Raw genomic sequence first — 57671 nt, forward strand, 5'->3', positions numbered from 1 at the left:
TCCCGAAGGATAAACCCGCTCGACTTGCATGTATTAGGCACGCCGCCAGCGTTCGTCCTGAGCCAGGATCAAACTCTCCATAATAGAAAAGCTGAAATACTCATTTGAAGCTAGCGAGATTTTGCAATCTCTTTTATAGTCGATTACTCGACTGTGCTTACTCACTCGTTGTTCAGTTTTCAAAGATCAATYTCTTTYRTAGTCGATTACTCGACTGTGCTTACTCACTCGTTGTTCAGTTTTCAAAGATCAATTTCTTTCGTCCACTGCCGTGTTACCGAAGCAGCGAGAAGTAATATACCACATCAGCTCATTCGAATGCAAGAACTATTTTTGAAATTTCTTTCGGTCATTCGTTCTTTCGTTCGACCGCCGAAGCGACAAGGAGTAATATAACAAATCCTCCAAGGGATTGCAAGTTTTTTCGACATGGAAATAAACGGAATGAAAAAAGGCCCTGGCACAAATGCACCAGAGCCCTGCCTTATTTTAACCTTGGCTTCCAATAAAGACGTATCGAGCAATAATTAGAAGAGCTAGAATCCACATTAGCCAGTGGACGCTGTATTTCTTGTCACTTTTGCCGCCTAAATTAGCTGCTGTAGCTAACACCACATAAGTAACGATTCCGAAGGAAATGCCGTTTGCAATGTTATAAGTGAAAGGCATCAATACAAGCGTAAGGAACGCTGGGATCGCAACAACGAAGTCTTGGAAGTCGATCTCTTTAATGGATTGAACCATGAGAACACCAACAACAATCAACGCTGCCGCAGTTGCGGAACCTGGAATCAACATAGCAATTGGCGCCAAGAACAGAGCAAGCAAGAAACATACGCCTGTCGTTACGGCTGTTAGACCTGTACGTCCACCCTCAGCTACACCTGCCGCACTCTCTACGAATGCTGTTACTGTACTTGTTCCAACTAATGCGCCGCCACTCACGCCGATTGCATCAACGAACATCGCTTTACCTACACGTTTGTTACCTTCTTCTTTGTTCTTCATAATACCTGCACGGGAAGCTGTCCCTACCATTGTACCGAAGGTATCGAACAACTCCACGAAAGTAAATGTAGCAATGACAGAAATGATACCTGTCGTCATGATGCCCGCGAAATCAAAATCAGCAAAACGCAGTTTGGACATATCGGGAACCCATGTTGTTTTGTCACTAGTTAGCGTACCTAGATCCACCATACCCATGAAATAACCAACAACCGTTGTTGCAAGAATTCCGAACAAAATCGCACCACGAACGCGAAGCACCATTAGGACGGAGATCAATAGAATACCTATTATGGTTAAAATAACACCTTTATCTTCTAATGAACCAAGATGAAAGATCGTTTCAAACGAAAGAACTTCTGTATACTGATGTGCTTTAATATCATTACCTGCTTCAACTGCAACGCTGAGAATGCCGCTGTTTTTGAAACCGATCATGGCAATAAACAACCCAATACCCACTGTAATCGCATGCTTCAAGCTATCAGGGATAGCGACAAGAAGCATTTGACGAATTTTGGTAACCGTTAGGATGATAAAGATGATCCCGGAGATAAACACAGCCGTGAGTGCCATCGAAAACGTAAATTTACCTTGTGAGGTTAGAATAATCGTCGCAAAGTACGCATTCAAGCCCATACCCGGTGCGAGTGCCACAGGAAAGTTTACGAAAAGCCCCATTGCAATCGTCATCACGCCCGCCGCAATAGCTGTTGCTAAGAAAATGGAAGTCCAGTCTCCGCCAGTTGCCCCTGATTTAAAAGCACTTAATACATCAGGATTGACTGCAAGGATGTAAGCCATCGTCATGAACGTCGTAATCCCCGCCATGATTTCTGTTCTTACGGTCGTGCCATTTTGTTTCAACTTAAAAAAACGATCCAAATCCATTTTCCTACTCCTCCTAAAACGAATGGTGGACAGCAAAAAACCCGGAATCGTGGTGTCTGATTCCGGGTACGAAAAAGGAGCCGTCCATATGAGGGCTGCCTTCAATGTGTGAAGTCGCACGTAAAAACTCATACGGATACCGTTCCTTTTTTTCGTAGCCAGATCATTTGCGGTGATCTCGTAGAAACTCCCAGGCCAATTCCCAAGATTATACGAAAAACTGTTATCCAATTTCATATTTTATTCTTGAATTGATCAAGTGTCAATTAAAAAAAGACGAACAATATTAGGGTAAAGATTCCCATATTGTTCGTCTTTTTTCTAGTTTACATACATATTGCCATTCAATGGCAGCTGCCCCCCCTGCCACTAGGTCAAGAGGACGAAAATTAACGCTGCAAGAGCAGGCATTCCCTGGACGAGCAGAATCGATTTCTTCGCTGTAATGCCGCCGAATATAGCTGCGACGAGCACACAAATAAGGAAGAAAATCTCGATCGAACGTCCTGTGGAAGCATCTGGATGAACAATCCCCCACACGAGACCTGCTGCCAAAAAACCGTTGTATAGTCCTTGATTGGCGGCTAAGCTTTTGGTGATCTGTGCATTCTCCTTCGTCATACCAAACGACTTCATTGCACGCGGTGTGGTCCATAGGAACATTTCTAGTATCAGGATATACAGATGTTCAAGCGCAACAAGTCCGACCATTATCATTGCAATCAATGCCATAATTATTCCTCCATACGGACTTCAATTTACTAGGTGTTCCTATTAATGTAACATATTTATCCATTCCTATCGCTCAAAATTAAAGACTCCCTTCCAGCTGGTCTACAGCTCAAAGAGAGTCCTTGTTTCACACTATTAGTGTTGATTAAACAGCCAACCTATTCCCACTCGATCGTAGCTGGCGGCTTGGACGTAATGTCGTAGACAATACGGTTCACATTCTCAACTTCGTTCACGATACGAACGGAAATGCCGCGGTATTGAGGGATCTTAGCCATTCCAATCAAAAACCAATAGAGTAAATTACTATTCAATTATTGCGTTATTTTCGTAAATCAATTGTAGCGGGTAAAACAAGTGATTTCAATCATACATATAACCATAGTTTATGAAGGGCTTCGAGTACATTGTTTGGCAAGCGTTATACTGCTTCTTCGTTTTTTTCCACATCGATATTACCAGAAATGAAGTTGTTATCCTCAAAGTTTTTCTTTAGTGAATTGTCCACTTTCCTTTCGATTCCTGCTAAAACAAACTTCACCCCTTCATCCAGATCGGTCCCCTCATCAACTTCGTGGACTTGAATGTCTTCATGTGCTATGAACTCTTGAAGTTTCTCTAGATTCTCTAGCCACTTCTCCTCATCGAATACCTCATCAGGTTCATCAAACATTAAGTATTCTTCATGCGTTTCCGCTTCATCTATGTCATCGACGTTCTCCATTAACGGTATTGGTGGATTTTCATCAATTTTATTACAGTACATTTGATACAACATCATCACGACTGTGGCACCTGCAGTTATAATTATCTCGTAAGGGCTATTATGGGTAACACTTTTTAAATCAATCTGAGATTCATCAATTCCTTGTTTCTTTATATAGCTTGTTGCCAATATTTCAATTGATTTTGTTCCATCATTGTAAATGCCAACTATTGGTCTTTGAATGTCATTGAATTTGTTATAAAACCTATGGATGAGTTTGTCATACAAGTTTTTGAACTTCTTTACTTTAAACTTCTCAAATAGAGGTTGGTTTGATAGTGACTCATCAAGACGATGAAACTCAGTTTCATCATTACAGAAGGTAAAATGCTTTTCGTTGACTTCCTTAATTTTCGTATCAATCTTATAAACGACTTCGTCAGGTCCATCATCATCGGTTATCTGGGCAATTAATGAACTAAGGTCATCTCGAAAGGTACTCAGGTTTAACTCTTTATCATTCGACGAGAGAACATCAGTTATATATACATGCAGTCTATCTTTGTAAATTTTCACCCTAAACCTATTTAATAATGTGTAGGAGAATGAGAACATTCAAACAGTAAGGAAATAGAATTGATTTCTTTGTTCGGATACAAGGAAGAGAAATTCCCCAAATGGTACGTGAGCTTTGCACCCCTCTGTAAGAGTAAGGAACTTTCACTTAAATTCGAGTAACTACGATGAATATTAAATGATTTGTCAAACAGTATAATATTTTCTGGATTCACTCCATTGTTTAGTCTGTTTCGAATTTCTTTAATTAACTCTTCTTTATAGTGTAAGGTTGTAATCTTCTCTATGAAATCTGTGATTCTCCAAGGTTTTACATACCCAACGTCCTCTTGTTTAAACCTGATATTATATCTACTCATCTTTTTGTTTCACCCCATCAATTTTACTATTTATATGTTCCATAACTTTAGTCGTTTGGTTAAGTTTGTTAATCAACGACTGATTTTCCGACTTTAGTGAACTGTACTTTTCTGCCAGTTCAAGATATTTCAAGTCTTTGTTATTTATTTTTTGTTTCAGGTCAATAATTTCGCTATTCAATAACTTAATTGTAATCTCATCTGCCTTTGACCTATTTTCTGAATATCTTCTACTCAATACAATTGTTCCAATTGTAGCAGACAAAGCTATTAAGAGTACCGCATTTGAATCAATTTGCAACATGTGAGTCTCAATATCCTCGTACCAAATAAATCCAGGACCTAAAATTGCGAGTAGGAAGTATACCCCACCTAGTGTAATCATTACGTAATGAACTATTGTCGAGACAACCTTATAGCCTTTGTGAAATAATGAGCCGGAGCTAATGCCAGCAATTGTGAAGAATAGCGCACTGACATTAAGGCATGCCGCAGTAAAATCATTAAGATTGAATATATCAAATTGCATCGATACTCCTAGACCAACAAGTAAGAATACTAAAAGGTAGTACATCCCTCTCTCTCCCCTCAAACACACTTGTGTGTGGTGCCGAATTTTTAATTATTCATGCTACATTTTCCGACTGGTCAATTTTACCACATACCCACCATCTTTGCAGTACACGCACTATTGTTCGCAGAATTATTATTCTGCCTTGAATTCACTCTGAAACAGTGATATTCTGTTCGTAGAACACTCAAACCAACAATAACTTCAACTTCGCAGAACACTTTTACGTCTGGGAGGAATCATCATGGAACAACTAAAAAACTTCTTGATATGGCTCAAAAATGAGGGCAAAGACGAAAAGACGATCTCCGCTTACAAAACCACAGTCGGTCAATTCCTTGAATGGGTTAGCGGTACATACGATGAAAAGCCGCTATCCGAGATTAAGCCCATTGAAATTAAAGAGTACATTGGGTACATGAAGCACACATTGAACCGTAAACAGGCGACGGTCAATAAAGCGACAGCTTCCCTAAAAACGTACTTCGTGTACCTTGCCAACAATGGAGAAATTTCTGATAATCCAATGACGCGCATTAAGATACAAAAAGTCCAGTCGTCAGAACAGATCGGTGAGACAGGAGTATCTAAGTGGATGACTAAAGAAGAACAAGACAGATTTATTAGTTATTTGGATTTGGAGAAAAACGAGTTTAAGCGTCTTCGCAATCTCGCCATCATTGACGTGATGCTTTATTCGGGCTTACGGGTTGCAGAAGTTGAGGAACTGAAAGTTGATGATGTTAAGGTGAACGGGGACGTTACACTTACGATAAGGGAAGGTAAGAAGGGTAAATACTCAACCGTGACATTAGTCAGCAAGCACAATCGAAACCTCCGTAATTGGCTCAAACAGCGTCAAGCGTTGACGGATGACCGATACGTCCAATCCCCTTACCTGTTCGTCTCGGAACGTACAGGACAGCTTACATCACGAGGGATACAGGTCATGTTGGATAAGTACGCAAAACTAGCCAGAATGGACAATGTCACCCCTCACAGGTTGCGCCATTCCTTTTGTAAGAACCTTGCTAACTCTGGTGCATCCATTGAAATCATCAGACGTTTAGCAAGACATGAGAATATTCAAACTACCGCTATTTACATTGACCCAAGCCATCAGGAACAAATTAATGCTCTTCGTAAAATGTGAATGTGAAAGCCCCCCATTTTTTGTATGGGGGAATCATTAACCCATATAAAATAACTGATCCCCAGCATCTTCTTTTATTCTCAATATCAATACGATTCTTTTGGAGGGACTTATGCAAAAGTTAACTGAAAAGGATATACAAAAAGTTATTGAAGCTAATCCACATCTATTACAAGTAGGGTGGAAACTTCATCTTTCGGAATATTGGGTTGCCGATATACTAAGATGCGACAGTATATTTATTGACGAGAATGAACAGATCATACTAGTAGAGATTAAAAGGAATTTTGCACAGTTTGAGGATATTTCTCAGGTTCTTCGGTATTATGGATATTTACATGCTCAGGGAATCCAAATTCATAAGGTGTGTCTTGTAGCAAGGGGTTTTACTGATGAGTTAATTCATTCACTAAAATATAGTAATATTACCCCAATACATGCAAATGAACAAAGCATCATCAATATCATCAAAAGCTCGGATGAATCGATTACAGGGGTATACTTGTCTCCAAAAATAGAATTAACACATTCAAATAAATTTCCGCACCTACCCATACATATGGTACCTAACATTACTCAAATTCAACAAATAAAACAAGCGTATCAGCGTTATCAAGACAAATTTAATAACACCGCACAGACACACCTGTATGAAATATGGGAATTCACATTAGTCCCGACCGAATCCTACCTAGTTTCAGTAAAACACAACGGACAGGCATACCATTTTCAGAAAACGTATTCTGCTATGTCTGGAAAAAGCAAAGCATCTCGTAACAATTCAACGCGGATGGCTGCCTGGGAATATTATAAAAAGAATGACCTAGAATGTATGAATTTAGTTATTCACACTTTCAGACCATCAAAAGAGTATTCTCAACAATGGGCAACGGATAAACATACTATTGAAAGTTACGTGAAGGAATTTATTGGTGAAAACCAGTGACTTTGTCACAGTATAGGCGTACACTCGTACCTCCATTTCATCAACCCCACAATTGATGTTACATAGTATTATTACACCATATAAACGGTATTTCTTGACACGTAATTTTTGATATGAGTTTTAATACAAAATTGTACTTACAAACCAAACAAAGAAAATAGCCATTCCCAATGTCTCATGGAAATGACTCTTAAATCTTCGTTTTTGAAACAGTATTTCGTTTGGCCTTTGGTAATTAGTTATGAATGCGAATGTAAAAAAGACCCTCCTATTGGAGAGTTGGTTACTCATCTTCATTCATGGCATCGTAAGTTGCCTTTCGTACTTCTTCACTCATATCATATAACGAAATTGACCTTTTTAATTTGGCGTTTTCAAGCTTTTTCTTTTTAAACGCTTCATTAAAATCAATAATTTTACTTTTCGTTTTCTGTGGTTTTTTTAACACTCATAAAATTCCCCGTAAGTGTTTTATTTTAATACAAACACTGGTGAAAAGATGAATTATTATCGAATTAGTTTACATTCTTTCTTTTAGTGTAACACAATAACAACAAGTGGGGCATAGTTTACAGTGAACAGTCATTATGTCTTACTGTCTCGGATAGGCACACTCCTACTCGAAGTCTCATACATGTTTTTTCACGATACGAATAACATCACGCATATTCTCCAACAAATTGTAGAGTATTACAATTTCAGCATTTCGTTATCTGTTTATCCTTTGCGTGTGATTTTGAGAATCTGCCGCATATCTATATAGAGGTTAATTTTTGTGTCATTTGATTATTCCTTGTTCGTGAACTCTGTACCATTTCTATGACGAAGCGTCCAAAAAGAAAAAGAAGCGATTACTCCATAATCTGAGAGTAGTCGCTTCTTTTTTTGATTTATATCATTTAACGAGAGCATCTGTTATAACAACCTTATCGGTTGTGAGATTGAGCCTTTTACCATCAATGATTCCGTATATCTGAATATCCAGATAATCAACATCACCAATAGTAGATATATCTATTTGTTTAAACTTATCGGATTCGCTCACAACAAATTTCTTCAATTCAACCTTATTCTTCTGATCTGAAACAACAATGGTGGCTGGACTGCCTATTACACCAACTCTAAACGAAAGTTTTTGATACTTTTCATTTAATCTGAAATTTAATGTGCTAGGTAGAATGTCATGCGGCTTTAACGAATAGAAACCCTCTTTTATGGTTTCCCCATGAATCGAAAGAATTTCAGCATCTCTAGAAGTCATAACAGTAGAACTGCTCCCTGTCCTAAAACCTTCAAGCTTCTCTCCGTTCCCCCCCTGCTCACCTAACATTATCGTACTGGTCAGGTCATCGTAGTTTACAGGAACACCCAATGCTTGGCTCAATGAACGTACAGGGAGATAAGAATCACCATTGTATATTATTGGATTCAGCTTATTTCCCTCGCTATCCGTAGGAACGAATTGATTTCCATTGAGCTTTATGTTGATGGATTGATTAATATATGCGGTAATTTCCTTCAAATTGGAATCAGCCATTACACCTGTAAAAGCCCCCATAGTAAATACCGATGTAAGAACGAATGTTGATGCAATAACCTTCTTTTTGTTCATAATATACTCTCCCGTTAAATTGTTTATTTTTGGTAATGTGTGATTTACGGCATATATTAAATAACTACTATTATATCTAACAACTCTTTTAAATACTGACAAGTCACATATTAACTATTAAATATATGCCGCAAATCATACATTATCAATTTTCATACTCTTCTGCCAAAACCGCTTAACTTTTTAACTCCGAGTCACTTAAATAATTAAGACGACATTTTAGGAGGAGTATAGATGGATTTCAATTTTAGTCCAAGACAGATTTATCGAATATTACGCAACCAAAAGAAGATCAAGCTTAAAGAACTTGCAAAAGCCGTTGGGGTTTCAATTCCTATGTTATCAATGTATGAGAACGAAATTGCAAATTTACAAGAAGAGAAGGAACACTTGTATAGATCATACATTACAAATTCCGTTAAGAAGGGTGGAATTTAATTTGAACAAATCAACTAAATATTTCTTTTGCTATTCCATCCCCTTGTTTAAGTATCTAAAAATGGACAAGGGTTTTTCATTTATCTGCTACGCATTACACGATAGAACCTTAAAGCCTTTTTGGATTTTCGAGAAGTCCGACGAATTGCTGACCGCTTTAACTGAGTATAAGCAATAAATTGAAGTAGTTAATTAAATAGTGAATATTTAGGAGTGATTTTATGACCAACTCAAATACGTATTATAGTGAAGGAGAACTGAAAAAAATACTGGATATAGATCAAGATAACAATAGAGTGATATTCATGCCAAATAAAATATTTTTTGATTTAGTAAACTGCGATTATTTCAAAGACAGGAAGGCAAATGCAACTCATATTGCATTTGCCTTTTCTTATCTTTACTTAGCTTCTTATATGTATCGGTATGCTCACTTTCAATATTCCGAAAAATACACAGACACTAAATGGATTGATGATAAAATAATGTACAAAATATGTAATACCTCGCCCGACAGCAGAGGGGCGAACGGAAAAAGTTATATAACTAAGAAAAATGGAGTGCTTGTAAGCCTAAGATACCTTCGCAAAGAAAGTGATTATCCTATAAGATATTATTATCCAGAAGATAATCTAGGAAATAAAGACTTTACATCACCTCAATTTTCAATGTTTTCAAAACTAATTGAGAATGATGCGCTTCCTAGCGATTATCAAAGAGAAGCAAATGCAAAGAAAGTTAATTTTCCAGTCAGGGCGTTTTATAAGGATGAAGTATCTGAGATGGAAAATTATGAGGATGGATATTTTTATTTCCCCCAATATACCACCCGAATTGACATTAACATTTTCATCTGGTGCATGGCAAGATCGGATTTGGGAGTTATCGGTTTTTATCTTTATTCATTTCTAAAAAGTAAATGTGATTATTTCGGAGGAAATTATTCAAGTCCTATTGATTCTTTAGTTGATGCTACTGGAATAAAAAGTACGAAATTATGTGAGACATTAACAACACTAGAGGAATACAACATGATAACAAATACTCATAGTACATTCATAACAGATTTGTCACCAGACAAAAGAGTACCTGCAAATACTTACAAAGTCCTGCCATATGATAAATTTATAAGACAAAAACAGACTGTCGAAAGGAGACAGGTCGTGCGCCAAGTGACTTACGATGCGTTGCATAGGAAATATTTGGGACAAAGTAACCTCAATCATGACGATGAATACGATGACATGGATGACTTATCTTCGTATATTCGCTAAGACTATAAACAATCCAGAGGCAGATTCGCTCAGCTTCTGGATTCTATATACATTTATCTTCGTTTCTTTCCAATAGCCTTCCTTGAAGCTGTGTGAGTTGCATTGTAAAAGATATTGTAACTCCTTTGCTCACCAATGTAGTTAATGACCACATCAAATAAATCAGAAAATGATTCCATAAGCCTTTTGATTTCTTCGATCTCCCTCCGCATATAAAGCTTCTTACTTGTGCCTTTGTAGATTAAATCCTCAATTGCTTCAACGTCTGAGTAGATTACTACTCTTGTTGGGTTCCATTGCCTGTACCTATCCAAAATATTCGGCAACAAATCCAATGAAAATTTTACTGCTAACAGTTCAGAAAAAATGCTCTTGCCTACATTTTTTTTGTCCAGTTTTTGCGATTGTACATAGACTCTACCATAACCAACAAAACAAGCTGATATCCCTGCACATCGTGTTCCTTTAATTGCAGAACAATCGCAGTAAACCGACATTTCAGTAGGGTTGTATTTTATTAAAAGTAATTCCTCTTTACGCTTCTCTGGGATTCGCGCCCAACTTCTATAGATTTGTCGAGGGCGTTTTGCTCTGATTACCTCTGGATATCCCTCCATATTGAACACTCCATATTTTCTTAATACTTTGCAAATTGACTCGCTTTAAATAAGCAACAACTCAATACTTTTTTAAAATTTCAGAGATTTTATCAAGCATCTGGCTTTTTTCCTGTAATAACTCATAGAGTGCATTAGTCATTTCTTCGATTTTAGTCATTCGTTCATGCAAGTGAAATTCTTCATTTGTTTTTGCACAATCTATGACATTTTGGGGTTTCTGGTCATTGTACTCGTCATTGTTCTCTGTCATTGTTTACGCTCCTTTTTAAGGATTTTGAGTTTAACTAGCGGCTCATGACCAGCTTTACATTCACTAATTATTTGTTTGAATTCATCACTATTCAATAACTTCTTTGCATCATCACTACCATACGTTTCGACTACAACAGCGATGTTGAAGTTATCCCACAAGGCAGACCTTATCAACGAGTATGGTGAAGATGGGCATTCGCCCTTCTTCAAAAACGTTCTCACCCAAGAGTTTACGGATTCCATCCATTCAATAGCCTTAACTTCCTCATGACAGGCGTAGACTCTCCGTTCATATTCCTCTGGGGTCATCTTATGTTTTCTGGCTACATGATTAACGAGTTCTTTCCATTTACTTGGTTGAATCCCAAGTCTCTTGCCATTAAATCTATACCATTCAAATGGATTCGTTGATCGCTTTGAAATGTTTAGCCGAAGCGATAACATAATCATATTAGCGTATGTATGACCGCCAATGCCATACTTTAGTACAACAGTTCCCCAAGCCAACGGAATGAAATGGTCATATGAATTTTTTTTATACTCGCCTGTAAATGGACATACACCTCCGAAATGGCAAAATACCTTGTCAAGATCAGATTTCTTTAATCGTTCCGACGCTTTATATAATAAGTATTTCCTTTGTTTGTATGAATTTGAAATCATAAGCGAACCTCCTGTAAATACCATATGTCCACCATAATTAGCGACTCCCCAAAATTGTAAAATAATGTTAAAGTATTAAAGAAAGCACCATTAGCGAGAGTAATACTTATGACTAAATAAAATTCATATTTAATTGACTCCTTTAAGCATCTATGAATAAATTCAGAACCACTTAGTTGCTAAATTGTTCTCACCCCCCACAAATGCCAAATAAAGTACAGGTCAATTTTTTTGCAAAAAAAAGCGGAGGGGCATCTTAGCCACTCCGCTTGATATGTCTATTTTTCAATTCTTTTGTTACAGGTGTTTGATAGTCTATGATTCGCATACAGCCCATCCTTAGCTTCCTAGAATTTTTTGATAATCTTTACTCTCGAATACTTGTAACTTTTCCATCTTCAAAATAAATGTATTTACCTCCATAATAGACCCATTGTTCACTAACACCATATTTAGTTGTTGTTTTGTTAACTTTCTCAGGTTTACCCCACTCGGACTTCTCTACCTGTTCTTTGGTCATTCCTATCTTTGGATTATAATATTTTTCATTATATTTTTGTAGTTCCTTTGCAGTCAACACTTCTCTAACATCATTTACTTTTATTAAAAGATCATAGTATTTATGCTTGACCTCTTTGTTATCTGTTTCCTCCTGTGCCTGAACAATTCTATCCATCAATTTCGAGTATTCGTCAGATATTGCCACTTTATTGTTCAACGCTGATGCAGTATCTAGCAACAAACTAAATGATTTATCATCTTGTTTATTTTTTGATATGATTACTTCCTTTGCTTGCGAATATAAATTATTTTGTATTAAACAAAGTACATGATCTACTAACCCATCATTACTTAATTCATCAATATTCCCTACTTTGGCAGAACAAACATTTACCGCCCTCTTACTGGTAACACCGCCATCATTAACAACATCTACTTTTTGATCTTTTACCTCAGTTGTTTGAGACACTTCTACCTTATCCATTCCACAAGCCGTTAATAAATTGAGCATTAATACGATTATTATTATCTGTTTTTTCCTATTCATTGATGAACATCCCCATGTTATCGTATTTCCATTTAAACAGAACATCTCTAGCGTATCATAAATGTATTCAATTTTGAATACATTTTGTGTTATATATTTTCACCACTTATCACTTCTATACTGGTGTAAGAGGTGAAATATTGGATGGAAAACGATGATTTTATTGTCACACCTAAAGAAGACAAGTCCGTTACAATAACGATTCGCATAAATAAGGCACTACAAATACAGCTTGATGATCTTTCCAATAAAAGTAACCGATCACGAAATGAGTTAATCAATTTGGCATTGGAGTATGCGTTGAAGAATGTTAAGTTTGTTAAGGAGAGCAAAAAGGGTAAGTAAACTACAAAAGCCGTCCACATGGACGGCTTTTCATATTCTCGCGGCACTTTATTCATAGTTCGTTGATATTCTATTTTTTAAAATTAATCGCATACGACAAAGAACTCTTTGCAAGCCGTAGATGTAGCAGTTCGGTATGGCAAGTAAGTTCTGCCGTATGTATCGTTGTTATGATTTCTTCGATTGTCAGCCGCGTTTATGGACTAGCATCAATAACGCTGTAATTGTTTCTTGATAAGTTTCAATCTTGTAGACAAGTTCATCTTCTTCAAGTACAAGTTGTTCGTATTTTTGAAATTCCTCGATCATTTTACGTCCTCCTGCATGAAGGACGCTATCAAAGCCTCTCTCTCCATTCTCAAACGCCCAATTTCGGCTCTAATGGCTTCTCTACGGTTTGGCAAGGTGTTTGCCTTGGAATGTTCCAAAGCGAGCTTACAATGGCTCTGAGCGATCTGTAGCAATCGTTGGGTAGTTACATTATCAAGGTCAATGTGAAGCATTGTCATTTTAATCCCCCCATTGAACCTTGTTTTATCTTCACTCCGTTTAGAGGACTATGCAAACGACCAATCTGTAATATATCCTCCTGCTCTAATCCCCTTAAATATTTTGAAGTAATTTGAGTATCAAAATGCCCCATTAATCTACTCAGACTGTAAATGTCAATCCCATTCCGTAACTGTTTCTGGGCGAAGTAATGGCGACAATCATGCGGCGAACATCTGACTTCTTTTCTTACCCCAGCATTACTGCAATGTTCTTTCAAAATTTTATTGATACGGGAGCGCGACAACCTTACAGCAGACTGATCTAAAAAATAGTAATCTTCAATTTCATCCTGTTGCCTTTTTTTGAATCGTTCCTGCTTTACTGTTTCGTACCTCCTCATGTACTTACGCATGATATTGCTAATGTACACTAGACGCTGTTTAGACCCCTTCCCGTGAATCAGAATGTGTCGCCTTGCTACATCATCATTCTTGATGTTGCACAGCTCAGAGACCCTTATACCCGTGTCAAAGAGCATAATAAGAATCAGTTTGTCACGAACATTGGAATACGTCTCTTCTTTCAGGTCATTAATTATCCGCGACACTTCATCGTCATTAAATGTGACAATGACTGTTTTCTCTTCTTTGAGGTTTTTAATCCTCCGCATGGGGTTATCCTGTTCATCAATAAACTCTTCACTCACCAAATACTGAAAGAACACTTTTAACGTGGCAATATTATTATTTATCGTTCTGTTTACTTCACTTCCTACACGTTGGCGATCTTGAATAAATCTTTTGATATGAAATTGTGTAACATCCTCTGTTTCAGCTACACCCAACACTTTTACTGTGAACTCTTCCCACCTATACAAACGGAACACGCAAAGATCAACATATCTCTTTTCCCTGCCTAAAATTTCTTGGTTTAGCTTGAAGTCCTCAATCAGTTCCTTGATTTTGGTCATAAAAAACTCCCTTCTATTCGCTAAACAACGCAAATAAAAGAGAGTAATTTTGCACTCTATTGTTGCAGGTGTAACTGGATTATCAATGTAATCAACGCCAGAAGCCCTTATGTAGCAAGGCTTCTGAGCGTTTAATACCATTAATTAGTTCCAGTCTATTCCCACTCGATCGTAGCTGGCGGCTTGGATGTAACGTCGTACACAATACGGTTTACATTTTCAACTTCGTTCACGATACGAACGGAAATCTTCTCAAGGACATCCCAAGGAATACGTGCCCAGTCAGCTGTCATGCCGTCAATGGATGTAACTGCACGAATACCTACCGTATAGGAGTAGGTTCTAGCATCGCCCATAACGCCTACGCTTTTCATGCCTGGAAGTGCGGTGAAGTACTGCCAGATCTCGCGGTCAAGGCCAGCTTTGGCAATTTCATCGCGCAGGATGGCATCGGATTCACGAACGATTTTCAGCTTATCCTCGGTAACTTCACCTAAAACACGAATGGCAAGACCAGGACCTGGGAAAGGTTGTCTCCACACGATTGCTGAAGGAAGTCCGCACTCTTCGCCAACTTTGCGCACTTCGTCTTTGAATAGGGTTTTCAATGGTTCGATGAGCTTGAACTTCATATCTTTCGGCAGACCGCCAACGTTATGATGCGATTTGATCGTTTGTGCGGTAGCTGTACCACTTTCTACGATATCCGTGTACAACGTGCCTTGCGCCAAATAAGTAAAGTCATCAAACTGAGCTGACTCTTCTTCAAACACGCGAATGAATTCGGTGCCGATGATTTTACGTTTTTGCTCTGGATCCGCGACGCCAGCTAATTTGCCAAGGAAACGGTCTTTCGCATCGATTTTAACAACTTTCATATCAAATTTGCCGACAAACGTCTCCATAACGCTTTCGCCTTCACCTTGACGAAGCAAACCATGGTCAATGAACATACATGTCAATTGTGCGCCAATTGCTTTGTGAAGCAAGATCGCTACAACAGAGGAGTCTACGCCGCCGCTTAGTGCGCAAAGCACTTTTTTATCGCCAACTTCTGCACGAAGTTCTTTAATCATATCTTCCACAAAGGATGACATTGTCCAATCGCCGACACAACCACATACGTCATAGATGAAGTTGTGAATCATTTCGTTACCTTGAACTGAATGACGAACCTCAGGGTGGAACTGAACGGCATGGATTTTGCGATCACGGTTGCTCATTGCAGCAATGGGAAGTGACTCTGTGCTTGCTTCAACCACAAATCCTTCAGGTAAAACGGAAACATGGTCTCCATGGCTCATCCATACTGTTTGTTTCGCCTCAAGGCCTTTGACTAGCGGGCTTTGGTTCGAGAACTCGAGATCTGCTTTTCCATATTCACGCGTATGTGCGCGTTCCACTTTCCCGTTCAATTGGTGGGCAATCAACTGCATCCCATAGCAAATGCCTAAGATCGGAATACCCAAATCGAAAATGCCAGCGTCAACCGAAGGAGCTCCTTCGCCATAAACACTTGCAGGTCCGCCGGAGAACACGATCCCCTTCGGGTTAATCTCACGAATTTTATCAACCGTTGTGTTATGCGGCAGCAATTCGCTGTATACGCCTAAATCACGGATCCGTCTAGCAATCAGTTGGTTATATTGGCCTCCAAAATCTAAAACGACGATCAATTCACTTGGTTTACTCATATCCGACCTCCTAGGTTCATAGCGATTGAAGATTGGGGAACCCTTGTCCACTTACCGCTATTTCTAGGTACTAATTTTAAACATTAGGCACCTAGGATGTAAAGGGGATTTAATGTGTCTTTTGAATGACTTTCCAAATCGCTGTAATTTCCCGCTTTGACTAGAGTACCCTCTGCGGAATTATAACGAAGACTCTCATAGGACCTATACTAAGTTTTTGCAAAGTAAGCCAGTTTATTCTGTATGTTGCAAAGAAATCAATAAAACCATATAAGAACCTTCATCTACGCTTGAAATAAATTCCCTTCCGGGTGTATATGAAAACAGCATTAGCAGGGTTTCCCCTGCTAATGCCAATTTCGCTATTGCATTACCACTTGTATTGCGCACAAGCCTTCGCTTTCAATGCTGCTTCAAAGCTGGTACCTGACTTTTTAAATACATTCTTGGCGTCCTTTATATCTGTGTTGAAATGGTCACCTTCCAGATTAATCGATGACTCTGATGGACTCATGAAGTCATAACCGAATGGTCCAAGCTCTGCTTTAGCCGTCAAGGAAACTTGAGGAGGGCAATCGCCGCCACTGCTAGTCACCTTAATGCCATCCGAGAAGGATGCCGGCCCCCAGGATGCCTTGAACGCTGCCTCAGCAACAAGCTCGGTATTGGATAAATCCTCCATAGGATTGATTTCAAAACCGCCGCCAACTCCCACCCCTGCTTCCACACAAGCAGAGAAGCCTTCGTCGGTAATACATACCTTACCTCCACCTCCAACGCCTTCATAGGCGCTGGCACCAACACAGAACAAACCGCATGGATCACGATATTGAATTGGATTGTTGTTCACGTAGGCATAGAGATTCGCTTGCTCAGAATCCAGCAGGATAGGATCTATCGCTGTCCACCGGCCTGAATGTGGATCGTAATCGCGGAAGCCGAAGCGAACCAACTTCGTGCCATCATCGGCCAAACCGCCTGCGTATCCCAAAGCTAGTGTAAATGACGGATTGCTGTCCGAAATCAAGTTTCCAAAGCTATCATACTGCAGCTTTTTCACAACCGTTCGATCCCCTTTAAGAATCATTTGCGGGGTTCCAACTGCATCAGTAACTACGTAATAGAGAATTCCACCTTTTTCTAACGCCAAGAGCTTGCCTTGCTCATCATAAAAATAGCTGCTTACGGATTGATCTGATTCAACAACAGCTGTCAGCCTATGTGGAGCGTTGGGATCACCAAATAAAAACTGTGTTTTCTTCCCAGAGGCTTCCCTTGATATCCGGCGCCCAAGCGCATCGTAGCCATATTGATAAGTTTCCCCGTTTAGGGTAGCCTCGAGTAGCTCACCCCTCGTTCCGTAACGGAAGGTATCTGCGCCTTTGGCTGTCATAAAGCCATCCTTATCAAATACATAGGAGACAGAGCCTGCTTTTTCCAGCAAATCATACGCTCCGTACTCTGCCGTTTCTGCTGTGGATCCGGTCACCTCTCGGAGAATTCGATTGCGATTCGAATCATAATCATAGGCTTCGCTAAAAGAACCATTAGGACCGCTTCTGCTCACCTGTGTCAATTGGCCATCGTCTCCATAGCCGTAAGCATACGTTTCAATGCCTGCTGCCGTCGTGACCGTCTTATTGGTTACAAAGCCCCGCTTATCGAAAACGTGGTCCACCTTATACACGGTTACTCCGCCTAACTTATACGTTTTATCTTTAATTCTACCGTTAGTGTCGTACTGGGTCCCGACATTTAACGTACCATCCGTAACAGCGTCCACCCGCTTCGCTGGACCCCCTCGATTAAATGTGAACGGTCCAAATCGCGTCAAATTAAGATCTTTATCATAGTTTATCGCAGTCAACTTGTTCGTTACATTGCCGGCTGTCATTGTAATTCCTTTGAGATTAGCATAACCATCATAGGTATAGGTGAACTTCCCGTTGGCAAGCCCACTCCAGGTCATCTCCGTGACAGACGAACCGTCATATTTATAGCCTATCGTCATCTTAGAGGCAGGGGCCGCTGCGGACACACTCTCCATTGTGCTAACCCGATCTGTATTTCCTAAATAAGTAAAATTCCTGGAAATATCGAGATCGTTTAACAGATTGATTCGTCCAGTCGTATCATACCCGTAAAGCACCTCGCGACCACTTGGCAGAACGGATTTATCGAACTTGCCCGAAGCATTATATATGACGGACAGAGCATCATCTGCACCATGGGGCATAAAGCCGTTAAACTGATCCAATCCATTATAGGATTGATAATAGACATCGGAATTCGATGTCGTAACCTCCGTCAGATTACCCACATCGTCATAGCCTTTGCGCAAAATCTTGCCACTCGGCATTTCAATCGCAATCACACGATCCGCATCATCGTAGGTATATCGTTTGATTTGACCGGCCGCATCTTTGACTTCAAGGAGTCTATTCTTCGCATCGTAAGTATGCTCTACGAACTGTTCTCCTTGCTGCGCTTTCTGCAGCCTTCCCTTCTCATCGTAAATGAAAACGACGGGAGCTATTCTCGAATCAGCGTATTCCACTCGAACAACCCGATCTTTGCTATCCAAGTAAGTCTTAGTGATAACACCTTCGGCACTCGTTTCGGTGAATTTCTTTTCCGCTACATCAAATACAACCGATGAAGTCGCCGTTGTGGTGCCAGATGACGTCTGTGACATCGTGTAGGTCATAGTAAGAGACTTTAGGCTCAGAGGATCGTTGCTTCTCTCCAGCGTCGCTTGGCGTTTCTCGCCAAACGTCCATTTACGCCCGGTCGGAGCCGTAACGGTCATACTGGAAATCATCGGTGCTTCATAGCCCCAGCGTGGGTCAGGCGCGCCAAATCGAATAATCTTGGTGCCGTCCGCATAATCCGTTGTTTCTGTTCCATCATCTTTGATCACGGAAGTCGTTTTTGCCCCGGATGGATCTGTACTGACACGTTTTAGCTGTCCTTCCTCGCGAGTCACCTCATACATCGTTTTCTGATTGCCAGGTGTCGTGTAGGTGACTTTATAACCATTGGCAAAGGAATCGCGAGTCAGAGTCGACTTGCCTTGTAGCGGATTTTCGGAGGAGATGAGATAGCCCGCTTCATCATACCCATATTTCCGCACATGCCCGTTGGGATCCGTGTATTCAGTCAATAAGCCCTTGTCATCGTACTTGATTGCAAAAGCTTCCCCTGCCGGATTCGCAATCTTCGTCAATTGTCCCTGCTCTACGGTAAGGACAGTTCGTTGACCGCCTGGAGCCACAATCGCGGTTGGTATCCCGTTCCCATCACGTTCTACCTTCACCTCATTGTTATTTCGATCCGTTAACTTCGTTAATCTTCCTTGCGCATCATAGGCAAAACGTGTAATCGTCCCGCCCGTTAGCGCGTTCTTCGTTTCGACATGACGTCCAGATCTAACGTCGAACAAATAACGCTCCGTTCCACTCTCATTGATCAGTTCCTGCTTCGCTTCAGGATTAATGCTGTATACATAGAACAAATCACTGCCAGCCTTGTTGTGCTGCACTTGCAGGATAATTTCTCCTTGGGGTCCTAGCGAGAGAAGGCGAATTGGCACCGATCCCATGATCGCTCCTTCATCCTTGGCTCTTTGCTTAATGACAGCCACCATATCGCCTGCTACTTCCTCAATAATCTGATCAGGTGTAATTCTATACAGCTTGTCGTCCCCAGTTACATCCGATATAAAGTAAATGTTGCCATAGCGATCAATTTCCATCCTCCTATTGGTAATTTGGAAGGAGGCTTTGGACGCAGGAATCCCATCATAGAATTCGGCAACTCTCAGACTAGCCCCGGTAATTAAGGAGAGGTTACCATCCTGTGACATTTTCCGAATTCGGGTATAGGCACAGTAGGTACCGCCGCAGTCGTCCAGTAGATACAGGGATCCGTCCGGTCCAAGACTAATGTCTGCAACATTTCCAATATTCCTTTTGCTAATTGGGCCGCTGGACACGCCATAGGAATCACTATTGTTATAGCCTCTGAATCCATAATGGGTCACAAGACCATCCGGTCCAATGCGATATAATCGGTTGGAATCGGTATAATACAGGCTTCCATCGTCTGCAATTTCGAGATTTTTGGGGTTATACAATCTTACATCCGTCGCTAGAATACCTTCCCTCGGATCCCCATACTCTTCGCCGATATCCCCACTCCCAGCGATTGGAACCCACTCTGAATCTATCAAAGACTTCTTCCAAATGCGGTACGTTCCCCAACTCGTTGCGTACAAGGTTCCATCCCGTCCAACCTTCAAGGAATCAAGGTTAAGATGCTTTTTCATAGTGCCAACAAGCTGTGCCTCCCCGCTCTTCTTCACTCGAAATACTTCTACTTGAACATTGTCGGGAGCAGGCTGATCCGTGGTTCTGTAAGTAGTTAAGTACATATCCCCATCAGCGCCTACTGTTGTAATGGTCGGAATCGTCGTTTTATTAACCGCTGGCACACCTTTTCCAGGGTTAGTTGCTCCGTCCCTAAAAATAACTTCGATAGGATTGAGACCGGATTTGGGATGCTGTTCCACAAAGCCGCTCCCTCGGGCGAGCATTCCTGACTCATTGTCCAAGTGATGGTTAGGACTCAGACTCCAACTCGCAAGTCCCATATTCTTGTAGACATCAACAGGACTCTCTACAACACCATGCCAAGTCCTTGATGTGGATATGGTAGACGTAGAGCGGCCGTTCGCAACGACACTACGATAACCGTTCGTAGAAACACCTGTTACTTGACCGAAGCTGTTGGCAAAACTCTTGGAAGTAGCATAGAGCACAGGCCTGTAGAGGTAGTACACAGTCACTTCGTACGGATGGGAACCGATTAACTGACGCCCGTAGGCATCTTTGCCATCCCACGTAAAGCGATAGGGGGTATTCCCTTGTGCTAATGAAAGTGATTTCGTTATGGTGCGTCCCGCAATTTGAATGTTTACGCCGATCCCAATAACTGACGGTGGCAGTGCCCCTTCCATGACAGGAATTTCCAGTGTCGACTTGGCCTCGTATCCTTCAGCTCTGCGGCTGTAGTAATGCAGGGACATATTCGTCCCCGTAATTGGAATCACTTCGCCCAACGTCTGCTCCTGACAGCCAATGATTGAGCTAGCCTTCTGACACGGGTCGTTCACATTCGGGTTATTGGAATTTGGTTTCCGGTTAGGCGGATTCGTGGCACCCTCGGGCAGTCCATAGGGCCAGTTAAAGTCCCACGGGGTAAAATGCTCAATCGGTACGCGCCACAAACTCTTTCCGGGTGCGTATAATCCCCCTAGCTTCTGGAGCTCAGATTCCGTAAATTGAAGTGCGGCAAGCTCCGACGCATCGTCCTCCAAGCCATCTCCATCTCCGTCAATGGCCGCACGACCGTTTTCTACAGCAAGTATCTGGATTACCATTCCATTCATGGAAGGTACCCACTTCGCCGTCTCGCGATCGTAGTATCCCGAAGGAACCGTCTCCCCAATTGGAAATTGGAGGAAATTATCTACATACGTATAAATTTTCTGGCTAAAACGAACTTCTGTCGCACCTGCAGCTACGGCTTCATCTGCCGATAGCTCTACTGCATAGGTATAGCCTACGAAGGCTGGCAGCTCGCCCGGCATCGCTTGCATTCCTTTATCTCCAACGGTATACTCCGTTGCCCGTACATTCATGCTAGGAAGCGGCACCGTGGAACCGTCAGGCAGCTTCATAACGGCTGTCGTGCCCTCTGGAATTAACATTGTAGCCTGTCTAGTACCATCAGCATCTGTCGTCGGGCTTCCTTGGGCCACTTGAATTTCCTGTGTACCTGCGGAAAGCTCTACAGTTGTTACTTTGGTGTCAAAAGCTTTAAGCACGACATCCGGGAGAGTCGCGTAATCCCCCCATGGCGCATTCGTGTTTCGCTGAATAGCCATATAGCCTTGTTTCTCATACTGAACCGTGACGGTGCCCCCGCCATTGACAGCAAGGTCAAAATTTCCGTTAGCACGTGTCAACGTACGGCCCAGCTCACCATGATCTAAGATCTTAACCGTCACTCCGGCCAAAGGCTTCCCTTCCGTGTCGAACACAGCTCCGCGCAGAACCGCCAAGCGTTCCGGTTCAATCGCTCCAGGTGTAACCCCGGTCTGAATCGGATTACTGCCGCTGAATAAGAATGTGTTATTGCCAGCGAAAGTGGATGTACCATCCACTGGAATTTCAGTTGCGACTTCAACTGGATCTGGGGGAAACTCAATAAGCACGGGAATTGTGGCTTGCGCCTCTATAGACTTGCCCGACTCGTTGCCGGCCATATCCTTTGCCGTTACGGCGAACTTGTAGGAAGTTCCCGGTGTCAAGCCGGATAAGGAGTAATTCGCTGCCGTAATCGCACTAGGTACTGTCGTCCATGTCATTCCGTTGTCACTCGAGTAATACACGATATAACCCGCCAGATCAGCTTCTGCAACTGCCTGCCATTGCAGATCGACTTTACCGGCACCAGCTGTAGCCATCAGTCCTGCGGGCACTGCCGGCGGCGTGTGATCGGGAACGGCAAGCGGCTTTACGGAAACGGTGCCAGACTTCGCCGATTCATTACCGCTGAGATCTAGGGACGTTACTGCAAAGGTGTACAGCATGCCATAGGTTAACTGTGTCACTGTGTAAGTCGTTCCGGTCACCGCCCTGGAACCAATGCCCCACGTTAGACCATTGTCCGTGGAGGTATACATCCGATACCCTGCTAAGTCTGATTCGCTTCTCGCATTCCACTGAAGATCGACTTTGCCCACCCCAGCAGAAGCTGCCAACCCGCTCGGTACCTCTGGCGGAGTGACATCAGCTCCTTCGAACGGCACGGCAGTGACCGCCGGCGATTTAGCGGATTCATTCCCGCTTCTGTCCACCGCGCTTACGGCGAAGGTATAGGGGGTCCCAGCTATCAAATTGATTGCCTGATAAGTAACTCCAGTCACGGTTGAGGCAGGCCCCCAACTTAAGCCGCCATTCATTGAAGTGTACAATTTGTAGTGGAGTAAATCGGTGTCAGCCACCCCATTCCAGCGAAGATCGACCGCACGCAATTGGGGAATTGCCGAAAATCCGCTCGGGATGGTCGGAGGCGTCCGATCAGGCGTACCGCCGTTGCTGCCTCCATTACCTCCTCCATTGCCACCACCACCACCACCGTTGCCCGGCAGTTTATTGATGTCAGCCAGTTGTAGGACTCCTAGATCTCGAACCTCCCCTGGTTTCGCAGCATTCAGCTCTTGCTTCAAATACTGAATTCGGCATTTGCACCCGACAGGATTCGTCTCATCCTTATCTAAATTGTGCATAAATGCAGGAACATCGCCACTATAGAGGACTGCATTCTCCTGTTGTTCAAGTACCATTGCCCGATAATTGCGTTCAGGCAACACATACGCTGTGAAGGCACCCTGCGAGTCGGTAACAGCAAAGAAAGTAGGGTTCGTTGCAAAAGCTAGCACAATGCCGGCAATTCCCTTACCATCCTCTCCCAGAACGGCTCCTTTGAAGACCGCAGCTTGCACGGCATTGAGCTGGACGTCTTTCATTCCCTTACGGAAATTTACGGCTTCATGAGCCGCTGATCCTACTGCGCCCGCCGTTACCTCGTATTGTCCATATGGCAATCGCAAGGAAAGCACGCCTTCTGCGTTCGTCATCCCCCACTCCCGGACCGAGCGCTCTCCTTGCTGGTGTAAAGTAACATGAGCATTAGCCAACGGCTCGCCATTCGACCCGTTCACTTTAACGCTAAAAGGCTGAGGCTGAGCCTCCTTCCAAGTCATCCAAATTCGGTGTAGAAGCACGGCAATTTCGGCCCGCGTCAAAGGCTTCCCCCCCTTAAACGTTCCATCGGGGTAACCTCCCATGAACCCTGTCTGGGACATGGCAGTGACTGCAGGTACAGCCCAATCGGGAATGATGGCCTTATCCTGATAATCCAGTACGCCCCCATGTTCCAGCTTCAGCAATCGAGTAAAGATCACAGCAGCCTCCTCACGAGTAACCGGTGCATGGGGCCGAAATGAACGGTCGGCAAACCCTTGGACCCAGCCTCTTTTTGCAGCCTTCTGAACGTGGCTCGCAAACCACTCCTCCTGCACATCCTGAAACAGAATGGTTCCTGATTGTTCCTCCCCGTCTAGCTGTAAGGCATCAGCAGCACGACCGATCAACGCCGTCATTTCTGATCTGGTGATGGAGCGATCCGGCTGAAACGTGCCATCCTCATATCCTTCAAGCAGCCCTGCTCGGAGCAGATCCTCTATCTGAGATTTGGCCCAATCCGGCAAAACCTCCTCTGAAGAAGCCGCAGCTGCCTGCCCCAAAGCCTCTTGGCTAACAGCCGCCACCGCTATTCCCTCATTTCCTACCGGAACAACAGAAGTCATACATAGACTAAGAATGAGTGCAACACTTGCTATTTTACGAATGATAAGCATCATAAAAAATCTCTCTACCTCCTTCGTTCTTTGAACGTTCAATTGCTCCTTCGCCGTACGTCATTTTGCCGCATCCTCCATTTTTTCCAAAATGTTACTTTCCCCTCTTTATAGATTACATCGCGGGAAATCCTGGAAAACAGAGTAGAGCATTCCTGATTTTACGGGAAGCTTTTGGGCAATTTTCGGGAAGATGGCGGGAAGAAGCCGGGATTCCTCCCAACATGATCAGGTACATCCTGCAGCCGCAGCACCATAATCTGATTACCTTCGGATTAGAAATGCAATGGGGCTGTCCCAAAAGATAACTCTGATGGAAAGGGAACTAGGATGCGCTATTTACGGGTAAATGAACGAAATTGGTATCGAGGGGAACGAGGGTGCGTTATTTAAGCTCAAATACGCCAATCAGCTCGAAACAAGGCAAAATAGCGCATCTACGTTCCGCTTGGAGTTAATTTCAACCGATATCGACGAAATAGCGCATCTACGTTCCCTTTGGGAACCATGTTGTGCACCATGTGTTCAAATATCGGGATCCACAGTGGATTTGAAGCTGAAATAGACAAATAACCCTTTCTGGATTGCACCAGATAAGGGTTACTTTCACAAACTGAGGCCATATGAAATCTGCCTTAACCTTTATTAAGTTGATCTTTAAGCGAGTATCTCTCTGCTAGCTCAGAAGCTCCTTTTCATAGAAGCCCATTTGGAAAGATGCTGTCATTCCAGCTCTCTCGTATAATCTGTTGGCACCAGTCAAGCTCGCCGCATCCACGCTAAGCTGCACATGCTCGATTCCCTGTTCGTAACACGCTTGGAATACGGTTTGCAGCAATGCGAGACCGGTCCCGCTTTTGCGCCATGCACGTCTAACGCCGAGCAGGTCGACAAAGACATGGTCTTTGAAGTTTTTACTGATGATGAAACCAACAAGCTCATCGCCATCATACGCTGAAAACCAAAGTTTACGATCATATTGGTCGCCACTCTTGGCTGCCACCCATGCCTCATAGGTTGTTTCCCGATAACGATTCGTATCCTGAAACGCTTCACAATAAGCTGCATAAAGAGCCGGTTCACTGCCTGGTTTGGACGGGCAAATCATGATTGAATCAGCCGTCGACACAATCGTTTGAGGGCCTTTCAGTTCCATGGTCATCCGGCTGTAAAGCCTTTTAAACCTGTATCCCCTATCCTCCACCAGCGAAACCGCACGCTTATTGTTAACTGGAATTACATTGGATAGATGCCAAACTACCTCAGGCTGCTCCGCCTTGTATTGCAATGCCCGCTCTTCCATCTGACCCAAAAGCACACTACCAAGGCCTTGACCAATGAACGAAGGATGGACATAACCGTAGAAAGATAGTTTACCTGTCTGATCCTCCTCCAGAAACCCAAAGCTCACGATTTGATCGTCCACGAAGATGACCCATGTATTAGTCGAAAGCGGAATCCCATTTAGTATCTCGATCGTATCCTCAATAACAATATCTGGAACACCATATTCTGCAATATCGCACGCCATAATGAGATCTGTAATCGCAGCGGCGTCTTCAAGAACTGCAGGTCTACTATGATTAATCCATGTATTCGGTAAGTTTGTCATACTGTTATAATTCCTCGTTTCTATATGGATACGACCAATTATATCACGAGGAGACCATTCAGTGGATCTGGCGCTATTGCTTATACCTACAAATGCACGAGCGTCTGTCAGGCAACAAAGCTATTCAACCAAGAGCATGAAATGAAAATCAACAACTGATGTACAGCGGATTTATTGTGTCTTTTGAATGGCTTTCCAAATCGCTGTAATTTCCCGCTTCGAATAGGCCAAAGCACGCGCCGGATCGTAGCGGACACTTTCATAGATGTGAGCGAAAGCCATCAGTGCCTGTTGCTGCCCTTGATGGGTCACCTTCAGATTCATGACATATTCGCGTACCGTTTGATTGGCAGGCTTAGCACCGTATTTGCGGAAAAGCTGCCTCCACAATCGATCCATATACGGCGTAATCGGATGCTGTTGATTTGAAGATCCCTTGTTGTAACTGGGGAACTCCTCCGTTCTACGCAACAAGTATCCTTGCCGTCTTAATACGAAAAACATACCAACAAGCAAACAGATACTCCCGATAACAACGAAAACAGCACGCTTATAAGCCCTTACTACTTGGATGAGATTATTCTTCATCGTATGCAACCATTCACCCGATTTGGTGATGACGGATGTAGTCACCGGCGTATTCGTAAGGGAAGCTGTCATCCCTAGCTGCTCCATTGTTTCTGTCGTCAACATATCTCTGGGCTGATCCACGGATATGCCTGAGAAGCCAGGTGTCGGCTCGAATGGCACCCACCCCATCGAAGGGAAATAGACTTCAACCCAAGAATGCGCATCTTGATTGCGGACAACAACCTCTTGCAGCCCATTGTCATCAGTGGCATTGACAGACCCTTGAGCATACCCCTTCACCCACCGAGCGGGTACCCCGACAGAACGAAGCATAACGACCATAGCCGTGGAAAAATGATCACAATACCCTGTTCGATCAACGAACAGAAAATGACTAACGAAATCTTCGCTGCGGCTAGGATTGGTAGGCTTTTCGAGACTATAGGGAAAGGTTTGGCTCAGGTATTGCTCGATTGCTACGGCCTTGGCATAAGGAGTCAACCGATTATCGGTGACTTGCTCGGCCATGCTCCGTACCGTCCGCGGTAGTGTTGCTGGCAATTGCAAATATTCGCTAGTTATCTCTTCTGGATAAGCGCCGATGTCTGTGTTCAATAGATCCGGATTTTCCTTAACGGGTTGAACGGTGACTTTGTAGTACGATAGCGGTTCTGCGATCTCCGGTAAAGTCGTTAAGCCACTCGTTTCGGAAGTCAGAAGACTACCCGATGACAACGGCTTCCCTTTTTCGCTCAAAAGCGTATCTACGCTTCGCAGTTGACCACCAACGAATAATTGTTTAGTCGCTGACTTTCCATTCAGCAAAATCTCTTGCTCCACGACGGGTAAAATTGACGATGGAGCAGAGGCTTTAAAAGGCTCTAGCTTCTGAGTAGGCTGAGTCCAGCCTTTGCCATCGTAGAAGCTTTTGGATTCACCGCGCCAGTAGGTTAATTCGGAGGTTCTGGCCGTAAACACTGGCGAAGTGTCCACTTGGAGTGGACCGCCTAAGGACGTATCATTTTGGCCATAACCCGAAGTCGCTACAACCGGGCTTACTCCCGCCTCTTCCTCATAAAGCTCAAACAAACGATCATACCAATGCGCCCAGCTCACTGGCTTCATCAAAGGCTCGGACTCGGTTTGTTTCGCCGACAACCAGCCAACGCCAGACAACATACCAACAACGACCACGCTAACGATCAGCCATTGCAAATAACTGCGTGAACGTACAATTGTGACACGATAGGTCTGTTCGATTCTGGAAAGATTGAGAAGTGCCATCAGAAGCAGCCCATAACCTAGTGTGCGTATGATTCCTTGCACGGTATCTGCCCCTAATACGAGCTGTATCCCTACGAGATAGATCAAAGTAGCCATCACAAACCAAAGACTATGCTGTCTTTGGAGCATTAGCGCTTGAACAACCGAGAGAAGCAATGCCCATCCCATTAGAAACAGGAGCGTACGCATTTCACCGCTGATCAGATCAAAATGAGCCTGTACGATATATACAAAATCTTGCGCGAGCGTTCTCACCAACGAGAGAATCCATCCTCCAGCAAGCAAGGTCTCACGGTTAAACATATAGCCAATAAAAACCACGATAATACTGCACTTTGCCAGCCATCCCCATCCATAAGGGACCCGGAAGCAATCCAGTGCAAGACACAGCGCAAACACAACAAGTATCGGTCCAATTTGGATCATCTCATCGCCCATCCAAGCCAAAGGTCGCAACCATTCTGAGAGAAGGAGGAAGAGCAGCAGGGTGATGAGGCCGTCTCGGAAAAGACTATTGTGTGCTGGCGGCAGGTTGTCTGCGCGGAAGATGAGCTGTGATGGGGTGCTGGATGATCGATCTGGGTGTGAAGTACCTGAGTCCGAAGTGCCTAATTGCCAATTGTCTGAGTGCGAGGTACCAGTATGCTCCTTAAAAAAGGGCGAAGTACGCGAGCGCGCGGGTAACCCGCGGCGTGGTTCAAGCGGTTGCATCCTGGGCACCCCCTTGCCTTGGCCACTGGCTCTGCGGATGCGGCACTTCCGTGAAGGAGCAGCCTGCGGCCTGCAGCTGCGAAGCCCCCTCTCGCTCTGCGACCGAGAGGGAAGGCCGCGCGTGCACGTAGATCACGTGCACGGCTCGGCGCCTGGTGCCGCTATCTGCGATTGCGCGCACCAGCGCCACATCCAGCGTCGATGTGATGCACAGCATCGACGCATGCAGCGGCAAGTCTGCCGCCTCTTTCCTGACGAGGTCAGGAAAGGGAATGGCGGGCTTGCCGCCAACGCTCGCGAGTACTTCGTACGCGAGCGTCAGGTCGGGGCGAATCGTCGGGGCGATTCGCCTGGTGTTAGCGCTGCTGCAGGCGAAGCCGCAGCTCTCTCGCCCATTGGCGGCGGCTTCGAAGAACCCCGCCGCCAGGGCGACGCCCTTCTCCAGCAGCGGCTGCGCCGCTTGGGCTGGACCCGCCGCAGGCGTAACATCGAGCAGCAGCATCCACTTCGTGGAGGCGGCCTGCTCGGGGTCTTTGGTCATCAGACGGCTCAGACGAGCCGTCGATTTCCAGTGAATGCGGTGATACGGATCACCGCTGACGTAATCACGAACGGAGCTGATCAGCGGCGTTTCTGCTTTGGAACTCCGCGTTGTAGAACCTTCCTCCGATTGGAAAGTCATCCCGCTTCGGCCCAATGCATCCGGCCGCGGATACACAACATAGCGCTGTAAATCTTCCCTCTGTACTTTGCGAAGGGCGAAGCCAAAGAGGTCCCCTGCCGCAGCTTCAAAGTGAGCAAAGCGGTAGCTGCCTCGCATCAGATGGGTCATTTTGTAAGGCAGCAGAATGGTCTTCTGAAACCAAGGGAACAGCAGCTTGCTGTACGTCAGCTTTTTCCCGTTTCCTTCATGGATCCACGTTTCTTTCAACAGCAGCCACGGTAAGGGAACCCACGATCGATGTTGGACCTCCAACAAGATCGTCACCTCTTCACCCGCTAGAAACACATCACCTGACAGCCGCCGATTCATGTTCAAACCTTTTAGCGCAAATACATAAAACAATCCTGCCTGTAGCCAGATCAAGGATAAACAGATGCCTAGATACCACGCAGCAAATCCACCTTGGCGATAAGCCAAATAGATCACCAACACACAACTTATGAGCAATAGCGTCGTCTTCCCCCAGCTTTTCATGTCATGGCCCCTACTTCACTGTGACGTAACGAAGAACTGGTGTTTGCATGCCATCTAGTAAGCCCTGAAGAATAAATTCTGCCGAACGGCCCATCATGCGTGCATCCGAGGTGAGAATAAGCCGGTGCGTCCACACAGGTAGAATCAAATCTTTAATATCATCCGGAATAACAAAGGTTCTCCCTTTCACATAAGCCGCCGTTTGTGCAGCACGCATCAAGGCATAAGACGCCCTCGGACTTGCCCCGATGTAAAAATCAGCATGATCCCGCGTAGCTAAGGCTAAGCGAACGATAAAATCTTTCAACGTGTTATCCACATGGATCATGGCCGCTTCTTTCTGTAATTGCACAAACTCATCCTGCACAATAACTGGCTTCAAGCTTTCCAACGGGTGGCGATCCTGTAGTCGATCCAACATCAGAATCTCTTGATCATGTGTCGGATATCCAAGCGACAGCTTCATCATAAACCGATCCATCTGCGCTTCTGGCAGCGCATAGGTGCCTTCATAATCCATCGGATTTTGTGTAGCGATGACAACGAATGGCTTCGGCAACTCATAACTAGTGCCATCAATGGTCACTCGTTTTTCTTCCATCGCTTCAAGGAAAGCAGACTGCGTCTTCGGAGAAGTCCGATTACATTCATCCGCAAGTACCACGGACGTCATTAATGGCCCTGGACGAAACTCAAACTCATTGCTTTTTACATTAAAAACAGAAACACCGGTCACATCGGAAGGAAGCAAATCTGGCGTACATTGAATTCTCTTAAACTCGCATCCGATCGTTTTCGCTAACGCGCGTGCTAGCATCGTTTTGCCTACACCAGGAACGTCCTCTAACAGTAGATGCCCGCCGCTCAACATCGCGATAAAAGCTTTCTCTATCGTTTCTCTTTTACCAACTATCACTTTCTCTACGTTCATGATCATCCGTTCCACAAGAGGCTGCGGTTGATCGAATATTCGGGTTTTCGATGCCATAGACAAGAAGCCTCCTTTATAAGGGTATGCTTCTAGTTTTTCCAGCTCTCTACTCTTTTAGACATTATCCTCCCATTGCAAATAGAGAGTTTTTGAGAATACTATTATTTTCTTTGAAAAAGTGGAGAGGACGCAGCGCCATAGAAACCTCACGGTAGTCGGGATCGATCACAGCATTCGTAATACGTCCGCCAAGGGATACGATCGTTTTGCGCAGGGGTACGATAATTTGATCATCCTGCAGGTTCATATCCGCCAACGAATAAGTGGCTGTTTGCCTACCTAATGTGTACAAACTAATGCTTCTATTCACGAGATCATAGTCCATATCATAAATGCCATAGTGGGCATTGGCTGTTTTCGTATCTGCTTGCCACTCCACTTTCCCACCCATCTTCTCGATTAGATAGCGCAGAGGCAATTCTATTTGATTCGCATGCAGCTTATAAATGGAAGGTTCTATGGTAAACGTATTACCTCCGAGTACATGAACCTGCAGGGGTAAAGCAGCTTGCTTGGCGAGAAGGCGTGCAGCCTCGGCTTCTTCTTCCTTCTTAGCTTTAGCTTTCTCTTCAGCTTCTGCCTCTAGCTTCTGAGCGAGGAGCTTTTCCTCCTTCTTGGCAAGCTCAGTTGAACTAGGGTGAGCGACCGCATATTGCTGCGTCTGTTCTACCAGCTCTTGAAAATGTTTCAAACTCATGTTCCGCGACCATTTCGGCTTCGTGATCGTGAATTGTTTGGGTTTCACTTGTTCCGTCAACGTAGCGAACGCGTATCCTAGCTTTTTGTAATAGCTAATCACTTGAGGTAATACTTGGACGGAAGATTCGTGCCCCGTTCCATCATGAAACAAAATATTAATCTCGTGATCAAGGGGGGAAGCTTTCACCGTCTGCCAAATTTCATTTACCGGCACGTTCGCTCTCTTAGAGTCTCCACTGTCGACATTCCAGTCATGTACGATATAACCGGCTTGTTCCATGAGGTAATAGTAGTTCGCATCGAAATTCGTAGCCGTACCGCCAGGCGCACGCACGAGTTGAGGTCGTATCCCCACGATATTTGAAATAACGTCCTCGCTGCGCTGGATTTGGTTCCAAAAGGTTTGAAAATCACCATAAAGCTCTTTATACACATGATTATAAGTATGATTGCCGATGGCATGACCGTCGTTTACGATTCTCTTGAGTTCAGCTGGATGCGCTTTCGCTTGTTCACCCAGTACAAAGAACGTTGCTTTAACATCTTCTTTATCTAAAATATCCAGCACCTGATTCGTCAACTTGCTAGGACCATCATCAAACGTCAGATACACAGTAGGTTGCTCCGGTGTTACGTAATTCCGCTCACTCTTCAGTCGCTTCCCTGCTTGAAGCTGCCCAAACGCCTCTTGCACGGCTGGATCCCCTTCATTGTCCGCGGCTTGGGCTGGCATCCTACCAACCAAAAGTGAAACTAGTAAAACAACAACCATCATGATTTGAAATCGTAATCGTCCGTTGTTTGGGGCTTGTACCTGTGAGCGCATCCGATGATCCCTCCGCATGTTCTATCATTTTGATATCTGATAGATTATATGGACGAAGGTGCGGGAGTATGACACAAAAAAAACGATCCCTCTCCGTGAGGAGAAGCATCATTTCCAATGCATATATGGTGATGGTAGGCTTCTTGAAAACCGCCTGACGCATCTTCTGTCCAGCCGTGCGAAACAAGGTTCGACTACCAGCGTCCGCTCCACTCTCTCTACTAACTAGTATCGAGAAATAATATACTTAGCAAGCAAACTAGGGCCAGATTTCTATGAAACGCGCTAGAAGACAATAATCTCCCCGTCATCAGGCACAACAGCAACTTGCTCCAGGCCTTGCTCCTTCAGGAAAGAACGGAGATGGTGGCGTTTGAATGTACAATGACTGATTGCATCCATATGCACAGCAATGAGTTTCGTGTTTGGAGACAAATGGGCAATACAAACGATATCTTGGGCAGTCATCGTGATAATTGTCCCTAACAACATCTGTGCGCGTGGTGTATTCAAGATCGCGACATCCGGTTGGTGTTCACGGAAGGCATCTTCAATTGCTGGCGTGTAAATACAGTCGCCAACGATATAAATGGAACCATCCGATGGTGTGCTTACGATATATCCAGATACAGGACCGAGCAGTTTGGCGGCGAAGCCTGGAGCATGCTGTCCTTTTACACGTTTCATATGAATGCCGTACCATTCATACGATTCCTGAATCGCATGTACATGAATAAATCCCGCTGCATGTAAGAAGGCTTGATCTTCGGGTTGACAGAAGACTGGCATACTCTTATCCAGTACGGCTAGGGCCTTCTTGTCCATATGGTCAAAATGGCGATGCGTCAGAAGGATTGCGTCCATGTGTTCAAAAAAATGAAGCGGAACAGGGAGAGGCGTTAACGGATTTCGGCGAAGTGTACGTGTGAATGGTACCGGCGGGAGTTCGCCTACATCACTTAACATAGGATCGATCAGTATTTTTTTACCGTTCATGGTTAAAACCGATGTAGCATTTCGTATATGTTGAAGCGACATAGCCATTGAAATCACCCTTTTTATTTTAATACCGACCGGTCTGTTTTAAAATTAGCATAGTTCGTTGTACGAATCAAGCAAATTTTTCCTCCTATTATTTGAATACAACAGGAGAGTATGATAATTTAAGACCAATCGGTACTTTTCGAAATGAGGGATAACTATGGGTAAAGGGCAGGTCACGAAAGAACATATTATTCGCCAGTCCGCTGGCTTATTTAATACGAAGGGGTTTACAGGTACATCGCTGTCAGAGATTATCGAGCGCTGCAATGTTCGCAAGGGTGGCATCTATAATCATTTCGAAAACAAAGACGAGATTGCGCTGGCCGCATTTGACTATATGTTTGCACAGTTAAAAAATCTGTTGACTGAGGCTATGTCTGAGCGGTCCACACCAGCAGAAAAAATACTGGCAATCTGTGATGTTTATATCGATGTAGTTGAACAAAATATATGGGAAGGCGGATGCCCCCTATTAAATACCGCTGTTGAAAACGATGATGGTCATCCTCTGTTAAAACAAAGAGCCCAACTTGCAATGCTTGAGCTGATGACGGGTCTTGGGGATATCCTCAGGGAAGGCATAAAACTGGGGCAGTTTCGAAGCGATATCGATGTGGAAGCTGTGATCAGTGTGGTAATCGCACTAATCGAAGGCGGGGTTATGTTGAGTAAATTGCATAATGACAATAAATATATCAGGTATTGCACGAACCAAGTAAAGGTGTATATCCATAGCGATTTGGCAATCTAGAAGTCCAAAACAGTATGACATTAAAAGCCGCAATAAACCGCGGCTTTTTTTGAACTTTAGAAAAGTCATTCCGTGTGCTTTCTAAAATGAGTCTACGCCATTTCTATCACTGCATCCAATACGGACTGCACGTGATTTTTAATTTTCACCTTACTCCATTCCTTCACAATGTATCCTTTTTCATTGATAAGAAACGTCGAACGAATAATGCCCATGTACTCGCGGCCATAGAGCTTTTTCAACGCCCATACCCCATACTTCTCAGCTATCTTATGATTCGTATCTGAAAGCAGGAGAAAAGGCAGCTCGTACTTGGCAATAAATTTGTCATGCGATTTCAGCTCATCCGGGCTGATGCCGATCACTTCTACACCTAACTCGGCAAACTTCCCGTTATAATCTCGAAAGTCGCAGGATTGCTGGGTACAGGTTGGTGTATTGTCTTGCGGGTAAAAATAAATGACGACTTTGCGCCCTTTATAATCAGCTAAAGAAACTTTCTCTCCGCTCGAGGCAGGCAGCGAAAAGGCAGGTGCCTTACGCTTCGTTACCGCCGCCATTTCACTTACTTTTTTCAATACGGCTCTCTCCTCTTTCTCGTCTTGCGATGCAATTCTTAACTTCATCCATTATGCGATATTCCCGGGATGACATCAAACGAAAAAAGCTGCTACGAATCACAATGACTCCTAAGCAGCTTTCTATGATAAGAGGTTAGGACCTCAGGCTTCCGTTTGCCATGTTTCAATGTGCTGCAATTTAGCAGGATTCACGACGAGATAGAAAGCTTTGATCTGCCCCTCCTCTAATTGAAAAGTCATCACATTATTAGGCTGATTATTCACATACGCAACAATCCCTAATTGCTCGTTCACCGTCGTTAAGATAAAGCGATAATCCTCTGGTAATTTGGCCAAAACGCCAGATAAGAACTTGGCAATTCGTTCTGCCCCCAAGATCGGGTTGGTCGCCGCGTTCACCTTACCTCCGCCATCGGAGTATAGAATAGCATCGGATTTCACGATGGATAACAGTTGCGAGATATTCCCCGACACTAATGCGTGTACGAATTGTTCCACGATCGCTGTGGTTTGTTTCGTTTCATTAGCCCGCTCCCGCGGGAGGTTTATCGCATTCTTGGCTCGGCGGAAAATTTGACGGCAATTCGTGCTGCTTTTGCCCACAATCTCGGCGATTTCATCGTATTCATACTGTAGGACCTCGCGAAGCAAGAATACAGCCCGCTCCACCCAGGACAGTTGCTGCAGGAGCAACAGGTATGCAGTGGATAGCGATTCTTTGTGCGCATAAGCGAGATCCGGCGAGATCTGATGATCTGCACTTGTCGTCATCAGCGGCTCCGGCAGCCACGGCCCGACGTAAACCTCACGTTTTTTACTAGCGGAGCGCAAGCTATCGATGCAGCGGTTGGTCACGATTTTGCACAGATAAGCCTTGGGATTGTGTACATGATTCAGATTCGTCTCATTGGCGTACAGAAAGGCCTCCTGCACGATATCTTCCGCATCCATCACACTTCCCAGCATGCGATACGCCAGCGAAAACATTAACGGCCTATAGCTCAGATAGATCTGCTCGGAAGCCTCTGCTCCTGTGATCTCCATCTTTCCACACCTCCCGATCTACTGTTATAGGACAATTTTAAACGAACTGAGGCAATTTTAAAATAGCTTGCGCCGCGCGTCTCGCACTTGCCGCCGAGGCATCGGCGAGCATTTCGCCATGGCTTGCCCAGTCACCCGCTACATAGAGTCCTCGAATGCCTGCAACGGCTGGACCTGTAAAAGGGTTGCTTTTCCCCCTATGGAGTGTATCGTGAGCCACGGTTATGTTAGGCAGGTACTGCCTCGCCACCACTTCTTGTTCCCAGCCTGGATGCAGGGTATTCATGGTGGCTGTCAAGATCTCCTCATCTGCTTTGGGATTGTTCTCTCCAGGTCCATTATATTTCATCACATGCACAACTAAGCTGCCATCCTCGCTTAACTTCGCATTCACTGTATGATGGGAGAAATAAATCGGCTGATCCAGTGCAATTGCAAAATCCCGACCACGAACGGGAAGCTTCTTCAAGCCAAGGTCAAGACACGCTGCTTTGGAGGGGCGCGCCGCCTCTTTCCACTGCTTCAAGATCGTATACTCCGCACCAGGAACCAGCTTATACGTTTCCGATGGGGATGCCGTGCTGATGACATGCTCAACTTCAAGCGTTTGATCGTTTGACAGTTTAAGGCCCTGAATTTGGCCATTCGCATGCAGGATTTCTTTCACGTCAGAACCGCTGAGGATGTGAACTCCCGCTCCAATGGCTTGCTCCAACAGCTGATCGATGATCGTTTGCCAGCCTCCGTGGAGGTAGAGCACGCCTTTCAGCGCCCTCTGTACCTGTGCGAGCACGGGAGCTGCAAGCTGGAAATCATGATCATGTGCGTAGGTTGCCGTTCGGCATAAGGAGTAAAAGATATGACGAACCATCGGATCGGCAATTTCTTGTTCGGCCCACTCCCTCAGTGATGCTTTTCCTACTTTGCTTGCATCCATTTTGGTTAACCGTATGATGAGGCGCAGAAGTCCAAACTTCCCTGACCAGGAGAGCAGTTTTGATGTGAGCATGCTGAGCGGGGTTGATGGCATCGGTACAAGCTCATTGTGCCACATCGCATTAACTTTGGATGGCGGTGCCCCACCTTCAATGCGTATACCGAGCTCTTTTAGAATGCGATAAGCAGCTCCAGCTCGATATAGCGCATGTCCGCCTAGGTTGAAAAGCACACCATTTTTGTTATTTGTCATCGCTCTGCCGCCCATTCGTCCTGAACGTTCCAGCAGAACAACGCTTCTGCCACCTTTGGCTACCTCAAGTGCAGCAATGAATCCAGCTAAGCCTCCGCCAATGACGGCTGTATCGTATTTTGTCATGTTCATCATCCTCCAGTTTCGCTTTATATCTCATAAGGCGAAACAGGGATGTGTTTTGTGACAAGCGAAGAAAAGAATTATGTGGATGCGGGGCTCAGGCAAAGGTTTGATGTGGTTCAGGTGAGGTGAGGTAAGGTGAGAGATGAGGGATTGGGGGTGTCTGCGGTGGCTTGCTCTGTTGGCGGATACGGGTTGAGGTGGTTAAAGTAGCATGTCCACGTGTTTAGCTGCTTAACATACAGTTAATTCTTGCAGATTCGACGGTTTTCCCACTATAGCTGTAAAAACTCCAGTTAATTTCATGCAAATTTGAAGAAACGGGACAAAAGCTGAAAATTAACTGTAGGTAATCCAGCTAACTCCTCAGAAACGCGAAATACGGTTCGAATAGATGTAGAAAATCCAGTTAGTTAGATAAAGTAGCAGCTCAGACTGAGCGTAGGTGGGGTTGCGGTTGCGGTTGTGGTTGCGTGCAGCACACGAATAATTTTATAATCCACAGGCAGTTTTCTGTGGATAACTCAATATGTGGATATGTTAATACGCACACTCTAAGTTATGCACAACAGGGACTTTAGGCCCTGTGGACTTGTGGGTAACTTTGTGGATAGATGTGTATAAATGCCAATAGGGGCCGCCTCTGGAGGGAGACGACCTCGCATATATTTATACTTACCATAAGAGTTCATCCGTACATTTGTAGGCTGCTTAGTGCTTATCCGGACAGTCGACTCCAAATTTCATTCAACCATTTAGCAAATAACTCTTTTTCCTCAAACTGTGGATAATGTGCTGAATTTTCAAAAATAACAAAATCCTTTTTAGGTGCTTCTAGCCTATCAAAGTATTGCCTTGCTGCATTTATGGATGTCATATAATCATATTGTCCCATTATGAAATAAACGGGGATGTTCACTTTACTTACGACACTTGTCATAGTATTCTTCGACTCTTCCTCTAAAAGGATTTTCTGAGATAAAGAAACTCCTTTTACATAGCGGATGACATCTAGCAAATTATACTCACGATGAAGGAGAAATCCTGTGTAATAATCTCTGTTATCATTAATTAATCTTGCTGCCCCTCCATATTTTCGAACCATGTCTCTAGGAGTAAGCATTTCCCCTCGCTCTATCGCACTGCGAAGATGCTCTAATCGTTCCACATCTTTCTGATTACTGACTAATCTTGCTTGTTCTACGGAGTAATTCAAACTGTCCAATTCGCTTATCCTATGATCCGCAACCTGCCCTATACCCATATAAGCAACAAATTTGTCAGGAGCTTTTGCCACAGCTTTCATTCCAATATAAGTACCAAAAGAATGACCGATCAGCAACACTTTCGGTTGTCCGAATACTTCTTCAACATAATCTGTCAAGGCCAGCAAATCGTCTACTAGCAAATCTGTTGACAAATTTGAGTAATCCTCGTAAAAATGATACGATTTCCCACTGCCTCTTTGATCATAGTGTACAATTGTAAAATTGGCTTCAAGCAAGTCCTGATATTTCCTAACATAAGGAATTTCGGAACAACCTGGACCGCCATGCACAAAAATCACGATTGGATTGTGGAGGTCCACTCCCCTAATCATTACTTCTTGCTTCGTGCCATTAATTTGAACTTGTTCCAATAAACTGATACTGTTATTCCCTTTAATTCGAGGTGTCCACGTTGGAAAAACCAAACCGACTGCAATAAGCAATACAACACTTACGATCAGGATTTTCACTATTTTAAAGCCTTTTCTTATCAAATGAGGCTCCTCCATCATCGCTTCTTCCCATGTGTACATGGACAAATACAGTATAAAATAGCCCGCATCTTGTTTACAAGATTTGGACTATTTTAATAATTCTATTATTAGCTAGTGATAGGCGGCGTCAACCGACTGCCCTCTAGCTCAACTCCCTTTTGCAGCCGCAAGGCTTCCCGCCAATAGTAGCCTGCAATGGCAATATCGAAGATGCCTAAGCCCATTGGATTGAAAAAAACGGGTTCCTGCGCTTCCACACGAGCTAACTGGTCACGAAGCACAACATCCGCCAAGGTGTGCACACCTGATTCTTGCAGGTTATAAAGCAGGTGCAGCTGCTCGATATCCGTCTGCTCACGGCATACTTCGCGCCAATCATCCACAATGATCACTTTCACGCCAGCAACGCTTTCCGGTTTGTAATCTCGAAGGGATACGTTGAGAAGAAGTGAGCCTGCGGGCGGGGCCTCATCAATGTACCTCTCCGCCGACACTGTGCATGTCATAATCACATTGGCCTCTCGGTAGCCAGCGCGCCAATCATTAATGACCTGCGTCCTGTTCTGAATAGCCCCTGGAATCGTTTCAAATTCGACACCATTCAGATCATAAATCCGAACTTCTTCAATCCATTCGCCAAATAAAGCAACACACATATCTAGATGCAGCCGCCCTATGGGTCCCCATCCAATTAAGTGAATGCGCAAACACTCAGGCTGCCTCACCTTCACAAATTGACTCAACATCACACCGCTCACCGCTGCAGTTCGAAGACCATTTAACAGTCCGCTGTGGATAAATGCCAGCGGCTCACCTGACGAAGGTTTATTCAGAATCAGCGTATTATGAGCCCGGGGAAGTCCCTTGAGGCGATTGTCTGGAAAGCTCGCAATCCATTTAATGCCCGAAATATTGATGTTACCTCCTACATAAGCAGGCATCGCAATAATCCGGTTTTTCGGATCGCGAAAACGTAAGTATGGCTTCAAGGGGTGAGCACAATCCCCGCTATCTTGTATGGCAACGACATCTTTAATAATGGTGGTTAGCTTCTTCCAATCGATTCCGATCTCTCGGATATGGTCATCCTGTAAATACAACATTCGCTAGTCTCCCATGCTAGTTACTCGGTGTATACCCTATTTCTCGTCCAACCCATTCATCGTTATACACAGTATTCAAATACCGTTCACCACGGTCCGGTAAAATAGCTGCGCAAATTGCGCCAGGTGGAATGGATTCACTCATTCTGCGTATCGCTGATATAACGCCCCCGGAGGAAGCGCCCGCGAGAATGGCTTCTTCACGAACTAATGCGCGACAGCCTTCCACACAGTCCCTATCGGATACGTACACGACCCGATCCGCAACATCATGCCGATGCAAGCCAGGTGTGATACCTGCGCCTAGTCCAGGGAACTTCCTTGAACCTTTTTCCCCGCCAAAAATAACACTGCCTTCGGCATCCACCGCCACGATCTGTGTCGACCAACCGCGACTGCGGATGTACTCCATGCACCCTCGAATCGTTCCACATGAACTGACACCGCAAAATAAATAGTCGACTGCACCTAACTGCTCGCCAATTTCTCTCATTGTTGTCTCGCTATGAGCTAGCGCATTGTCTGGACTTCCATACTGGTTCGTCCAGTAGGCATTGGGGATTTGACTCACTAACTCCGCCACTCGCCGTATGCGAGCTGGCAGAAACTCCCCCGTCGCCTCATCTGGCACGGAAACGAGATCGATCTCCCCATGGAAGCTGCGGATGATTTGCAAATGCTGCTGCGTCGTGCGAGGATCGACAACGCAGATGAAGCGAAGCCCTAAATATCGGCAAAGCTGAGCGAGACTGATCGCCAAGTTGCCGGAACTAGACTCCACGATGACACTCTCGCTCGTCACCTCACCACGGCGGATCGCCTCCCGCAGCATGAACAGGGCTGGCCGATCCTTCGCGCTGCCGCCGGGGTTCATCCACTCCATTTTGCCATAAACTTCAAAAGGTTGATCCTTAAACAAACGTGACAGCTGAATAAGCGGTGTATGCCCGATCGCACGGACAATTCCTCCTTCAAGCTCCATTCGCTTCCCCTCCTTTACGTGTAAAAAATCTTTTTATTTTTCACGGAGGTGCGGTTCTGTGAATCCTCATAGGTGCCCCCGATAACTTGGATACCATCCAAAAGCTTCGCCTGAATCATCATGCCGATAGCTGGAATTCGACTTTCTATATCCGCACGAATGTTGTTCAGAACAGCTGGAGTTGCCAGCACACTGTAGACATAAACAGTCAATGCATTACCACTCACCTGTACACGAACGCTGGCTTCCCGCAGATGACGATAGACGACATCCTCGATATCATAGATACTAATTTTCTCACCGTGCTTCAGGTCGGGGCCAATGCGTTTCACAATACTCTGAAAGCTCTGCGTAGGAACACCATCGACATCAATAGCTCTCAAATCACGTACAACATCGTAGGTAACGTACCGCAGCGCCGGGAACGAATCCCTTACCGTCGAGGTGAGGACCAACACTTGCTCTAACTCATCAGGCAGAGGCTCCATATCGGCATCTAGCAGCTCCGCTCTCACACCTTCTGCGATGATGCCCTCTGCAAACAAATACCTGCCATAATCGTGTGAAAAGTAAGCAATCGTTCCGATCTCGATGGAGCCATACGTATCAGTGACCTGCGTTTCGGCTATCCCGAGTCTTTCGGCCGTACGTTGTCTCCAGCCTGGCGAAGCAATCTCCCCCACGAGAATGACATGCTGGATGCCATAGCTTCCTGGAGCCTCCGACGCTTGCATAATCCGATCCAAAATGGACGGCATCGTATACAGCACCTCGGGTCGAAAGCTTTGCAGCCGTTCAATATGCTCCTCGATTGGAAGACGGAAGGAGACAGACTCCACCTCCATACCGAGTTCCCGAAATACCTCGACGGCCGTCGCCTCAGCATGCCCTGTACCCATGTCTGCCATCGCAGTTCGATATCGAGTACCTTTCAGAATACTGCGGAATACGTCCAGTTTGACTCGTAGATAAGCTTCCTCATCAGATTGCGAATAAAAAATCGACTTACGCCGCTTCGAGCTCGTACCTGAAGTTTGATACCGATTCATATCCTTATCCTGTAGACATGGATTGGTATCCGTATAGTAATACGATTCCAACATGCCAGCTGACACTAGCGGTAGTGCAGCGAACTCTTCCTGCTCGTGTCCTGGCAGCAACCAGGGAAATTGCCGCTTCATCTTTTGTATAACTTCCTTTAAGTGCATAGACGTGCGGCTCCTCCTCTCAGCTCTACTAACTCAACCTGCAGCCCAAATCCACTTGATTACATATTCTATGCGCCCTTCCCGGCTATCGTTCTTTTTTCCTACTTGTCTAAATGATTTCCCTGTTCACCCGCCCCCCGTGTCGCTCATATCATATCGAAATAATGAAACGCTACACTCGGTAGAGAGGATCGTCACCATGACAAGTTCACTAAAGGCCGTTTCAAGCAAATGGATTAAAACACGCATCATGCTCAAGCATGTAAAGCTGAGGCAGTATGTGCCTACTACGCACCCTTTTGGTCGTAGTCGATTATCTGCCATGCTCGCCCAGCACGGTATGCTCTATGTAAAGCCTGACATTGGCTCCCTCGGGATAGGCGTTATACGCGTTGAGAAACGAGGAGGAGCCTATCGCTATCAGAGCGGTGTGAACATCTACCGTTTTCCAACATTTGAGAAAATGTATCAGTCCCTTCGATACCGCTGCGGCACTAAGCGCTATCTCATTCAGAAGGGTATTCACGTGCTAACGCACGAAGGCAATCCCTACGACTTCCGTGTCATGATTCAGCGAAACCCTTCGGGGAAATGGGAATGCACGGGCACTGCAGCTAGAGTCGCTCATCCTCAAAAGGCTGTCACTAATGGCAGTCAAGGCGGCACAATTTACAGTCCATATGACCTCTTAGAACCCCAATTCGGTGTTGATGCAACGTCTATTCTTATGTTAAACATGGAGAAAATAGCCTATATAACCGCAGGTCAAATAAGCCGCACCTACCCCTCCATGAATGAGCTCGGCATCGATATCGCCGTCGATCATCGCCTGAAGCCATGGATTCTCGAGGTCAACACACGACCTGATCCATGTCCTTTTACCAAGCTGGCGGACCAAACCATCATCCGCAAAATCGTCCGATTCGGCAGAGCCAACGGTCGGAAGTATGATTTGACTTGCTCGAAGGCGAAAAAGTCGCCTAAGCAGCGGATAGCGACCGCTTCTATGGAGCAGACGCTCCCAAGTGTAGAGCCTTCCTTGGAACCATTCTCAGAGCCTCCTTCTGAGAATGAATGATTTTTTTCACCGCTACAGCTATTTAGAAAGGTGATTCTGTACACAAAAAAGCCGTCCTACAAGGTTGTAGGACGGCTTTTTGATTGGAGCTATGAACCAGCGCCGCGATAACGCTTCACGCCAATATTCCACACTGTGATGCCTAGGGCACTGAACGCGATGCCAACCACAGGGGTTAATAGAGCGAACCACTTCCAGTTCTCTGGATCAATGAAATAGGCGGCTGGATAAAAGCCAACGAAGGCAAAAGGCAGTATCCATGTCAGAATGCTTCTGAGCAGCTTATTATAAATCGTCGCTGGATAACGACCATAGTTCTGAATGTTCCAAATCAACGGCAAGATGCCGGTTGGCGCATCAGAGAAGAAGGCTAATGAGGTAAGCGAGATGTATACCCCTGCATAAATGAGGATTGAGCCCACCACCATGACAATGAAGATCAACGGATCATGCCAGTGGAACGGCAAATCTAGCTGTACCCAGGAGTAGATCATAACCACCAAACCTGCTAATGCACTGAACATCGATGCTGGGTCGAGATTCTCGAGCATGAGCTGCCATAGATTATAAGCCGGCCTCGTTAGGATACGATCCATTTCCCCTTTGACAATGTAGCGCTCGCTAAAGCCCCACAGATTAAAAAAGGAAATAAATATGCCATATGGGATCATAAAATAACCGTAGATGAACAAAATTTGTTCTTGATTCCAGCCGCCAAGCGATTGCGTTTGCAGAAAGACGACTAGAATGAAGAATAGATTCAACCCATTGAATAACAAGTCAGACAGCACTTCAATCCAAAAATCGGATCGGTAGGTGAGCCTTGTTTTCATGTAGTTTTTGAAATAATCGAAAATGAGGGTGATATAGAACATGCGTTACCCTCCCTGTACGAATAGACGTGTTTTGGATTTTATCCACAGCACATAGATCGGAATAATAAGGAGCAGGAACCAGAGTACTTGTACGCCAAAGTTCTGGAGTATAGCGTTGCCCGTTATTTTCCCGGTAAACACGGCGCTGGGTAAATAGGTGATCGCCTGAAAGGGCAGCCACTCAAGAATCGATTTGGACCATCCTGGGAAAAAGGAAATCGGAATAATGAGCCCTGAAAAAAGGTCCACCGCCACGCGCTTCATGCGCATAAGGCCTTCATTATTTTCGAGGAAAAAGGCAAACAAACCCGTAATAATATTCAACTGCGTATTAATTAGAAAGCTGAAGAATAGCATCACTAAGTAGATGACCCACAAACTTGGATCCGTTGGGAATTGAATCGGAAGCAGCAGCCAGATCAAGATCATGCCTGGTGTTGTGAAGAGCAATAGTCGGAAAACCCCTTCGCCTAACCCTTGCATCATTTTCACAAAAATATAATTGTAAGGCCGGATGAACTGAATCGCGACACTTCCATCCCGAATCTCGTTTGCAATCTCACGATCTAGGTTATTAAAATAGAAAGCGCGTCCCATCCAGGATATCGCCACATAGGTTGTCATTTGCCCCAGGGTAAGACCACCAATGACAGCTTGGTCGCCATAAATCGCTTTGTAGACAAAATAGTACGAGCCTATATTAAGCGCATAAATCAAGATCCCGCTGTAATAATTCACCCGATAAGCGAGCATCATGAGAAACCGCATGCGTATAACTTCTATATAAGCTCTATGCATGGGTTGTAACTCCCTCTGGCTGATCAATCTCCAAACGTTTCACTTCGGCCGAGCCTGATTTATAGATTTCACGGACGATATCGTCGGTATTCGTTTCATTGATCTTGATATCTTGGATTTGCAGGACGCCAACGACGCGGCTTAACACCTCCGAGATATTCGCTCTTTCATATGGAATGAACACTTTGGCGGATAGCTCGTTCTCAAGCTGCCAAGCTACATCCAAGCCAAGGGTCAACTCTTGAAGTCGTGCTAACGTTGTTGGTTGCTCGAACTGAAGCACTACTTCTTTTCCTTTGCCCCATCTGGCTTTCAGCTCTTCCAGACCGCCATCATAAATAATTCGGCCGTCATCTAGCATAATAACACGGGAGCATAGTGCTTCGATGTCCTGCAAATCATGCGTTGTCAGCAGGATTGTCGTCTCATATCGCTGATTAAGCGACTTCAGAAATTCGCGGATCTCTGTTTTTACAACAATATCAAGGCCGATGGTCGGCTCATCCAGAAATAAAATCTCCGGATTGTGCAGCAAGGAAGCCGCTAATTCACAGCGCATCCGCTGACCTAAGCTAAGCTTACGGACCGGTCGTGATAGAAGATCCGACAGTTGCAGACGGTCCACGAGCTCATCGAGGCGTTTCTTATAATCGGCTTCGGAGACACGATACACTTTTTTCAACAGCTGGAAAGACTCTACAACACCGATGTCCCACCAGAGCTGGCTGCGTTGACCGAAGACAACACCGATCCCAGCCACGAATTTCTCACGCTCTTTGAACGGCACATAGCCATTCACTTTGATGTGACCAGACGTTGGGACGAGAATACCCGTCAACATTTTGATCGTCGTCGATTTCCCGGCCCCATTTTCACCGATATATCCACAAATTTCGCCTTTTGGAATCTGAAAGCTTATGTCTTTCACAGCTGTAATTTGCTTATACTCACGTTTGAATAAATCTTGCATGGCCCCCTTGAGGCCACCGCGGCTTTGCTGAACTTGAAATTCTTTGCGCAGCATTTGAACATCTATGGCTAACATGCGTCTTCCCCCCTGACTTCGTCGTCTCGGTTACAGATTACGGCAACATTCGTCATAACTTGCTATCGAAGTTTCGTAGCATCTATAATATGGATCATAGTGACGTTTCATACAACCGCACAACATGCTCATGATAACCCAATTCTGTAAGAAAAAAAAGTACAGATTAACAGACATCGTATTTGCCCTTATATTAACGCTACATTTCACCTTGGAGAGGAGCTTACATAGTATGAAAATCTTCAAACGGACCATGCTCCTGATCGTCATGCTTCTTCTAGTGGTCGCCGGCTATTATTCTTACGCCTTCTACAGCTTCGCTAACAATATCTCTCATAACTCAGACACGAAGGATGGGAAAGGCAGCGGAAACATAACCTCAATTCCAAACAACGTGAAGGACGGCGATAAATACACACCACCCAAATGGGAGAGCAAGCAGCGGGTGAATATTCTGCTTTTAGGCGGCGATTCTCGTGGCATGGTGAAGAATGAGTTACCAAGATCCGACAGTATCATGCTAGCCTCCATCGATCCGATCACCAAGAAGGCTCATTTGTTCTCGATTCTGCGGGACACTTACGTGAAAATCCCCGGCGAAGGCGAAGATCGGATTAATACCGCGATTACGACAGGCGGACCTAATTTGGCCATGAAAACCGTTAGCGATCTGCTTGGCATTCCCGTTCAATATTATGTGTACACCGATTTCAAAGGCTTCATCGCGCTTATTGATGCTGTAGGCGGAATTGATATTGATGTAGAGAAAGATATGAAATATTCCGATTCCGAAGATGATCATGTCTACGACATTAACTTGAAAAAGGGACAGCAGCACCTGGACGGCAAAACAGCTCTACAATATGTGCGCTTCCGCCATGATGCGTTGTCCGACTTCTCTCGAACAGAGAGACAAAGAAAGTTCCTGACAGCTGTTGCGGCTAAAATGCAATCCACATCATCGCTGATCAAGCTCCCGCGCATTCTGAATGCGATCGATCCGTATATTGATACGAATCTTAGCGTAACGGACATGCTCAAGCTCGGAAGCCTTGGTTATGAAGCCAAAGCTGACGGTATCGTCACTTCGCAGCTTCCCCCTTCAGAATTACTGATGGAGAAAACGATCCGCGGCGCTTCTGTGATCACAGCGGATAAAGTGAAGCTTCAAAAGTATTTGAAAGACCTTTTTGCAGGTACAGCTGAAGCTGATTCAGGGCCAACCAAGCCTTCACCTTCACCAACACCGAAGGTTGCTGGGAAGACCGTGAAATAGGCTGACGCGCACAATGGTAGCTTGCATAGCGAAAGAAACGGATAATAAGAGTGGGTATCCACTCTTATTTTTTGTATGGGCGTATATATGGAGGTAGCTTACTGCTCCGGGCTGGAGCGGGCAGCGGAAGGCGGGGCGTTGTATTCCTATTCAAAAAAAACGCAAATGACAAAAGTGGAAATTTGTCATTCGTAAATTGTTAGTTGGCGCGAAGATGCTGGGTTTCTAGAGGCAGGACGAGATTGTGGAGGGCTGGAGCGGCAGAGATTGCGAGTCTACAGAGGGGCAGATGGCGGAGGGGCGAGGCCGGATCGGCGCGAAAGGTTGCTGCGTTCGCGGTGGTTGCAATGTTAGTCTATTGCTCAAAGTCAGGATCACCCACCTCGAAGGGAACGTCAGTTTGCTAATCATGCCAAATCAACCAAATTCCCGACGAAGCGGAACGTCAGTGCGCTATTTCGTGGTTTTAGGCAGAATTCACATCATTTCACTGAAATAGCGCACCCTCGTTCCCTTTCCAACTCCAAAACAACCGAAATACTACAAATAGCGTCCTCTCGTTCCTCTTCGCCGGATGCAGGTCGCTATTCAACCACTATTACATATAAAGGAATGATATCGTCATGGAACGCAAGCAATCCGAAATTCTCTACCAAGAAGCACTGCAACACATCGTCGGCGGGGTCAACTCCCCTTCCCGCTCATTCAAAGCCGTTGGCGGCGGCGCACCCGTCTTCATGAAGCGTGCGCAAGGCGCACACTTCTGGGACGTAGACGGGAATCGCTTCATTGACTACCTTGCCGCCTATGGCCCGATCATTACCGGTCACGCGCATCCGCACGTGACCGAAGCGATTATCCGCGCCGCACAGAACGGCACGCTGTACGGCACCCCGACCGAACTCGAGATCGAGTTCGCCAAGATGCTCAAGTCGGCGATTCCCTCGCTCGACAAAGTGCGCTTCGTCAACTCCGGCACCGAGGCCGTGATGACGACGATCCGCGTGGCGCGCGCGTTCACGAAGCGCACCAAGATCATTAAGTTCGCCGGGTGCTACCACGGCCACTCAGATCTCGTACTGGTGGCGGCCGGCTCCGGGCCGTCCACGCTGGGCACGCCGGACAGCGCTGGCGTACCGGCGAGCATCGCGCAAGAGGTCATCACCGTGCCGTTCAACGACATTCCGGCACTAGAAGCCGCGCTTGCGCGCTGGGGTGAAGACATTGCCGCCGTGATGGTCGAGCCCATCGTCGGCAACTTCGGCATGGTCATGCCCCATGCCGGCTACCTCGAGCAGCTCTGCGCAGCTGCTCGCAAACACGGCGCCCTCGTCATCTACGACGAGGTCATCACCGCGTTCCGATTCCACTACGGAACGGCACAGACCTATGAAGGCCTCCCGATCCTTGCGGGAGGTCCCACACAGGCGGCGGCGCGCTTCGCCGCCGTCGAACCGGACCTGACGGCCCTAGGCAAAGTAATCGGCGGCGGGCTGCCGATCGGGGCCTACGGGGGCCGCAAGGAAGTGATGGAGCAGGTCGCGCCGCTCGGACCTGCTTATCAAGCCGGCACGATGGCGGGGAACCCCGCCTCCATCTCGGCTGGTATCGCCTGCTTGGAGGTGCTCCAGCAGCCGGGAATTTATACCAAGCTTGAGCAGCTTGGCTCAACACTTGCTGATGGCATCGCCGAATCCGCCGCCCGCCATGGCATCGCCTTGACGCTGAACCGAATCGGCGGCGCCTTCTCTACTCACTTTTGTGATCATCCGATCACCAATTATGAGGAAGCGCAAGATACCGATGGCGAGAAATTTGCTGATTTCTTCCGACTTATGCTGGAGCAAGGCATTAATCTTGCCCCTTCCAAATACGAAGCTTGGTTCATGACCATCGCCCACACAGAGGAAGATATTGCCCAAACGCTAGAGGCGGCAGACCGCACTTTCAGAGTCATGAAAACCCGCTGATTGTCCCAAAAACGAACTATGACCCGTATCGGTTTATAGTTCGTTCGTCTTTCTACCCTTACATGAGGTGTTAGGAATTTTGGTTTTATTCACCAATATACAAAAAAGGTAACGCTTACATTTTTGATTTACGTTCGCAAGTATTGTCGGATGAACTTTTTCATGCTATTCTAAGATTACTTTTACCCTTTTAGCGAAATCGCTCGTTTTCACAGTATTTTCCTAGAAAGTTAGGGCATGATTTACAAATACTATGCGGATTTTTGTGTGTGGTGCCCTACTTTACTACGTGTCGATTTATGCCGCATTACATGAGTTATATCTCCAGTAATTTGGTATGATATTCAGTTATATTGCATCTTTATACATGAATATGCATATTTCGGATTTGACCCACATTGTGGTTTTTCTTCAGGAATGAGATAGCTAGCAGATCCATCTGTGCCAGAATGCAAGAAGCGTAAGCAAGAGGAGTTTAAATATGTATGGGGGGTGACGGTCAGGCGACTGACCAGTGCAATGAATGAAATTATGCGTAATGAAGGACGTTTTCAAGATCTACTAGGAACCGAACACGACAGCTGCGGTATTATTTGTATTATTGAGAAGAATGGTCATCCTTCCCGTGATAACATCCAAAAGACGATTGATGCCCTTGTAAAAATGGAACATCGCTCTGGATTTATCAATGGTGAAGGCGATGGTTGCGGTATTCTAACAGATATTCCACGTGCTCTTTGGGAAAAGAAGTTAACAGATGCGGGTCTGGACAGCAAACTTGCTTATGACAATCGTTTTTCTGTTGGACATATCTTCGTTCCACGCAAGTTGGATTTGACTGTTACTGAGATTCAAAACGGCATTCGTGAGCTATTTGCCTCCCATGATGTATCCATTATTCTAGAGCAAGAAAACCTAGTTGATAGCGGCTCATTAGGCGCTAATGGTTTGCTCGATGAGCCTACGTTCTGGCAAATTGCAGCCATCAGCAATAAGACCGAAGGTCAAGTTGCCGATCACCTATATGAACTGCATATTGCGATTGAAGATCGTTACAACGTTCATGTTGCGACACTTAGCAATGTGACATCAGCCTACAAAGTACTAGGTGCAGCAAGCATCCTTCCTAAATATTTTAACGACTTGCGTGATCCTTTGTTTGCGTCCCAAGTAACCATCGGTCATAACCGTTATTCGACGAACACATTGTCCAGCTTCTTCCGCGTTCAACCGTTCTCCCTTCTTGGACATAACGGTGAAATTAACACGGTGAAGAAACTTCGTCTTGAAGCTGACATGGTTGGCGTTCCGCTTGTAAGCGGCGGGTCTGACTCCCAAGACATGAACAGAACGATCGAAACGTTCATTCACCGTTTTGGATTGTCCCTTTTCGAAGCGATGGAAATGGTGTTCCCTCCTATTATTAATGAAATGAAACAGTTCCGTCCGGAACTTCAAGATCTATATGTTTACTACCGTCAAGTATGGGGCCACTTTGCACAAGGTCCAGCAGGTATCGTTTCCCGTTACGGTAACGAGTGTATTTTCAGCGTAGATGCGTTGGGTCTTCGTCCTGTTTGGATGGTTGAAAGTGACACTTCCCTGTACTTCTCATCCGAGCAAGGTGTGATTACGGTAGGCGAAATGGTTGCTGATCCGAAGCCAATCGCTCCAGGTGAGAAAGTCGGTGTTGTTCTGACACCAGGCGAACACATTCAAGTGATTCCTTATCATGAAGTTCAAAGCCTCGTGTATGAGCGTGTAAGCAAGCGTGTAAATATTGGCGGTCTCCGCTCGTATTTGAACCCTGCTCAAACGAATACAGAAGCTGAGCTTAATGAGAATATTGTTACAACGGATCAAGTGTATAGTGCATTTGGTTGGGACCGCGACGGTATTTCACACATCGAATCCATGTCCGAAACAGGCGCTGAGCCAATTCGTTCATTAGGTCACGATTCACCTCACGCGGCTCTTGCATGGGAACGCCAGAACGTGCCTGACTTCATTAAAGAAAGTGTTGCCGTTGTAACGAACCCTGCAATCGACCGTGACCGTGAAATGGAGCATTTCTCCACACGTGTTATCGCTGGAGCTCGTCTTCCGGTATTTGCACAGGTAGATAACAACCTTCGTCTTGAGCTTCTAGCTCCGCTTGTTCTTGAAGGAACGAACGGTGTAGGCAGCGAAGAGAACTTGTCACAGCCATCTTATGAGCAATTATTGGCACAATTCCGTGCACAAGGTGATAACAAAGTAGCAGTTCTATCCACAACTTTCGCTAGAGGAACTTCACTGAAAGATGGTTTGGCTGCACTTGCTGCTGATGCCATTTCAGCTGTTCGTAATGGCGCTGTACTTCTCGTCTTGGACGATTCAGAAGCTCACCAAAACGACCGCTTGTGGCTTGATCCGCACCTTGCTGTTTCCAAAATCGATATCGCACTTCGTGCAGAGAAGCTCGGTTTCGGCGACAACCTTCGCCGTCAAGTTACACTGATCCTTCGTTCAGCTGCTATTCGCAGTCTGCATGATATCGCCGTAGCTTGTGGTCTTGGTGCAGATGTGATCTCACCTTACTTGCTGTTCTCCACTGCTTCTGACAAAGAAGGCAACGCAGCAGCAGCACGTAAAGTATACGCAGCACTTACGAAAGGACTTGAAAAAGTCATTTCAACGATCGGTACGCATGAGCTTCGTGGGTATACACGTTTCTTCTCCTCCATCGGTTTCCATCCGGAAGTTTCCGAGGTGCTGGATATCGTGAACTACCTGGGCAGTGAAAAAGCAGGAACTGGCTTTGCACAGCTTGAAGCTGAGGCAGAAGCACGCTATGTGGATTACACAAATCCAAAAGCGAAAGCTGCGAAAAACTTCCGTTTCTTCCAACGTATGTGGAAAGCGTTAGGCGATGCTGCTTCAGGAGCTGCTCCTTACAGCGACTACCGCGACAAGCTGCGTGAAGAAGAGAAGAAGAACCCGATTTCCATTCGTCATATTGCGGGCTTCAAAGCAATCAGCGATGGCCGTCAACCACTCGATCCGTCGCAAGTTGATATTTCCATTGGCGGACATTCCTTGCCGATGTTGATTTCTTCGATGTCCTTCGGTTCACAAAATGAAACAGCTTTCCGCGCCTACGCTGAAGCCGGCGAACGTCTGAACATGGTTACCATGAACGGCGAGGGCGGAGAGATTAAAGATATGCTTGGCCGTTACAAAAAAACGCGCGGAGCGCAAGTCGCTTCCGGACGTTTCGGAGTTAACATTGAGCTTGCTAACGCAGTAGCTTTCCTTGAGATCAAAATTGGTCAAGGGGCAAAGCCAGGTGAAGGCGGTCACTTGCCAGGTTCCAAAGTTACAGCGAAAATCGCTGAAGCTCGTAACGCTACAATTGGTTCAGACTTGATCTCGCCGTCCAACAACCACGATATCTACTCTATCGAGGATTTGGCGCAAATCATTTCCGAGCTTAAAGAAGGCAGCGGACGTAAAGCCAAAATCATCGTAAAAATCCCAGTTGTTCCTGGTATCGGTACGATTGCCGTTGGTGTTGCCAAAGCTGGTGCTGACGTTATTACGCTTTCCGGTTTCGACGGCGGTACAGGTGCGGCTCGTATTCACTCCTTGACGCACGTTGGTCTTCCTACAGAGATCGGTACGAAGCTTGCTCACGTTGCTTTGATTGAAGCTGGTCTTCGTCACCGCGTTGAACTATGGTCCGATGGCGGTCTGAAATCCGGTTCCGACGTTGTTAAAATGGTTATGCTCGGCGCAAACCGTGCAGGTTTCGGTAGTATCGCAATGCAATCCATCGGTTGTACAACATGTCGCGGTTGTCACCTAGACACTTGTCACGTTGGTATCGCAACACAAATCGATTCCATGGAAGAAGCCGAAGAAAAAGGTCTTCGCCGTTTCGTACCGCGTGTCTTTGACACGGCAGTAGATAGCCTGGTTCGCTTGTTCGGCGGTATTGGCGAAGAAGTTCGTGAAGTTGTTGCTTCCCTTGGTTTCTCAAGCTTGCAAGAGTTGGTTGGCCGATCCGACCTACTGGAGCAAATTTCGCACAACGATCGTATCGACTTGTCCGACATTCTACGTTTAGTTCCAATGCACGACATATCCGATGCAGAAAGAGCGCTTGAAGAAGCGGCTGTTTCCTCTGATATCCGTATTGCAGCTGGTACAGAAGGTCTGGACTTCTTCCCAGAGTCCGTTTCCTTCGACGCTCCGGTTGTTCGCAACTGGTCCAAAGTGGATGCAGAGTCCCGTATTCTCGGAACTCGTTATTCCAGCCATCGCGTAAGAGATCGTTTCAACGGCAGCTACGATGAGCTTCCAGCTGTTTCTTTGAACCTTGTTGACGGTTCCGTTCCTGGTAACGGACTTGCAGCATTCAACGCTCGCGGCGTGAACATTACCGTAAACGGCGGTGCTGAAGACGGTCTTGGTAAAATGGCCTTCGGTGGTAAAGTAGCTATCGTTAAATCTCTTGGCAAAAACAATACCTTCATCAATGGTAGCGTTGGTAAATCGTTCGGTTACGGCGCTCAAAAAGGTTTGTTCTTGATCCAAGGCAGTGCAGATACACGTGCATGTATCCGTTTCTCCGGTGCTGACGTTGTCTTCGGCGGCGAGATCACAACGCCTCTGCAAGATGAGCTGGGCGGTCTAGCCGCTCGTGCGAACCTCAAAGGCTTCGCATTCGAGTACATGACAAACGGCCGTGCCGTTGTTATGGGTGATCCAGGTCCATGGATCTGTGCAGGTATGACGGGTGGGGTTATCTACCAACGTCTAGTGCCAGAAATGGGTCTTGATCAAGCAGCGATCGAACGTCGTATCGCGAAGGGCGCTAAAGTTAAACTTGAGCCTATCGGCCTTCAAAGTAAAAAAGATCTTACTGAATTGCTCACAGCTTACCACGCTGAGCTTGCGAACTCTGGTCAATCCGAAATCGCGGCAAAAATCGAAGGTTTGCTAAGCAATCTAGAAGCTAACTTCATTCGGATCTCCCCGGTCAACATGCAAGCTGACCAATCCGTTGCTACAGAATAGTATCGTTGCCAAAACTCCATCAGACCTTCATTGGTCTGGTGGAGTTTTTTTCGTGAAAGTACGTGTAATTGTTGCATAAAATACAGTCATGTATCGCATTTTATTAGTGCAACACCATCCGCATTGCCAGAGGAGGTTTTTAGCGATGAGCCACTCAAAACGCCGCCAAGAAGCTGCATGGAAGGGTCGTAAACAAGCTCAACATCCACCACATGGTAAGGTGAAAGCCCTGGCCGAATTCGCCAGCGAGTACGATGCGGAAAACAAGTAGTACGGATTCCCCCTCTCCTCCCACACGTTAGAGGGACCAACACAAAGAGCCCGTTGACCTATTTCTAAGGAAATAAGATCTTCGGGTTCTTTGTGTTGGTAAATGTGCGAGAGCTATGGAATCTTCCCTACGCTTCCTCCCATGCTGTTACTCGATAGAATCGACTAAAGGATGATGGCAGCGGCTTTTCCTGACTAACCCCTCCCTCAAACTTCCGCTATGCGATGGTATCTGGGGCTCACTGTAACGGTCCCTTTACAAGGCAGCAACTCATCGGAGTGTTGAAAGGAATTGTAGGCAATATGTATGCCTGTAACTCTTTTCATTAAGCATCAGTGTATACCTCGGCAATCAGTGTATCTTCTTATCTAAATCAGGCGGAACCCGGTGATGGGTAGCTTGTTCGAAGCCGTAGGCGATTTGGATCAAAGTAGGTTCACTGAAGGCTCTGCCTGAAAAAACGACACCAAATGGCCCCTTGGTCGAGTCTCCATCTGCATCAATAACTCCGTGTATGACGTATCCGGCTGGAACCGAAATCAACGGGTAGCCCAATCGCGCCGCGATATACAGGCCATCCACATCACCAGGGAGCAAGAGCGCATCCAAGTCGTCTTTGTCTAGTGCATAGTCAATTCCTTGCTGGAGAGGCAGTTCCTTGTAGGCTTGTATCTTCTGCAGATAGGTTTCCTCCGTCAAGGTCGTTTCTTGTGATCGAACGAGTGTGTCCTGCCCGAATTTCAAGGCTGCCTCTGCGTGGTTGTGGTTATAAGCAATCAGCTCTTCCAAAGAATGAACAGGTATGGATTCAGCTAGTTGCGATAAATAGGCATTCAAGCCTTTTTTAAATTCATAAGTAATCGCATCATTGTTCCAGTTTTGCTGTTCCACGTGTAAGATAACCGGATCTATGATCGTTGCGCCTTCATTTCTCAACGTTGCAATAGCCGCTTCCATAATGGCAAGTCTTTCTTCGTCCAAATGTTGATAATAATGCCGCGGAATACCGATCCTGGCCTGACGTAAGAAACTCGCATCTAAAAACGGTGTGTAGTCTTGTAAAGTGACTTTTCCGCTCGCTAATGTAGCCGAATCCTCGCTGTCAGTGCCCGTTAATGCCCCTAACAAAATAACAGCATCCTTAACTGTCCTAGCTATCGGCCCAGGGGTATCCTGAGAGCCTGATATCGGGATAATCCCCGTACGACTCACTAGACCAACCGTAGGCTTGATCCCCACTACAAGATGCTGACTGGCTGGCCCAACAATAGAACCCGCTGTCTCTGTCCCTATCGAAGCAGCACCTAAATTGGCTGCCACTGCCGCCGCCGAACCTGAGCTAGAACCGCTAACGAACATTTCCCCAGGTCCATAAGGGTTAAGCACTTGCCCGCCACGTGAACTATACCCTGCGGGCATGGAGCTGGACATAAAATTCGACCATTCGGACATATTCGTTTTCCCTAGCAGAACGGCACCTGCAGCGCGCAGTTTGGCGGCTACGAATGAGTCCTTTGCCGCATACGAATCAGCTAACGCAATCGAGCCAGCACTCGTATGCATGTTATCGTGTGTATCGATATTATCTTTTAGAAGAATGGGTATTCCGTGTAAGTCCCCGCGGCTCCCTGTTTCCTTACGTTCTTCATCTAAGTCCTTTGCGATTTGTATCGCGTCGGGATTGATTTCTAAGATCGTATTGCATGTAGTATCATACTTATCAATTCGCTCTAGGTATACACGAACAAGCTCCTCTGAGGTTACTGAACCTGCCCCCATGGCCGCTTGCATACTTGCTATGTCTGCTTCAATGATCCAATCCTTTAGATGCTTAATCACTCGATCGACTCCCTACTGCCTACTTGGGTTACTTGTTGTATCCAACTTACCACAAGCTGGGATAGGCATATATAGAAAGATTAACTATAGTTGAATTAGGCGGTGATTCCATTTTATTCTCCCTAGACTCCATGCAGCTCACGAATACGCCAGGCAGCCCGCATATGATGTTTGGCATGTCCGGCCATCATTTTCAGCAATTGCGCAACAGTTTCTTCCCTATTCGTCGTCCGTATAGTACGGTCTAATGCATCTGGAAGATGGTTGCACAACCCGATAATGTGCTGCCTTGTCGCTTGAAATAGCAGAACCTCGGCAGCGATAGGCCGCTGTGCATAGTGGAGTCCCCGATGCCAGTCATCGGGTTGAAATGAATTCCCCGTGTACATCCGCCCCGATTCGGCGAGTGCGAATTTCACTTTATGCATCGAGATTAGCTCCAAATCGATCACATGCAGCACATGCTCACGAATCGACCACTTGTCGAGGACTTCACGTAAGTTCAGCTGCGCATCGGATAAGCCGTCTATTGCTCGATGTAACTCTTCCACGCCTGCTTCATACATCTCCATAATCTCGATATGAGTTGGGAACAGCTCTTCCCAGTAGACCAGTGTACACCCATCAATCGTCGGAACATGGCGTTCACGAATATGTTCTGCATCCTGGCTCCCTATGGCCTGTTGGAAGCCTCTGGCGAGCAAGTTCGACTCCACATCAGCTACAGATGCTACACCGATGTAAACAAGGCTTCCAGCTTGTGCTGCGCTGTAATTCGGTCTTAACCAACGGTTCAGAGTCCCATTCGCTTCACAACCCTCCACGACCAGAACAGCCTCATCTGCTGTATCACCAATATGCAGCAGTGCCGCACGGCCTCCCTCGTCCCGCTCAAGTAACTCCCAGCCTAGCTGGCCCCCATAAAAGGCTATCGACGCCTCC

The 57671-nt window shown here is 45.5% G+C and carries 44 protein-coding genes, 1 rRNA gene, 1 pseudogene and 1 riboswitch (1 of these 47 running past the window's edge); of the genes and pseudogenes, 12 read left to right on the plus strand and 34 right to left on the minus strand.

From position 1 onward, the window contains the following. The 6 genes and pseudogenes from ASG89_RS22665 to ASG89_RS22690 all read right to left on the minus strand — a co-directional run. Positions 1-84 (minus strand): 16S ribosomal RNA (locus ASG89_RS22665); the annotation flags it as partial. 405 nt (positions 85-489) lie between these two features. After that, positions 490-1893: an NCS2 family permease gene (locus ASG89_RS22670; RefSeq protein ID WP_057313378.1), complete on the minus strand. Its 1404-nt coding sequence runs from the start codon at positions 1891-1893 to the stop codon at positions 490-492. Positions 1894-2034: 141 nt separating this feature from the next. Further along, positions 2035-2135, minus strand: a riboswitch (purine riboswitch). A gap of 133 nt (positions 2136-2268) precedes the next feature. Next, positions 2269-2631 carry a DUF1304 domain-containing protein gene (locus ASG89_RS22675; protein WP_057313337.1) on the minus strand — a complete coding sequence of 121 codons (363 nt, stop codon included), beginning with the start codon at positions 2629-2631 and terminating at the stop codon, positions 2269-2271. A 158-nt stretch (positions 2632-2789) separates the two neighbouring features. After that, positions 2790-2882 (minus strand): annotated as a pseudogene (locus ASG89_RS38255) (hypothetical protein); the annotation flags it as partial. 170 nt (positions 2883-3052) lie between these two features. Continuing rightward, on the minus strand, positions 3053-3952 hold the full coding sequence (locus ASG89_RS22680; RefSeq protein ID WP_235549885.1) for a hypothetical protein: 900 nt from the start codon (positions 3950-3952) through the stop codon (positions 3053-3055). Between the two features lie 312 nt (positions 3953-4264). Further along, positions 4265-4846 carry a hypothetical protein gene (locus ASG89_RS22690; RefSeq protein ID WP_057313340.1) on the minus strand — a complete coding sequence of 194 codons (582 nt, stop codon included), beginning with the start codon at positions 4844-4846 and terminating at the stop codon, positions 4265-4267. Positions 4847-5087: 241 nt separating this feature from the next. Between ASG89_RS22690 and ASG89_RS22695 the strand changes: the two genes are divergently transcribed. Beyond that, a complete protein-coding gene (locus ASG89_RS22695; RefSeq protein WP_057313341.1) occupies positions 5088-5996 on the plus strand; it encodes a tyrosine-type recombinase/integrase in 909 nt (302 codons plus the stop codon). A 112-nt stretch (positions 5997-6108) separates the two neighbouring features. Beyond that, positions 6109-6942 carry an endonuclease NucS domain-containing protein gene (locus ASG89_RS22700; RefSeq protein ID WP_057313342.1) on the plus strand — a complete coding sequence of 278 codons (834 nt, stop codon included), beginning with the start codon at positions 6109-6111 and terminating at the stop codon, positions 6940-6942. 283 nt (positions 6943-7225) lie between these two features. On the opposite strand, the gene ASG89_RS36605 is transcribed toward ASG89_RS22700, so the two are convergent. Continuing rightward, on the minus strand, positions 7226-7390 hold the full coding sequence (locus ASG89_RS36605) for a hypothetical protein (RefSeq protein WP_157276767.1): 165 nt from the start codon (positions 7388-7390) through the stop codon (positions 7226-7228). Positions 7391-7837: 447 nt separating this feature from the next. Continuing rightward, a complete protein-coding gene (locus ASG89_RS22705; protein WP_057313343.1) occupies positions 7838-8554 on the minus strand; it encodes a stalk domain-containing protein in 717 nt (238 codons plus the stop codon). 234 nt (positions 8555-8788) lie between these two features. On the opposite strand from ASG89_RS22705, the gene ASG89_RS22710 reads away from it, so the two are divergent. Both ASG89_RS22710 and ASG89_RS22715 read left to right on the plus strand, forming a co-directional pair. Beyond that, on the plus strand, positions 8789-8992 hold the full coding sequence (locus ASG89_RS22710) for a helix-turn-helix domain-containing protein (protein ID WP_057313344.1): 204 nt from the start codon (positions 8789-8791) through the stop codon (positions 8990-8992). Between the two features lie 221 nt (positions 8993-9213). Next, positions 9214-10266 carry a hypothetical protein gene (locus ASG89_RS22715; protein ID WP_057313345.1) on the plus strand — a complete coding sequence of 351 codons (1053 nt, stop codon included), beginning with the start codon at positions 9214-9216 and terminating at the stop codon, positions 10264-10266. Positions 10267-10319: 53 nt separating this feature from the next. Here ASG89_RS22715 and ASG89_RS22720 read toward each other — a convergent pair whose 3' ends face one another. The 4 genes from ASG89_RS22720 to ASG89_RS22735 form a co-directional block, all read right to left on the minus strand. Beyond that, positions 10320-10883 carry a hypothetical protein gene (locus tag ASG89_RS22720; protein WP_057313346.1) on the minus strand — a complete coding sequence of 188 codons (564 nt, stop codon included), beginning with the start codon at positions 10881-10883 and terminating at the stop codon, positions 10320-10322. A 61-nt stretch (positions 10884-10944) separates the two neighbouring features. Next, a complete protein-coding gene (locus tag ASG89_RS22725; RefSeq protein WP_057313347.1) occupies positions 10945-11136 on the minus strand; it encodes a hypothetical protein in 192 nt (63 codons plus the stop codon). Further along, entirely contained in the window at positions 11133-11801 is a 669-nt protein-coding gene (locus ASG89_RS22730; protein ID WP_057313348.1) for a hypothetical protein, read from the minus strand. The genes ASG89_RS22725 and ASG89_RS22730 overlap by 4 nt, the downstream gene beginning before the upstream one ends. Before the next feature lie 367 nt (positions 11802-12168). Continuing rightward, the gene (locus tag ASG89_RS22735) at positions 12169-12849 is read right to left on the minus strand and encodes a hypothetical protein (protein ID WP_057313349.1); all 681 of its coding nucleotides are present in this window, start codon (positions 12847-12849) and stop codon (positions 12169-12171) included. Positions 12850-12993: 144 nt separating this feature from the next. Here ASG89_RS22735 and ASG89_RS22740 point away from each other — a divergent pair, with 144 nt between their 5' ends. Next, complete coding sequence (locus ASG89_RS22740) at positions 12994-13194, plus strand: CopG family transcriptional regulator (RefSeq protein ID WP_057313350.1); 201 nt, start codon at positions 12994-12996, stop codon at positions 13192-13194. A gap of 186 nt (positions 13195-13380) precedes the next feature. On the opposite strand, the gene ASG89_RS38260 is transcribed toward ASG89_RS22740, so the two are convergent. The 4 genes from ASG89_RS38260 to ASG89_RS22760 form a co-directional block, all read right to left on the minus strand. Continuing rightward, positions 13381-13503, minus strand: a complete 123-nt coding sequence (locus ASG89_RS38260; protein ID WP_268795651.1) for a hypothetical protein — start codon at positions 13501-13503, stop codon at positions 13381-13383. Positions 13504-13699: 196 nt separating this feature from the next. After that, positions 13700-14656 (minus strand): tyrosine-type recombinase/integrase, encoded by a 957-nt coding sequence (locus tag ASG89_RS22750; protein WP_057313352.1) that lies wholly within the window; start codon positions 14654-14656, stop codon positions 13700-13702. Positions 14657-14811: 155 nt separating this feature from the next. Further along, positions 14812-16350 (minus strand): glutamine-hydrolyzing GMP synthase, encoded by a 1539-nt coding sequence (gene guaA, locus ASG89_RS22755; protein WP_057313353.1) that lies wholly within the window; start codon positions 16348-16350, stop codon positions 14812-14814. 370 nt (positions 16351-16720) lie between these two features. Beyond that, a complete protein-coding gene (locus ASG89_RS22760) occupies positions 16721-24841 on the minus strand; it encodes an S-layer homology domain-containing protein (RefSeq protein WP_057313354.1) in 8121 nt (2706 codons plus the stop codon). Positions 24842-25187: 346 nt separating this feature from the next. Here ASG89_RS22760 and ASG89_RS37845 point away from each other — a divergent pair, with 346 nt between their 5' ends. Continuing rightward, positions 25188-25403, plus strand: coding sequence for a hypothetical protein (locus tag ASG89_RS37845; protein ID WP_157276769.1), 216 nt, complete (start codon positions 25188-25190; stop codon positions 25401-25403). 111 nt (positions 25404-25514) lie between these two features. On the opposite strand, the gene ASG89_RS22765 is transcribed toward ASG89_RS37845, so the two are convergent. The 6 genes from ASG89_RS22765 to ASG89_RS22790 all read right to left on the minus strand — a co-directional run bounded on the left by ASG89_RS22765 (position 25515) and on the right by ASG89_RS22790 (position 33773). Continuing rightward, complete coding sequence (locus tag ASG89_RS22765; RefSeq protein WP_057313355.1) at positions 25515-26450, minus strand: GNAT family N-acetyltransferase; 936 nt, start codon at positions 26448-26450, stop codon at positions 25515-25517. A 171-nt stretch (positions 26451-26621) separates the two neighbouring features. After that, positions 26622-29015 carry a DUF4129 domain-containing transglutaminase family protein gene (locus tag ASG89_RS22770; protein WP_057313356.1) on the minus strand — a complete coding sequence of 798 codons (2394 nt, stop codon included), beginning with the start codon at positions 29013-29015 and terminating at the stop codon, positions 26622-26624. Then, the gene (locus tag ASG89_RS22775; protein WP_057313357.1) at positions 29002-30213 is read right to left on the minus strand and encodes a DUF58 domain-containing protein; all 1212 of its coding nucleotides are present in this window, start codon (positions 30211-30213) and stop codon (positions 29002-29004) included. Before ASG89_RS22775 ends, ASG89_RS22770 begins: the two co-directional genes overlap by 14 nt. A 10-nt stretch (positions 30214-30223) precedes the next feature. Then, positions 30224-31201 (minus strand): AAA family ATPase, encoded by a 978-nt coding sequence (locus ASG89_RS22780; RefSeq protein ID WP_057313358.1) that lies wholly within the window; start codon positions 31199-31201, stop codon positions 30224-30226. Between the two features lie 64 nt (positions 31202-31265). Next, a complete protein-coding gene (locus ASG89_RS22785; protein WP_057313359.1) occupies positions 31266-32729 on the minus strand; it encodes a polysaccharide deacetylase in 1464 nt (487 codons plus the stop codon). 285 nt (positions 32730-33014) lie between these two features. Beyond that, on the minus strand, positions 33015-33773 hold the full coding sequence (locus ASG89_RS22790; protein ID WP_057313360.1) for an MBL fold metallo-hydrolase: 759 nt from the start codon (positions 33771-33773) through the stop codon (positions 33015-33017). Positions 33774-33930: 157 nt separating this feature from the next. Between ASG89_RS22790 and ASG89_RS22795 the strand changes: the two genes are divergently transcribed. After that, positions 33931-34524 (plus strand): TetR/AcrR family transcriptional regulator, encoded by a 594-nt coding sequence (locus ASG89_RS22795; protein WP_057313361.1) that lies wholly within the window; start codon positions 33931-33933, stop codon positions 34522-34524. Between the two features lie 92 nt (positions 34525-34616). Here the strand turns inward: ASG89_RS22795 and bcp are convergent, their stop codons facing one another. From bcp to ASG89_RS22830, 7 genes are all read right to left on the minus strand, one after another. Beyond that, positions 34617-35084 (minus strand): thioredoxin-dependent thiol peroxidase, encoded by a 468-nt coding sequence (gene bcp / locus ASG89_RS22800; protein WP_057313379.1) that lies wholly within the window; start codon positions 35082-35084, stop codon positions 34617-34619. A 162-nt stretch (positions 35085-35246) separates the two neighbouring features. Next, positions 35247-36149 carry an RNA polymerase sigma-70 factor gene (locus ASG89_RS22805; RefSeq protein WP_057313362.1) on the minus strand — a complete coding sequence of 301 codons (903 nt, stop codon included), beginning with the start codon at positions 36147-36149 and terminating at the stop codon, positions 35247-35249. Between the two features lie 37 nt (positions 36150-36186). Beyond that, a complete protein-coding gene (locus ASG89_RS22810; protein WP_157276770.1) occupies positions 36187-37464 on the minus strand; it encodes a phytoene desaturase family protein in 1278 nt (425 codons plus the stop codon). 715 nt (positions 37465-38179) lie between these two features. After that, on the minus strand, positions 38180-39220 hold the full coding sequence (locus ASG89_RS22815; protein WP_057313380.1) for an alpha/beta fold hydrolase: 1041 nt from the start codon (positions 39218-39220) through the stop codon (positions 38180-38182). A gap of 110 nt (positions 39221-39330) precedes the next feature. Next, a complete protein-coding gene (locus tag ASG89_RS22820) occupies positions 39331-40326 on the minus strand; it encodes a 2,3-diaminopropionate biosynthesis protein SbnB (RefSeq protein ID WP_057313364.1) in 996 nt (331 codons plus the stop codon). Positions 40327-40342: 16 nt separating this feature from the next. After that, positions 40343-41308: a 2,3-diaminopropionate biosynthesis protein SbnA gene (sbnA, locus tag ASG89_RS22825; RefSeq protein ID WP_057313365.1), complete on the minus strand. Its 966-nt coding sequence runs from the start codon at positions 41306-41308 to the stop codon at positions 40343-40345. 14 nt (positions 41309-41322) lie between these two features. Next, a complete protein-coding gene (locus ASG89_RS22830; protein ID WP_157276771.1) occupies positions 41323-42489 on the minus strand; it encodes an AMP-binding protein in 1167 nt (388 codons plus the stop codon). Between the two features lie 226 nt (positions 42490-42715). Here ASG89_RS22830 and ASG89_RS22835 point away from each other — a divergent pair, with 226 nt between their 5' ends. Continuing rightward, a complete protein-coding gene (locus ASG89_RS22835) occupies positions 42716-43594 on the plus strand; it encodes a YheC/YheD family protein (protein ID WP_063868094.1) in 879 nt (292 codons plus the stop codon). Between the two features lie 89 nt (positions 43595-43683). Here ASG89_RS22835 and ASG89_RS22840 read toward each other — a convergent pair whose 3' ends face one another. From ASG89_RS22840 to ASG89_RS22850, 3 genes are read right to left on the minus strand one after another with little or no spacing between them, the layout of a single operon-like run. Then, on the minus strand, positions 43684-44469 hold the full coding sequence (locus ASG89_RS22840; RefSeq protein WP_057313366.1) for an ABC transporter permease: 786 nt from the start codon (positions 44467-44469) through the stop codon (positions 43684-43686). Positions 44470-44472: 3 nt separating this feature from the next. Then, entirely contained in the window at positions 44473-45267 is a 795-nt protein-coding gene (locus ASG89_RS22845; RefSeq protein WP_057313367.1) for an ABC transporter permease, read from the minus strand. Further along, positions 45260-46312, minus strand: a complete 1053-nt coding sequence (locus ASG89_RS22850) for an ATP-binding cassette domain-containing protein (protein ID WP_057313368.1) — start codon at positions 46310-46312, stop codon at positions 45260-45262. Before ASG89_RS22850 ends, ASG89_RS22845 begins: the two co-directional genes overlap by 8 nt. A 232-nt stretch (positions 46313-46544) precedes the next feature. Between ASG89_RS22850 and ASG89_RS22855 the strand changes: the two genes are divergently transcribed. The 4 genes from ASG89_RS22855 (at position 46545) to ASG89_RS37850 (ending at position 54890) form a co-directional block, all read left to right on the plus strand. Next, positions 46545-47588 (plus strand): LCP family protein, encoded by a 1044-nt coding sequence (locus ASG89_RS22855; RefSeq protein WP_057313369.1) that lies wholly within the window; start codon positions 46545-46547, stop codon positions 47586-47588. 623 nt (positions 47589-48211) lie between these two features. After that, positions 48212-49558 (plus strand): glutamate-1-semialdehyde 2,1-aminomutase, encoded by a 1347-nt coding sequence (locus ASG89_RS22860; protein WP_057313370.1) that lies wholly within the window; start codon positions 48212-48214, stop codon positions 49556-49558. 531 nt (positions 49559-50089) lie between these two features. Beyond that, a complete protein-coding gene (locus ASG89_RS22865) occupies positions 50090-54619 on the plus strand; it encodes a glutamate synthase-related protein (RefSeq protein ID WP_082593521.1) in 4530 nt (1509 codons plus the stop codon). A 145-nt stretch (positions 54620-54764) separates the two neighbouring features. Next, positions 54765-54890 carry a DUF6254 family protein gene (locus ASG89_RS37850; RefSeq protein WP_235549887.1) on the plus strand — a complete coding sequence of 42 codons (126 nt, stop codon included), beginning with the start codon at positions 54765-54767 and terminating at the stop codon, positions 54888-54890. A 351-nt stretch (positions 54891-55241) separates the two neighbouring features. On the opposite strand, the gene ASG89_RS22870 is transcribed toward ASG89_RS37850, so the two are convergent. Beyond that, complete coding sequence (locus tag ASG89_RS22870; RefSeq protein WP_157276772.1) at positions 55242-56729, minus strand: amidase family protein; 1488 nt, start codon at positions 56727-56729, stop codon at positions 55242-55244. A 122-nt stretch (positions 56730-56851) separates the two neighbouring features. Further along, a protein-coding gene (locus ASG89_RS22875; RefSeq protein WP_057313372.1) for a DinB family protein crosses the window boundary here: on the minus strand, positions 56852-57671 show its 3' portion. It continues 47 nt past the right edge of the window; only the last 820 of its 867 coding nucleotides appear in the window; its start codon lies beyond the right edge, outside the window — the gene reads right to left on this strand; its stop codon occupies positions 56852-56854.

It is taken from the genome of Paenibacillus sp. Soil766, assembly GCF_001428105.1.
Lineage (GTDB): Bacteria > Bacillota > Bacilli > Paenibacillales > NBRC-103111 > Paenibacillus_E.

What these genes read in the sequence shown, in the direction of transcription:
- ASG89_RS22675 (WP_057313337.1), bottom strand. Translation starts at nt 2,631, where the DNA reads ATGGCATTGATTGCAATGATAATGGTCGGACTTGTTGCGCTTGAACAT.
- ASG89_RS22680 (WP_235549885.1), bottom strand. Translation starts at nt 3,952, where the DNA reads ATGTTCTCATTCTCCTACACATTATTAAATAGGTTTAGGGTGAAAATT.
- ASG89_RS22690 (WP_057313340.1), bottom strand. Translation starts at nt 4,846, where the DNA reads ATGTACTACCTTTTAGTATTCTTACTTGTTGGTCTAGGAGTATCGATG.
- ASG89_RS22695 (WP_057313341.1), top strand. Translation starts at nt 5,088, where the DNA reads ATGGAACAACTAAAAAACTTCTTGATATGGCTCAAAAATGAGGGCAAA.
- ASG89_RS22700 (WP_057313342.1), top strand. Translation starts at nt 6,109, where the DNA reads ATGCAAAAGTTAACTGAAAAGGATATACAAAAAGTTATTGAAGCTAAT.
- ASG89_RS22705 (WP_057313343.1), bottom strand. Translation starts at nt 8,554, where the DNA reads ATGAACAAAAAGAAGGTTATTGCATCAACATTCGTTCTTACATCGGTA.
- ASG89_RS22710 (WP_057313344.1), top strand. Translation starts at nt 8,789, where the DNA reads ATGGATTTCAATTTTAGTCCAAGACAGATTTATCGAATATTACGCAAC.
- ASG89_RS22715 (WP_057313345.1), top strand. Translation starts at nt 9,214, where the DNA reads ATGACCAACTCAAATACGTATTATAGTGAAGGAGAACTGAAAAAAATA.
- ASG89_RS22720 (WP_057313346.1), bottom strand. Translation starts at nt 10,883, where the DNA reads ATGGAGGGATATCCAGAGGTAATCAGAGCAAAACGCCCTCGACAAATC.
- ASG89_RS22725 (WP_057313347.1), bottom strand. Translation starts at nt 11,136, where the DNA reads ATGACAGAGAACAATGACGAGTACAATGACCAGAAACCCCAAAATGTC.
- ASG89_RS22730 (WP_057313348.1), bottom strand. Translation starts at nt 11,801, where the DNA reads ATGATTTCAAATTCATACAAACAAAGGAAATACTTATTATATAAAGCG.
- ASG89_RS22735 (WP_057313349.1), bottom strand. Translation starts at nt 12,849, where the DNA reads ATGAATAGGAAAAAACAGATAATAATAATCGTATTAATGCTCAATTTA.
- ASG89_RS22740 (WP_057313350.1), top strand. Translation starts at nt 12,994, where the DNA reads ATGGAAAACGATGATTTTATTGTCACACCTAAAGAAGACAAGTCCGTT.
- ASG89_RS38260 (WP_268795651.1), bottom strand. Translation starts at nt 13,503, where the DNA reads ATGATCGAGGAATTTCAAAAATACGAACAACTTGTACTTGAAGAAGAT.
- ASG89_RS22750 (WP_057313352.1), bottom strand. Translation starts at nt 14,656, where the DNA reads ATGACCAAAATCAAGGAACTGATTGAGGACTTCAAGCTAAACCAAGAA.
- guaA (WP_057313353.1), bottom strand. Translation starts at nt 16,350, where the DNA reads ATGAGTAAACCAAGTGAATTGATCGTCGTTTTAGATTTTGGAGGCCAA.
- ASG89_RS22760 (WP_057313354.1), bottom strand. Translation starts at nt 24,841, where the DNA reads ATGATGCTTATCATTCGTAAAATAGCAAGTGTTGCACTCATTCTTAGT.
- ASG89_RS37845 (WP_157276769.1), top strand. Translation starts at nt 25,188, where the DNA reads ATGAACGAAATTGGTATCGAGGGGAACGAGGGTGCGTTATTTAAGCTC.
- ASG89_RS22765 (WP_057313355.1), bottom strand. Translation starts at nt 26,450, where the DNA reads ATGACAAACTTACCGAATACATGGATTAATCATAGTAGACCTGCAGTT.
- ASG89_RS22770 (WP_057313356.1), bottom strand. Translation starts at nt 29,015, where the DNA reads ATGCAACCGCTTGAACCACGCCGCGGGTTACCCGCGCGCTCGCGTACT.
- ASG89_RS22775 (WP_057313357.1), bottom strand. Translation starts at nt 30,213, where the DNA reads ATGAAAAGCTGGGGGAAGACGACGCTATTGCTCATAAGTTGTGTGTTG.
- ASG89_RS22780 (WP_057313358.1), bottom strand. Translation starts at nt 31,201, where the DNA reads ATGGCATCGAAAACCCGAATATTCGATCAACCGCAGCCTCTTGTGGAA.
- ASG89_RS22785 (WP_057313359.1), bottom strand. Translation starts at nt 32,729, where the DNA reads ATGCGCTCACAGGTACAAGCCCCAAACAACGGACGATTACGATTTCAA.
- ASG89_RS22790 (WP_057313360.1), bottom strand. Translation starts at nt 33,773, where the DNA reads ATGGCTATGTCGCTTCAACATATACGAAATGCTACATCGGTTTTAACC.
- ASG89_RS22795 (WP_057313361.1), top strand. Translation starts at nt 33,931, where the DNA reads ATGGGTAAAGGGCAGGTCACGAAAGAACATATTATTCGCCAGTCCGCT.
- bcp (WP_057313379.1), bottom strand. Translation starts at nt 35,084, where the DNA reads ATGGCGGCGGTAACGAAGCGTAAGGCACCTGCCTTTTCGCTGCCTGCC.
- ASG89_RS22805 (WP_057313362.1), bottom strand. Translation starts at nt 36,149, where the DNA reads ATGGAGATCACAGGAGCAGAGGCTTCCGAGCAGATCTATCTGAGCTAT.
- ASG89_RS22810 (WP_157276770.1), bottom strand. Translation starts at nt 37,464, where the DNA reads ATGACAAAATACGATACAGCCGTCATTGGCGGAGGCTTAGCTGGATTC.
- ASG89_RS22820 (WP_057313364.1), bottom strand. Translation starts at nt 40,326, where the DNA reads ATGTTGTATTTACAGGATGACCATATCCGAGAGATCGGAATCGATTGG.
- sbnA (WP_057313365.1), bottom strand. Translation starts at nt 41,308, where the DNA reads ATGGAGCTTGAAGGAGGAATTGTCCGTGCGATCGGGCATACACCGCTT.
- ASG89_RS22830 (WP_157276771.1), bottom strand. Translation starts at nt 42,489, where the DNA reads ATGAAGCGGCAATTTCCCTGGTTGCTGCCAGGACACGAGCAGGAAGAG.
- ASG89_RS22835 (WP_063868094.1), top strand. Translation starts at nt 42,716, where the DNA reads ATGACAAGTTCACTAAAGGCCGTTTCAAGCAAATGGATTAAAACACGC.
- ASG89_RS22840 (WP_057313366.1), bottom strand. Translation starts at nt 44,469, where the DNA reads ATGTTCTATATCACCCTCATTTTCGATTATTTCAAAAACTACATGAAA.
- ASG89_RS22845 (WP_057313367.1), bottom strand. Translation starts at nt 45,267, where the DNA reads ATGCATAGAGCTTATATAGAAGTTATACGCATGCGGTTTCTCATGATG.
- ASG89_RS22850 (WP_057313368.1), bottom strand. Translation starts at nt 46,312, where the DNA reads ATGTTAGCCATAGATGTTCAAATGCTGCGCAAAGAATTTCAAGTTCAG.
- ASG89_RS22855 (WP_057313369.1), top strand. Translation starts at nt 46,545, where the DNA reads ATGAAAATCTTCAAACGGACCATGCTCCTGATCGTCATGCTTCTTCTA.
- ASG89_RS22860 (WP_057313370.1), top strand. Translation starts at nt 48,212, where the DNA reads ATGGAACGCAAGCAATCCGAAATTCTCTACCAAGAAGCACTGCAACAC.
- ASG89_RS22865 (WP_082593521.1), top strand. Translation starts at nt 50,090, where the DNA reads ATGCGTAATGAAGGACGTTTTCAAGATCTACTAGGAACCGAACACGAC.
- ASG89_RS37850 (WP_235549887.1), top strand. Translation starts at nt 54,765, where the DNA reads ATGAGCCACTCAAAACGCCGCCAAGAAGCTGCATGGAAGGGTCGTAAA.